This window comes from Kineococcus sp. NPDC059986, from assembly GCF_040702905.1.
In the GTDB taxonomy this organism is placed as follows: Bacteria; Actinomycetota; Actinomycetes; order Actinomycetales; family Kineococcaceae; genus Kineococcus.
On the sequence record NZ_JBFBND010000018.1, the window covers coordinates 47,230 to 95,098 of the forward strand.

Here is a 47,869-nt window from a genome sequence, read left to right on the forward strand (position 1 = left end):
GTGGTGGGTGCGGTGGTGGGTGCGGTGGTGGGTGCGGTGGTGGGTGCGGTGGTGGGTGCGGTGGTGGGTGCGGTGGTGGGTGCGGTGGTGGGTGCGGTGGTGGGTGCGCCGAGGAGTCGAGCCCCGCCCCAGTCGGCGTGGTCACCAGAGGTGCCGTCGCCGCCGTCGGTGACCACCAGACGGATCTCGGTGGCGCCCGAGACGTCGACGGACAGGTGTCGCGCCGTGGAGCCGGCCCGGACCACGGAGGTCTCGGCCAGGAGAGTCTCGCCGTTCCACACCTGGAAGGCGGCGCTCCCGCGCGGGAGGACCTCGTCGTCGATGCCGACGTCCGCCACGAAGGTGGTCGCCCCGCCGGTCGGGACGACGATCTCCGAATCCGCGTGCACACCGAAGCCCTTGGCGAAGGCCTGTCCCGCCACGGTCAGCGTGCCTCCGTCCGCCTCTCCGAGTTCGCCGTTGCTGCGGTCGGGTTCGGCCGGGCCCCAGCCGTTGCGGACCACGCGGTACGTGGCGTCGGACGCGTACGTGACGCTGCTCGTCGGGGTGGGCGTCGGGGTTGCGGTCGGAGTCGGGGTGGGCGTCGGACCGGCCGCGGTGGACGGTCGCAGCAGTCGCGCGTCGGCCCAGTCGGCGTGGTCGGCGGAGTTGCCGTCCCCGGCGTTCGTCACGACGAGGCGCACTTCGGAGGCCCCCCGGACGTCCACGGACAGCGGCTTGGCGACCTGGCCACCGCGCAGCACCCCGCTGTCGGCGAGCTTCGTGGTGCCGTTCCAGACCTGGAAGACCACGGAACCGCTGGTGCCCACCTCGCTGTCGACCCCCACCTTCGCCGTGAGCGTGGTGGCGCCGTGCGTCGGGACGACGACTTCGGACCCGGCGTGGACCCCCAGGCCCTTGGCGTAGGTGATGGCGCCGATCTGGAGGCGGCGACCGTCACCGGCCGCGATGTCACCGTTGCTGCGGTCCTTCTCGACCGGCCCCCACCCGTTCTTGACGGTCCGGAAGTCCCCGTCGGAGACGTAGCTCACGTCCATGCCGTCGGGGTCGTGGTCGGTCCACACACCTCCGTCGGTGCCCTCGAGCACGTCCGGTTTGCCGTAGTCCTTGGGCAGGGCCTGGAGAGAGGCCCAGGGGAAGTTCTTCATCAGGTTGTAGCTCGGGGTGCTGCCCATGAGCGCCTTCCAGGGGTCGACACCCGTGGCGGCGATGGCGGCCGCGGGGCTCTCCGCCACCACCGCTGTGCAACCGGCCTTGTCGGTCACGATGAATCCGTACTTCTGCGCAGCCTTGGCGATCATCTTCGCGATGGGGTGGATCTTCAAGGCGTCGACGTCGATGCTCGGGTCGAGGCGCAGGCGGGTTCCCTCGGGAACGCGGTTCTCCGAGGTGTCCGTGCCGTCGCTGCGCTGGGCGGGGTAGCTGAACTCGTCGGCCTTCCCCGGGGTGGGGAGGTGGAGAGCGAGGGCGTGGTCGATGGTGCCGGACTCGACGTCGGCGATGCCGACCGTTCCGCCGGCGACGGCGAGGCCGCTCGCGCTGGCGCCGAAACTCGCGGGGAAGTACCCGTGGCTCTTGGACACGTCGTCGATGCGGCCGCCCCAGCAGGCGCTCCAGGCGCCGTCCACCTTCTTGGTGACCCAGAACTCCCAGAGCTGGTCGGTGCTGGGGGAGTAGATGGTGAGCTGGCTGTCGCTGCCCTTGGCGGGGACGGCGTCGGCGGGGATGGGGACCTGGGTGAACTGGCCCCCCTCGCCCAGGAGTCCCGGTGGCGTCGAGGACTTCCCCTGGCAGTTGTTCCAGGTGACGTCCACCCGAGGCTGCGTGGCGGGAACTGTGTAGAAGCTGGTGCTGTACTGGTAGGCGTTGAACGCGGCCACGCCGCCGTAGAACTGGGCGGTCTGGTCGACGACGGTCTGGACCATGCCCGTGCTGTTCGTGCCGAGGGGGGCGCCGGACACGTCGAGCTTCCACGCCGTGCCCGCGCTGAAGACGCCTCCGCTGGGCATCCCCGGTTCCACTGAGGTCGGGACGACCACGGCCGTCGACCCGGACGAGGACGCCTCGGCCACGGCGGCGTTCGGGACGACGAGGGAGGTGGCGAGCAGGATGGCGGCCGCGAGGCGCGAGCGGTTCACAGGGGCTCCAGGTGGCGAGTTGTCATCGACACCTGCTGATCGGGCCCACCGGGTACCGAACTTCACCCGGGTGGCGGAGTTTCACCCTCGTGCGGCCACCTCGACGCCCTCGTCACAACCCGTCGTCCAGGGGACGCGGAACTCCGCGGACCCCGTGAACTCGTTCGGCCGAGTCGTGTTCGTCGCATTCCGTGACCGAGTACTCCGTCACGTAGTTCCTGGGGCGACCATCGGGAGCGCTGCGTCACGGGTCAGGCGGCGGGCACCCTGTCAGCCGCGCGGAACCAGCAGTGGGCGCACGTGGTCCAGGACGGCGGGGTCGCGGGTCACGTCGAACTTCCGGGCGAAGAAGGCCCCCGCCGCGGTCGCCGCCGGGAGGTCCGCGGCGGACAGGGTGTCGGGGCTCAGCCGGTCCGCCGACGTCCAGCGCGTGAAGGTCAGGTTGGGTCGGAGCTCGTACCGGTGCGGCAGTGCGTCGACGACCGTCTGGAAGAACATCTCGTCCGGCACCTGCACGTGCCGGAAGAAGCGGACGAGACGAGGGTGGGTGTCGACGAAGTCGAGCACGTCCTTCGCGCAGGGGTGGGGCATCGTCCACCACTGGGAACCCGCGTGCGGCACCGCTCCCTCCAGTGCCGTCAGCTTGCGCGCGGGGAGACGACCGAGGAGCCGGTTCACCCGGTGGGCCACCCGGCTGTGGCGGTTCCTCGGGGCGTAGTGCCACTGCTCCAGGCGGGACATCGGCTTGCCGCGGGCCTCGTCGGGCATCAGCCAGCTGTTCATGCGGACGTGGCCCGAGGCCAGCTCGGCACGCAGCTCCGACGCAGGCCGCACCGGCAGGTCCGAACCGCTGAGCAGGACGTAGTGGTCGGCCGGCGCCTCCTGCACGGCCTCCCGCAGCGCCGTGAGGGTGGCGGCGACGACGCCGAAACCACCCCACCGGACCGGGTGGCGTCGGGTGGTCGCGCGGGCAGCGGGGGCATGCGCTCGCACCACGTCGAGGAAGGGTTCGGCGTCGACCTTCGCGTCGACGTGGACGACGGCTCGTGCCTCGCCGTCCAGCAGGAGGTCCAGCAGGCTCGACAGTTGCTGGGGGTTCTGGTGGGCCAGGACCAGGTAGGTCAGCTGCATGACGTGATCCTGGCACGAGTCGTCCGAGCGCCTGCCGTGTGCGCCCGAGGAGGTCAGATCCAGCTCGGCAACCACATCCGCCGGGCCCAGCTCTCGTACGGGATCACCTGCGCGGTGTAGATCGGCCAGAAGAACGCGAAGCACGCGACGCACAGCACGACCACCGTTCCGGCGACGGCCGCGCCCACCCGGCGCCGCAGCAGCGCCGACTCGACGCTGACGCCCTTGCGCAGCACCGCCGTGCTCGGATCGGGCCCCAGCACGAGGCCCAGCAGGTACACCACGGCGAGCACCACGAACGGCACGAAGACGACGGCGTAGAACGTGAAGATCGTCCGGTGCTGGTACTGGAACCAGGGCAGGTACGCCCCGACGTACCCGGCGAGGATCGCGCCGGCCCGCCAGTCGCGGGCGAACGCCCACCGGAACAGCAGCACCGCGAGGGCGATGAGTCCGACCCACCACAGGACCGGGGTGCCCAGGCTCGTGATGGCCTTCGAGCAGTTGTCGACGGTGCAGCCGTCGACGCCGTTCGCCTTGCTCTCGTAGAAGAAGGACGTCGGCCGTCCCTGCACGAGCCACGACCACGGGTTGGCCGAGTAGGGGTGCGGGCTGTCGAGGCCGACGTGGAACGCGTAGGCCTGCTGGTGGTAGTGCCACAGGCTGCGCAAGGCGTCCGGGACGACGGACCCCGCTCCACGGGAGGGGTGCACGGCGCCCCAGTCGCGGTCCCAGCCCTGGTCGCTGCGGAACCAGCCGACCCAGCTCGCCAGGTAGACGCCGATCGCGACCGGGACGAGCACCAGGAAGGCGCCGATGCCGTCGCGCCAGACGGCGGCGGCGAACCACGGCCTGACACCGACGGCCCGACGTGCGCCGGCGTCCCACAGGACCGTCATGAGGCCGAACACGGCCAGGACGTAGATGCCGGACCACTTCACCCCGCACGCCAGACCGAGGCTCACGCCGGCCGCGAGCCGGTAGCCGCGGAAGCCGATCCGCGGGCCGAGGCCGTCGGCGCCGTGCTCCGCGACGGCGCGCGCCAGTCGTTCCCGCGCGTGGTCGCGGTCGATGAGGAGGAGCGCGAAGGCGACGAGCACCCACCACATGAGGAAGATGTCGAGCAGGCTCGTCCGGCTCTCGACGAAGTGCTCCCCGTCGAACGTCAGCAGCACAGCGGCGGTCACGCCGAGCAGGGTCGAGCGGAAGAGGCGGCGGGCGACGCGGCCGATGAGGAGGATCGACAGCGTCCCGATGACGGCGGCGGAGAAGCGCCAGCCGAAGGAGGAGTCGATGCCGAACAGCCACTCCCCGGCGGCGATCATCCACTTGCCGACGGGCGGGTGGACGACGAAGTCGCCCGTCGTCCCGAAGACGTCCGGCGTCCCGGCGGTGAAGAGCTCGTCCGGCTTCGCGATGCTGCTGTCGTTGCGCAGTTCCACGCCGTACTTCAGCAGCGAGTAGGCCTGCTTGACGTAGTACGTCTCGTCGAAGACGAGCTGGTGAGGTCGGCCGAGTTGGAAGAAGCGGAGGAAGCCCGCCACCGCCGTCACCGCCAGGAGCGGCAGCCACGACCGCTTCCAGGACTCGCCGTCGATCTCGGACGGACCGCCGAAGAGCCTGGCCCGCGGCCGCAGGTCGGGTGCGGGCACGGGGCTGGCGGGCAGAGGGCTCACCCGGGCATCGTAGGTGGGTGCGGTGCGGGGCCGCCCGAGTCGGTCCGGGGTCAGCTGCGGCGGGCGGGAACCGCTGAGTCGAGGCGGGGCGGTGACCACGGCGGCGACAGCAGACCCGGTACCCGTATGAGGTGTCGACGCAGCGCGACCACGACGCCGGTGCCGGCGGCGACGAGGAGGGCCGGGGCGATCCACCGCAGGGGGTCGGTCAGGGACGTTCCGGCCGCCGGGGCGAGGGCGAGGACGAGGAGCGCCAGCACCACCTCGTGCGCGAGGTAGAGCGGCAGGGTGTTGCGGCCGAGGGACGCCAGGGGGCGTCCGAGCCTCGTCCCCGACAGGGCGGCAGCCGCGGCCACTCCCGCGGCGACCGCGCCCACACCCAGCACGGTGCGCACGCCGAAGACCTGCATCCACCCCGAGTGCGCAGCAACCAGTGCCGTCGTCCCGACCAGCAGGACGAGGGCCCCCGCCCGCCGTGGCCTCGCCCACTCCTGCGACAGCCGGAACGCCGTCGTGCGCAGGCGCAGGCCGGCGGCGAAGAACCCGAAGAGCAGGAGGCAGTTGTTCCAGACGAAGCTGGCGCTCACCACGTCCGTGCAGGCCACCGCGGACACCGCGGCGGCCGCGGGCAGGAGGAACGCGGAGGGCACGGGGCGCAGAACCTTGCCGGCCGCTGTGAACAGCGCCAGCAGCAGGAGGTACCAGTGGCCGTTCTCCGGCAGGAGGAAGGTCGACTGGATCCAGTGCGCGAAACCTCGTGGGGCCCCCTGACGTTCGTAGGGGACCAGGCTGAAGACGGCGAAGGCGAGACTGGCCCACAGCACGTAGAGGTACAGGTTCGACCCCAGGCGACCCGGGACGAGTTCCCGCCAGCTCCGTTCGACCGCGCGACTCGCCAGGAGTCCGGAGAGGAAGAAGAAGAGGGGCATGCGGAGCGGTTGGGCGGCGCCGTTGACGAGGTCCCAGGCGGCGTTCTCGAAACCGGCCGCCGCGGCGAAGAGCGTGGCGTGGTAGAGGACGACCAGGAGGATGCTGGCGCCGCGAGCGGTGTCGATCCACTCGAGCCGGGTGCGGGAGGAGGGCAGGACGGCTCCTGTCGACGAGGTGACGATCGGACCGGCGGACGACGTGGTCAGACGTGACGTCCTTCGACGGCTGCTTCCGGAACGCGTCCTCTCGCCGGGATGGTCCTCGTCGCGGAGGTGACCACCGTCGCTCCCGGTTCGACGTCCTTGACGACGACTGCGTTCGCGCCGACCTTGCAGCCCGCCCCGAGGTCGATCGGCCCCAGGACAGCTGCCCCCGCGCCGAGGTAGACGCCGTCGGCGATGTGGGGCGGGCGCGCGCCGTTGCGGACGCCGATCGTCACGCGGTGGTGCAGGGTCACGTTGGCGCCGATGCGGGCATCGGGGTGGACGATGACACCGCGCCCCGCGTGCGGCAGTTTCATGCCGGGCCCGACGACGACGCTGCGCGGCAGTTCGGCCCCGATCGTGTTGCGGGTCCACAGCTGGTCGACCACTCCGTGCACCCGCCGCAGCGCGAAGGCCGCGGCACCTGGCCGGTCGTGCAGGACCTGCCCGAACCGCCAGATGGCCAAGGTGGCGATCGACTCACGGGACGGCCGGTTCAGGGGCAGGTCGCTGCGGGTCAGCTCAAGCCACTCGCGCCACCACGGTCTGCTCACGGGTGTCCTCCCGCTCGGGTCGTCCTTCGGGTCGTGTCGAGCGGGAGGCTACCGCGAGCTGCTCAGAACGTCACAGACCGTCGTCCCGGTTCAGCGCTTCGGCGAAGCGGGCTTGCCCCAGTCCGCGGGCAGTGCCTGCAGCTTGCTCCAGGGGAAGTCCTTCATGATCAGGTAGTCGGGCTTGCCCTGCATCATGGCCTTCCACGGGTCGACCCCCGTGGCCGCGATGGTCGCGGCCGGGCTCTCCGCGGTGACCGCGACGCAGCCGGCCTTGTCCGTGACGATGAACCCGTACTTCTGTGCGGCCTTGGCGACCATCGTCGCGATGGGGGTCAGCTTGAGCTTGTCGACGTCGATGCTCGGGTCGAGGCGCAGTCGCGTTCCCTCGGGGACGCGGCCGGCCGACTTGTCGTACCCGTCGCTGCGTTGAGCGGGCCAGCTGACCTCGTTCCAGTTCCCCGGTGCCGGGATCGCCAGGGCGAGGGCGTGGTCGATCCTCCCGGCCTGGGCCTCCTTGATGCCGATGGTGCCACCGACGATGGCCATGCCGCTGGCACTGGCACCGAACCCGCCCGAGAAGTAGCCCGGGTCGCTGGAGACCTTGTCGATCCGACCGCCCCAGCACGCCTGCCAGGTCCCGTCGACCTTCTTCGCCTGCCAGAACTCCCACAGCTGGTCGGTGCCGGGGGAGTAGACGGTCAGCTCGCCGTCGGTTCCCGCGGCGGGCACGGCGTCGGCAGGGATGGGTACCTGGGTGAACTGACCACCCGGACCGGTCAACCCCGCGGGGGTGTAGCTCTTCTTCTGGCAGTTCTGCCAACGGACGTCCACCGTCGGCGTTCCGGCGGGAACCGTGTAGACGCTCGTGCTGTAGCGGTAGGCGTTGAAGGCGGCCACGCCGCCGTAGTACTTGGCGGCCTGGTCGGCGACGTTGGCCACCATCGCCGCGGAGTTCTGGTGCTGCGGGGCGGTGGTGACGACCTGCTTCCAGGCACTCGTGGCGCCGAAGGGGGTCCCCACCGGACCGCGGAAGTCGGCGAGCAGGTTCTGGCCGGCGTGCGGCGACAGGACGCGGCGGCCGAGCAGGACGCGGCCGTCGGCGGCGCTCGCGCTCGTCGCGGTGACGACGCCTCCGGCCAGGACGGCCGTGGCGGCGAGCGCCGCGGCCAGGCGGCGGGGCGTGCGGGGCATCGGGACTCCTCGGAGCGTGGTGGTGGGCGGATCGCGGTTCCGGCGGGCGGGACCGCACCCCAGGCATCGGCGCGACCGGTGCGCCCTGCAAGGAACGGACGCCTGATCGGGCGGGTGCTTCACCCGGTCGGAAGGACGTACGTGCGGTGTCGGCGACGGTGTGTGACGCGCGGGGCGCCGACGGCGCGGACGGTGGCACCCGTCGCGACCAGCGAGTGACGCTCACCGAGCGTGGTGTACTGGCGCTCACTGGTCCGTCCGGTTGCCGGTGGGACCAGTGACAGCACGTCGCGTGACCGCGAGCCCTCGGCGTCGAGGCGGATCTGCCCGCCCCTGGGTCCGCCCCGCCCCGAAGGACCGTGTCGGCCCCCTGGACGGTGACCACCACGACGGACGAGGAGAGCGCCCTGGACACCGCAGCGCCCGAGACCCCGAGACCGGCTCCCTGGCGGAGTCGGCGCCCCCGCTGGTTGCTGGCGCTGATCGCCGCCGCTCTGGTGCTCGTGCTCGCCGTGGTCGTCTGGGTGCAGCGCACGACCCGGGACGACGGGGCCCCGGCCCCGGCCCCGACCCCGACGCCGCAGGTGGCGCAGGACTACCCCTTCGGGTCGGGCAGTGTCTGGCGGACACCGGTGACGGACGCACCCGTCAACCGCGATTCCGCGGCCATGGTCCGGGGCCTGGTCGAGCAGGTGGACGCGCACTGGGGTGGCGTCGCGGCGTTCAACGTCGACCAGTTCACCGCGTCCTGGTACACCGTCCCGGCCGGTCAGCCGACGGTCGACGTCGCGTGGAACAACTGCCAGAAGAAGACGTGGACTCCGGCCGGCCTGCTCGGGAAGGGGGGACAGTTCACCTCCGTGCCGATCCCTGCGGACGCCCGGCCGTCGCCCGGCAGCGACGGCCAGCTGACCGTCTACTCGCCCAGCACCGACCAGTTGTGGGAGCTGTGGCGCGTGAAGAAGGGCGACACCGGCTGGAGCGCCTGTTGGGGCGGACGCATCGACGAGGTGTCGAAGAGCCGGGGGTACTTCCGCGACGGTTTCGGGGCCAGCGGGAGCGGGTTGGCCATGTCTGCGGGAACGGTGTGGGTGGACGACGTGCGCCGCGGCCGCATCGACCACGCCCTGGGTCTGGCCATCGTGTCCCCGGCGACGTGGAACCGCGTGAGTTGGCCGGCCCAGCGCAGCGACGGCCACAACGACGCCGATCACGCTCTGCCCGAAGGGATCCGCCTGCGCCTCCCCGCGGACCTCGACGTCAGCTCGCTGGGTCTCACGCCCCTGGCCGAGATGGTCGCGCGCGCCGCCCAGGAGTACGGCTTCATCGTGACCGACCAGGCGGGCGCCGTGAACGTCGGTGGCCAGATCGGTCAGCCCGTGGCGGACGACCCGGACTTCTGGCAGCGGACCATGCGTGGGGTGCCGTCGTACGAGGTGCTCAAGGGTTTCCCGTGGGACCGTCTGGAAGTCCTGCCCGAGAACTGGGGCAAGCCCCGACCCACGGCATCGCCGAGCGCAGGTGCGGGTTCCACGTCGAGCGTGTCCTCCGCCACTCCGTGAGCGGGACGCCCCGGGCACCTCGGCGAGGACGCTGCGTCCGCCCGGCGTCCTTGCGTCCGCGGAGGACTGCCCCTACGTTGACGTCGCACCCCGGCGTTCGGACTGGAAGGACCATGACCGCCTGTGGCTGAGTCTGCCGGGCGAAAGCCCTTGCTCGTCACTCTCCATGCTCGGGGTCACGGCAGGTGGAACGCCACGGCCGACGTCGTCTCGACGGCGGACCACCCTCGTTGGCTGCCCTGGATGGTCAGTCTGCTGCGCGCCAGTCCGGGTCGGCGGGCCTTCATCGTCCGAGGGACGTCGGGGCTGTCGGAGGGCTACCGGGACCTCATCGCCGCCGGGATCCTGCGGAGGGTCCACCCGAAGGCTCGTGTCGTCGTCTCGGACGCGACCATCGAGCCGGGGAGCGCGGCGCTGGCAGCGCGCCTCCCGTCCACCGTGACGCGGTGGGTCGAGCAGGCGTCGAAGGCCCTGGTGCGCTTCGCGGACGGCCCTGGCGTCGTCTGGTGCGTCCTCTCGCGCGACGAGGTGACGACGTTCGTGCGGGCCTGGGGCGTCAGGCGCGGGACCGTTCGCTTCACGCCCTTCTCCCACACCCTGTTCACGCTGCCGAGCCCGGACGAGGTCCACGTCGGCGACCACGTCTTCGCAGGAGGGAACAGCCTGCGTGACTACGACCTCCTGGTCGAGGCCCTGAAGGACCTCCCGGTCCGCGTGGACGTCGCGACCTCGTGGGTCCCGGCTGCCAGTCCTGGGAACATGACCTTCGAGTCGACGAGCCACGAGGAGTTCATGCGCCGCTTGTACGGCTGCAGCGTGCTGGTCGTGCCCATGCGGCAGGCTGCGCGCAGCACCGGCCAGGCCACGTACCTCAACGGCATGGCGCTCGGCAAGGTGGTCATCGTCAACGAGGTGCCCGGTGTCCGCGACTACATCGACCACGACGTGACGGGCCTCATCGTCACGACGGCCGACGAGATGCGTGCAGCCGTCCTCGACGTGCTGGACCCCTCGCGGGCCGAGCACTACGCACGCATGAGGGCTGCGGCGCAGGCGGCGGTCCGCGATCGCCTGTCGCCCGACCGCTACCTCGACCGGCTGCTGGACGTCGCGCTGGAGCAGGAGGAGTGACGAGGCGCCCAGACGCCGTCGTCCGCCGTCGGATGACGGCGATCGACCGGCCGACGCCGTTCCCCTCGGGCCCCGCCGCGACGTCGCCTGGTCCGTGAGGTCAGGACGAGAAGCCGGCGTTCGCCCAGTCGGCGTGGTCCCCTGAGACGCCGTTGCCGCCGTCGGTGACCACGAGCCGGATCTCGGAGACGCCGGTCACGTCCGCCACGACGGTGCGGGCGGCCTCACCGCCCCGGACCAGGCCGCTGTCGGCCAGCTTCTTGCCACCGCTCCACACCTGGAACTGGACGCTGCCGCGGGTCCCGACCTCGGCGTCGATCCCGACCTTGGCGGAGAACGTCTTCGCGCCCCCGACGGGGACCACGATCTCCGACGCGGCGTGCACGCCGAAGCCCTTGGCGTACACGGTGCCGCCGACCTTGAGGGCCTTGCCGTCGCCGGCCGCCTGCTCGCCGTTGCTGCGGTCCTTCTCCGCAGGGCCCCAGCCGTTGCGGAGCACGCGGTAGGCGGTGTCCGAGGCGTACTTGCCGATCGGGCCGACGGCGGTGGTCGGCGTCGGTGTGGCGCCGTCGCTGCCGGTGGTGGTCGAGGACGGCTTGCCGTAGTCCTTGGGGAGGGCCTGGAGCTTGTCCCAGGGGAAGTTCTTCATCACCGAGTAGCTCGGAGTGCTGCCCAGCAACGCCTTCCACGGGTCCACGCCCGTCGCCGCGATCGCCGCGGCCGGGCTCTCGGCCACGACCGCGGTGCATCCGGCCTTGTCCGTGACGATGAATCCGTACTTCTGCGCGGCCTTGGCCACCATCTTCGCCACGGGGTGCATGCTCAGGGCGTCGACGTCGATGCTCGGGTCCAGACGCAGCCGGGTCCCCTCCGGGACGCGCGCGGCGGAGGTGTCGTAGCCGTCGCTGCGCTGAGCCGGGTAGCTGAACTCCTTCCAGTTGCCCGGAGTGGGGATGTGCAGGGCCAGCGCATGGTCGATGACGCCCGACTGCACGTCCTTGATGCCCACGGTCCCCCCGGCGACGGCCAGCCCGCTGGCGCTCGCCCCGAACCCGTCGTGGAAGAACCCCTCGCTGTAGGAGACTCCGTCGATGCGGCCGCCCCAGCAGGCGCTCCAGACGCCGTTCACCTTCTTGGTGACCCAGAACTCCCAGAGCTGGTCGGTGCTGGGGGAGTAGATGGTGAGCTGGCTGTCGCTGCCCTTGGCGGGGACGGCGTCGGCGGGGATGGGGACCTGGGTGAACTGGCCTCCGGGACCGAGCAGGCCCGCGGGCGTCCACGACTTGCCCTGGCAGTTGTCCCACCGGACGTCGACCTTCGGCGTGCCGGCCGAGACCGTGTAGACGCTCGTGGAGTACTGGTACGCGTTGAACGCGGCGACACCGCCGTACTGTGCCGCGGTCTGCGTCGCGACGTTCTTCACCATCGCGGCCGAGTTCGCGTTCTTCGGCGCCTTGCTGACGTCGAGCCGCCAGGCCGTGCCCTGCGAGAAGACCCCACCGACGGGCATGGTCCGGGCGAGGACGGAGACCTCTGTCGTGCCTGTAACGGAGGCCGCCGGTGCCGCGATGGCACCTGTGGCGGCGGTCGTGGACAGGGCGACGGCGGCGGACGTGGCGAGAGCGAGGGCAACGGGCAGACGGCGGAGCATGAGCAGGCCTCCAGTGACGACAAGGTTCGGGCAGCACTGAACCCATCGGGACGTGGGGCCTCGACCTTCAGTCGACCCGGGGTGTCTGCACCCGTGCGCACCACCCCGCGGGTCACCCGGTCACCGCGGGTAGTGGCTCATCCGACCGTGATCGCCGACCCGCAGACCGGTCTGCCGTCCCTGGTGAGGCACGATGACGGGCGTGGACGTGCAGCAGGCCCCCGGCCGACTCGTGCTGGCGGGGACGCCGATCGGCAACGCCGGGGACGCGACGACGCGCCTGGTGGACCTGCTGGGCAGCGCGGACGTCGTCGCGGCCGAGGACACACGCCGCCTGCACCGGCTCGCCTCGATGCTGGGGGTCGTCCCGAAGGGCAAGGTGCTGAGCTACCACGAGCACAACGAGGTCGAGCGCACCCCCGAGTTGGTGGACCTCGTGCGCTCTGGATCGACTGTCGCCCTGGTGACCGACGCCGGCATGCCCTCGGTCTCGGACCCGGGCTACCGGCTGGTCAGAGCCTGCGTGGACGCCGAGCTCCCGGTCACGGTCGTCCCAGGTCCCTCGGCCGTGCTGACGGCTCTCGCGGTGTCGGGGCTGCCCAGCGACCGCTTCGCCTTCGAGGGCTTCGCACCGCGCAAGCCGGGGGAGCGTGGCCGCACCTTCGCGGCGCTCGCGGCCGACGAGCGGACGCTGGTCTTCTTCGAGTCCCCGCACCGGACGGCCACGACGCTGGCCGCGATGGCGGACGCCTTCGGGGCCGACCGCAGCGCCGCCGTCTGCCGTGAGCTGACGAAGACGTACGAGGAGGTCGTGCGGGGGCCCCTGGGAGAGCTGGCTGCCTGGGCCGCCGCGGGGGAGGTCCGCGGCGAGGTCTGCCTGGTGGTCGCCGGGTCCTCCGGTGCTCCGAGCCGGCAGCCGGGCGAACTCGTCGAGGAGGTCCTCGCGCTCGTCTCGTCCGGCTACCGGCTGAAGGACGCCGTCAGGGTGACGGCCGACCGCGGCGGGGTGCCGTCCCGCACGCTCTACGACGAGGTCGTGGCGCGCCGGAAGGGCTGATCCGCTCGGTCACGGCTTGCCGTAGTCCTTCGGCAGGGCCTGCAGGGACTTCCAGGGGAAACCGGCCATGACGCTGTAGCCGGGGGTCCCGTCGAGGAGCCCGTCCCACGGGTCCTTGCCGGTCGCGGCTTCCACAGCGGCGGGGCTCTCGGCCACGACCGAGGTGCAGCCGCCGGTGTCCGTGACGATGAAGCCGTACTTCTGCGCAGCGAGGGCGATCATGCGCGCCACCGGGTGCAGGTCCAGCGCGTCGACGTCGACCGAGGACGGCAGTCGCAACCGCGTGCCGGTGGGGATGCTGTCGGCCCCCTCCACCCAGCCGTCGCCACGCGAGGCGGGGTAGCTCGTCCCCCGTCCCATCTCCGGCAGGGAGAGGGCGATGGCGTGGTCGATGGATCCGCGACGGACCTCGTCGATGCCGATGGTGCCGCCCGAGATGGCCAGCCCGCTGGCACTGGCGCCGAAGGTGCCCGAGAAGCGACCCTGGCTGCGGGACACGTGGTCGATCCGGCCGCCCCAGCAGGCCTGCCAGTGCGAGCCGACGCGCTTGGCCTGCCAGAACTCCCAGAGCTGGTCGGTGGACGGGGAGTACACCGTCAGCTGGCCGTCGGTCCCGGCGGCTGGTACCGCGTCGGCGGGCACGGGGACCTTCGAGAACTGCCCGCCGCTGCCGAGGAGTCCCGTGGGGGTGAAGGACATCGACTGGCAGTTGGTCCACGTGACGTCGACCCGCGGCTGGCCGGCCGGGACGGTGTAGAAGCTCGTCGTGTACTGGTCGACGTTGAAGGCGGCGACACCGCCGTAGCGTGCCGCCGTCTGCCGGGCGACGCTGGCGACCATCCCGCGGGAGCGGTCGTTGACCGGGGCGTCACGGACGTCGAGGCGCCAGGCGGTGCCGGCGCCGAACGGGCCGCCGACCGGCATGGTGACCGCTTCCCGGCCGGCGGCGGAGGCGGGTTCGGCGGCAGCCGTCAGGGGCAGGGCGAGGGCGATGACAGCCGCGAGGGGGAGGAGGGCGTGGCGGGGGAGCCGTGGGGTCATGGGTCCTCGAAGGTCGGGGAGGACGGGTGAGGGTGGACCCGGGGGGCGGTCCACCGTGTGCGCACCGTCACACCGGTGCGCCTCGTTCACCCGTTCGGGCGAACGAAACCCTCCCTCAAACACGCTCCGTAGTCACGTTCACGGTGCGTGACGCTTCCCACGTTGCCGTGAAACGTCTCAGCGTCGTAGCCCTTCGCGTCAGTGGTCCACCGCCTTCTCCGCCCCCGCCCCGGTGAGGCTCCGCACCTCCATCTCCGCGGCCCGCCGCTCGTTCCCCCGCTCGCGCCCGGTGACCGACCCGAGCCAGCCGAGGAAGAACGCCAGCGGGATGGTCACGAGGCCGGGGTTCTCCAGCGGGAACCACGAGAAGTCGACGGAGGTGTCGCGGATCATCGACAGCGAGGCGCCGGTCACGGGGTCGACCTTCCCCGACACGACGGGGGAGGACACGATGAGCACGAGGCAGGACAGGAGCCCGCCGTACATGCTCCACAGCGCACCGCGCGTCGTGAACCGCGGCCAGAACAGCGAGTAGAGGATGGTCGGCAGGTTCGCGCTGGCCGCCACGGCGAAGGCCAGGGCGACGAGGAACGCGACGTTCTGCCCGTTGGCGAAGATCCCGCCGACGATGGCGACCGCGCCGATGACGACGACGGTGATCCGGGCCACGCGGACCTCCGCGGCGGGATCGGCCTTGCCTCGCTTGATGACGGACGCGTAGACGTCGTGCGCGAACGACGCGCTGGCGGTGATCGCCAGTCCGGCGACGACGGCGAGGATCGTCGCGAACGCGACGGCCGCGATGACGCCGAGCAGGATGGTGCCGCCGAGTTCGTAGGCCAGCAGGGGAGCGGCGGAGTTCACCTTGCCCGGTGCGGCGAGGATCGCCTCCTTGCCGACGAGGGCACCCGCGCCGTAGCCCAGGACGAGGGTGAACAGGTAGAAGAACCCGATGATCCAGATGGCCCACACGACGCTGCGGCGGGCCTCCTTCGACGTCGGCACCGTGTAGAACCGCATGAGCACGTGCGGGAGGCCCGCGGTCCCGAGGACGAGCGCGAGGGACAGCGAGAGGAAGTTCAGCTTCGAGACCTCCGTGGCGCCGTACTGCGCGCCCGGCCCGAGCAGCGCCTCACCCGCGGACCCCGGGGCGGCGACGGCCGCGCCGAGCAGGTCGGACAGGTTGAACCCGTACCGCGCCAGCACCCACACGGTCATCGCCCCGGCGCCGGCCACGAGCAGGCACGCCTTGATGATCTGCACCCACGTCGTCCCCTTCATCCCCCCGATGAGGACGTAGACGATCATCAACGCGCCGACGACGGCGATGACGACGTTCTGCCCTGCGCTGGAGTCGATCCCGAGCAGGAGGGCGACGAGCCCTCCGGCTCCGGCCATCTGCGCCAGCAGGTAGAAGAACGACACCGCGAGGGTCGAGACGGCCGCGGCCAGGCGCACCGGACGTTCCTTGAGCCGGAAGCTGAGGACGTCGGCCATCGTGAACCGGCCGGTGTTGCGCAGCAGTTCGGCCACGAGCAGCAGGGCCACGAGCCAGGCGACGAGGAACCCGATGGAGTACAGGAACCCGTCGTAGCCGTAGACGGCGATGGCGCCGGCGATCCCCAGGAAACTGGCCGCGGACAGGTAGTCGCCCGCGATCGCGACCCCGTTCTGCGGGCCCGTGAAGGACCGTCCCCCGGCGTAGAAGTCCGCCGCGGTGCGGTTGTTCCGGCTCGCGCGCAGGACGACGGCGAGGGTCACCGCGACGAACACGGCGAAGATGGCGATGTTGACGAGGGGTTCACCGATGTCGGTCACGGACGGGCCTCCCGGTCGTGGTCCTGGGGACTGGCCGCCGTCCGCCCGTCGCGCACGTCGGTCGTGCCGTGCGGCCCGTGGCCCTCGACCCGTGCGCGCAACGCCTCGGCGGCGGGGTCGAACCGACGGTTCGCCCACCGCACGTAGACGGTCGTGATGACGAACGTGGAGACGAACTGCCCGAGGCCGAGCAGCAGGCCGACGGTGATGTTCGAGTCGCCGACCCGGGTGCTCATGAACCCGTGCGCGTAGTCGGCCAGCAGCACGTACGCCGCGTACCAGACGAGGAACACCGCGGCCAGCGGCAGGACGAACCGCCGGAACCGGCGGCGCAGGGCCTGGAACTCGGCGGAGGTGCGCACCTCCTCGTACGAGTCGGGTGCGGTCCCGCGGGGGACCTCGGGCTCAGCCATCGGTGACCTCCTCGTCAACGTGGCCCCGAGGCTAACCCGCTTCCTGGCCGGCTTCCAGACGACACACAGGCTCGGCCGCGTCGGGGACCGGCAGGGGGGTGGCCCGGAAGACGCCCTCGGGGTCGTAGCGCGCCTTCAGCTCGAGCAGCCGGACGGTGTTGGGGCCGTAGACGTCGGCGATCTGGGGGTGCTCGTCGGGCCCGAGGAGGTTGACGCTCCCGCCCCCGAGGGCGGTCCAGGCCAGTCGGGCCCCCACCCGGTCGGCCCACATCCGCTGCCCTGCAGCGTGGTCGCCGTCTTCCCAGCTCGCCACGACCTCCGCCACGAGGTGCGGTCGGCGCAGCGGCAGTGCCGAGGATGCGGGGTCGACGCGGTCGGCCGCGCCGTGGAAGTCGTGCAGCCACACCCGCGAGCCCGGGGACGGCAGCGTCTCCCCGGCCTCCAGGAGCGCGCGCACCGTGGGGGCGTCGAGCCGTTCGAGGGTGCGGGTGCGCACCACCTCCTGCCGGCCCGGCCCGTCCGGTTCCAGGGCACGGTCCTCGTCGCCGAGGAGCGAGACGAGCGACAGCGGTGCGACGTCGTCGACCACGGGCGTCCCGAGCGCCCGCAGTTCCGGCACCGGACCGGGTCGGTGCGTCCAGGCGGCCGGATCACCCGACCACACCGGCTGCACGACGACGACCGACCGGCCGGCGCGGTCCCGGCGGACGCCCGACCGCACCGTCAGCTCGTCGGGTGCCGACCGCAGCAGGTCTCCCAGACCCCCGAGCACGGACCGGGCCTGCGACCACGGGTAGACCAGCGTCCCGCCCACGAGGACGCGGGCGCGGTGCAGCGCCAGGCGGGCCGACACGACGACGCCGAAGTTCCCGCCGCCACCGCGCAGGGCCCACAGCAGGTCGGGGTCCTCGTCGGTGTCGACGCTGCGTCCGTCGGCGAGCACGACGACGGCGCCGAGCAGGTTGTCGGCCGCGAGACCGGCGCGACCGGCGAGCGGTCCGTAGCCCCCGCCCAGGCTGAGGCCGACGAGCCCGGCCCCTCCGCGCCACCCGGTGACCGGCACCAGACCGTGCGGGGCGGCCGCGGCCGCCACGTCGAGGCTGCTCACCCCGCCGCCCACGTGGGCCGTGGCCGCCGCGGGGTCGACGGTGACCTGCCGCAGGTCCCGCACGTCGACGACGACCCCGCCGGCGACGAGGGAGCGCCCCGCCCAGTCGTGGCCCCGGCCGAGGACGGACAGCGGCAGTCCCGCCGCACCCGCGGTCCGGACCGCCAGTCCGACGTCCGCCCCGTCCCGGCAGCGGACGAGGACGGCGGGACGGGTGCGGGGGGCCGTGGTGGGCAGTCGGCACGCCTCGTCGAGGGCCGCGGGGTCGTCGACGACCCGTCCGTCCGGGATGCGGTCCTGCAGCTCCCGGACGACCGCCTCGACGACGCCGTCCTGCACGCGACCGAACCGCACGCGACCGTCCCTTCCCCCCCGGCTGTGAGCCAGCCGTGGAGCGATCCTCTCCGACCGGTTCACCGGAGTGCAACTCCGGTGAACGCCGCGAGGAGGGCGGGGCCGCTGCGCCGCAACGGTTCGGTGCGTCGGGTAACCTCTTCGCCGTGCCCCTGCCGCCCGACGGCCGCCGCGCCGAGGTCGCGCGGGCGAACCGCTCCTCCGTCGTGGACGCCGCCCGCCGGCTGTTCGCCGAGCAGGGCTACTTCACCACGACCGTCGAGCAGATCGCCCGCCTCGCGGGGGTGGCGCCGGCCACCGTCTACGCCACGACGGGCGGCAAGCAGGGTCTGCTCTTCGAGCTCGTCGAGGCCTGGTCCACGACGCCGGCCGTCCGGGAGGCGCTCGAGGGAGTCGACCGCTGCCACCGCGTCGAGGACGTGCTGGCCGAGCTCTCGGCCGGGGTCGGCCGGATCCGCGAGGAGTGGGGCGACGTCATCGAGGTGGTCCTGACGACCGCCCCGCACGAACCCGCCGTGGCCGCGCGCGTGCTCGAGGTCCGCGACGGGTACGAGGCCGACGTCGACCGGTGCGTGCGCCGCATCCTCGACCTCACCGACCGGCCGCAGGTCCACCGCGAGGTCCTGGACGTCCTCTGGTTCTACTTCGGGTTCCGCGCCTACGCGCTGCTCGTGCGCGACCGCGGCTGGGACGGGGAGCGGGCCGAGGCCTGGCTCGTCCGGCAGGCCCTGCGCGCCGTCGAGGACGTCCTCGACGACCACACCACCGGCAGCCTCACGGCCTGACCGCCAGGACCCACGTCCGCACGGGTGGGCGCGGTCCCGGCCGGGCTGCGACAGTGACCGGCGTGACCCCCTCCCGCCAGACCCCCTCGTCGCCCACGCCCGCGCCGCGTGACGTCGCCGTCGTCGGCGGTGACGTCCTCACCCTCGACCCGCAGTGGCGCGGTGGCTTGGTCCGGGGCACGGTCCTCGTCCGTGACGGGCGCATCACCGCCGTGGGTCCCGGGGTGCCCGTCCCGTCCGGTGTGCCCGTCGTGGACGCCGCAGGGTGCTGGGTCCTGCCCGGTTTCGTGGACCCGCACACCCACCTCGGGGTGCACGCCGAGGGGGAGGGCTGGCAGGGCGCGGACGTCAACGAGAAGGGCGAACCCCGCGGGGCGCGGCTGCGCACCTGGGACGGGGTCGATCCCGCCGATCGGGGTTTCGGCGACGCCCTGAGCGCCGGGGTGACGACGGTTGCGGTGCTCCCGGGCTCGGCGAACGTCGTCGGCGGTCAGACGAGCGCCCTGAAGACGTGGGGCGCCACGGTCGACGCGATGCTCCTGCGCGCGCCCCTGGGCGTGAAGAGCGCGCTGGGGGAGAACCCCAAGAAGAACTCCTCGGGTGGGCGCGGCCCGGGGACCCGGATGGGTGTGGCCGCGGCGCTGCGGGACGCCTTCGCTGCGGCGCAACGCTTCGCGGCGGACCGGGACCGTGCGCTCGCCGCCGGGGAGCGCCCGGGCCCGGTGACGGGGAGCGACCGCGACGCGGAGGTGCTGGCCCGGGTCCTGGCGGGGGAGCTCCTCTGGCACCAGCACGCCCACCGCGCCGACGACATCGCGACCGCCGTGAGGCTGGCCGACGAGTTCGGCCACCGGCTCGTGCTCAACCACGTCACGGAGGGCCACCTCGTCCTGGACCTGCTGCGCGAGCGCGGCCTGCCGGCCGTCGTCGGCCCCCTGCTCACGTCGCGGTCCAAACCCGAGCTGCGGAACCGCTCGCTGGCCGTCGCCGGGCTGCTGGCCGGGGCCGGACTCGAGGTCGCGCTGACGACCGACCACCCGGTCGTGCCGATCCAGTACCTGCCCGTCTCGGCGGCGTTCGCGGTCAAGGAGGGGCTGGACCCCGACGAGGCCCTGCGCGCGCTCACCCTCAACCCGGCCCGCATCCTCGGTCTCGACGACCGCGTCGGTTCCCTCACCCCCGGCCTGGACGGCGACGTCGTCGTCTGGTCCGGCAACCCCCTCGACGTGATGTCCCGCGCCCTGCACGTCGTCCTCGGCGGCCGGTCGGTCTACCGGTGGGACGGGCGCGGCGAGGTCCTGGGACACGACGGGGCGTGGACCCCGCTGTGACGCGCGCCACGCACGGCACCCCGGGACCTCGCCGGACGTTGACCCCGGCGTGAGCGACCAGGACCAGAGCTTCCTCGCCCTCGTCAACGCGGGGGCCGGGTCGGCCAAGGCCGATGCCGTGGACGCCGTCGTCGGCGAGCTCGGCCGCACCGGCGCCGTGGAGCTGCGCCGCACCGGGGGGCTCGACGAACTGCGCGACGCGCTGCTGGGCGCGGGCGGGCGGCGGATCGTCCTCATGGGCGGCGACGGGTCCCTGCACGCTGCGCTGCAACTGCTCTGGGACGCCGGCCGGGCGTGGGAGGTCGGGCCGCTGGGCATCGTCCCGCTCGGCACGGGCAACGACCTGGCCCGTTCGTTGCGGCTGCCGCTGGACCCCGTGGCCGCGGCCCGGGTCGTCGCCACCGGGCGGCCCCGCGGGTTGGAACTGCTCGTCGACTCCCGGGACCGCATCACCGTGAACACCGTGCACGCCGGGATCGGCGCGTCGGCGACCGCGAAGGCGCAGCGGTTGAAGAAGGGGTTGAAGGCGCTGGCCTACCCCGTCGGGGCCGCCTGGGCCGGGATCAGCGCGGGCCGGGGTTTCCGCCTGCGCGTCGAGGTGGACGGTCAGGTCGTCGTGCCGGGTCCCGAACCCGTCCTCATGGTCGGCATCGGCATCGGCGGCACGATCGGCGGCGGCAACCCCCTCGTGCCGGGCGCCGACCCGCACGACGGGGTCGCCGACGTCGTGGTGAGCACGTCCACGGGCCCGTTCGCGCGGCTCGGGTTCGCGGCCGGTCTGCGGCGCGGCGTCCACGTCGAGCGGCAGGACGTCACGACGGCGGCGGGCAAGGTCGTCGAGATCACGGCCGAGTCCGGCACGTTCCGGTTGAACTCCGACGGGGAGGTCACCGACCACCAGACGTCGGAGCGCTTCGAGATGCACGCCGACGTCTGGCAGGTCGTCTGCCCCACCTGATCCGTGACTCGGTCCCGGAGGTGGTGCGCGTGTGACACCCTGTTCACGCATCGCCCGCCGCCTCGACGTGGAGTCTCCGTGGTCACCTTCTCCCTGCGCGCCTCGACGGTGCTGCGCGTGCTCGTCGGTGTCGCGGTCGTCCTGCTGCTCCTCAGCGCGATCAGCGACGTGGCCTACCTCGGGTGGGGGCGGTTGGGGCGGCCCCAGGCGGCGCTCGACCTCGACCGCGAGGGCAACGTGCCCACCTGGTGGTCCAGCTTCCAGGTGGGGCTGCTGGCCCTCCTGTGCTTCCACCTCTCGCGTCGGGACCGCGGCCGTCGCGGCGGCCGCCCGGTGGCCTGGCTGCTGTGCGGGGCCGCCCTGCTCTACGTCTCCGTCGACGAGGTGGCGCAGCTGCACGAGCAGCTCAACGCGGTCTTCCACGACCTCGCCGGCCGCAGCGACGGGATCTTCCGCTTCGGGTGGGTGTTCCTCGCCCTCCCCGTCGTGGCCGTCTTCGTGGTGGTGATGTTCCCGCTGCTGCTGTCCCTGCCGCGCCCCGTCGCCGCCGAACTCCTGGCCGGCGGTGCCGTCTTCCTCCTCGGCGCGGTGGCCCTGGAGGTGGTCGGCAGCGCGCTGCTCAGCGCCGGCTGGTCGAGGACGTCGTTCCCGTTCGTCCTGGAGTACCACGCCGAGGAGTTCTTCGAGATGACCGGCGTGGCCGTCGCGTTCCACGCGGTCGCGCGGTACGCGGCCTCCTCGGGCGAGCGCGTCCTGCACGTCCCCGCGGGTGGGGAGCTGCGCAGCCGGACCTGAGCAGTCCGGCTGCGCAGCTCGAGGGTCCGCTTCAGCGCCGCATGACGCCGCGCGCCAACCGGTTCCCGAGGACCTGCCCCACCTGCACGATCACGATGATCGCCGCGACGGCGACGTAGATGATCCCGTAGTCGTACTGCTGCTTGCCGTAGCTGATCGCGTACTCGCCCAGACCGCCGCCGCCGACGATCCCGGCCTGTGCCGTCATGTCGACGATGCCGATGAAGATGAACGTGTACCCCAGGATCAGCGGTCCGAGGCCTTCGGGGAGGACGACGCCGACGAGGATGGAGAACCGGGAGGCGCCGACGGCGCGGGCGGCCTCCACGACCCCCGGGTCCACGCTCACCAGCGACTGCTCGACGATGCGCGCGACGGCGAAGGCCGCGGCGAGCGAGATCGCGAAGGTCACGGCCGTCGTCCCGATCGTCGTGCGGACGACGGCCATCTGCAGCGGTGTGATGGCGGCCAGGAAGATGACGAACGGGATGGGGCGCACGAGGTTGACCACGAACCCGATGAGCCCGAACACGAACCGGTTGCCGTAGAGGTTGCCGGGGCGGGTGGCGTACAGCGCCGTCCCGAGCGCCAGACCGATCACGCCGGACACGACGAGCGAGACGACCGCCATGAGCAGGGTCTGCCAGACCGCGGCCTCGAAGACGTCGATCGTGTCGAGGAATCCGCTGAAGTCCACGCTCAGGCCTCCTCGTCCGTGTGGACGCCGGCCGCGGCCAGCTCCCGCAGGGCGGCGTCGACCGCCCCCTCCCGGGGTGCGGTCAGTTCGTAGGTCAGGGAACCGACCCGGCGTTCGCGGATCTCCGAGACCCCGCCGTAGACCAGTTCGGCGGTGACCTCCTCCTGCCGGAACGCCGAGTCGACGCGTTGCTGCAGTCCCGGTTCGTCGGTGATGCGGACGCTCACGAGTCGGCCCGGGTGGTGCGCGCGCAAGCGCGCGACCGTGTCCGCCGAGGGCCGGTCGTGCGTCGCGCTGCGCACGAAGCGCTGCGCCGCAGGGGTCTGGGGGTCGGAGAACACGTCGTAGACGTTCCCGACCTCCACCACCCGCCCCTGCTCCATCACGGCGACGCGGTCGGCGATCTGCCGGACGGCCTCCATCTCGTGGGTGATGACGACGATGGTGACGCCGAGTTCGGTGTTGACGCGTCGCAGGAGCGAGAGCACCTCGGTCGTCGTCTCGGGGTCCAGCGCGCTCGTCGCCTCGTCGCACAGCAGGAGCGGCGGGTTGGTGGCGAGCGCGCGGGCGATGCCGACGCGCTGCTTCTGACCGCCGGACAGCTGTTCTGGGTAGGCGTGCGCGCGGTCGAGCAGGCCGACGAAGTCGAGCAGTTCGGCGGTGCGCCGGTCCCGTTCGGCCTTCGCGACGCCCGCCACCTTCAGCGGGTAGGCGACGTTCCCGGCGACCGTCCGGGACCGGAACAGGTTGAACTGCTGGAAGATCATCCCGATGCGGGAGCGGGCCTGGCGCAGTTCCCCTTCCGACAACGTCGTGAGGTCCTGGCCGGCGACGCGGACGCTGCCCGCGGTCGGCTTCTCGAGCGCGTTGACGAGCCGGACGAGGGTGGACTTCCCTGCGCCGGAGTACCCGATGACCGCGAGGACCTCGCCCTCGGCCACGTCGAGGGACACGCCGTCGACCGCCGTGACGGACGCGCCGCCACGACGGTCGAAGGTCTTGCTGACGTCCGTCAGCGAGATGAGCGTGTTCACTTGCCCGCGGCGGCCTTCGCGTCGGCCTCGACCTCGGTGAGTTCCTTCTGCAGGTCCGCCGCGGAGGTGTCCTGGACGACCGCGCCCGGGTTCTCCTGCAGGAACACCTCCTGCACGGCCGGGTCGTGCCACAGCGCCGCCAGGTCGAGGTAGGTCTTGTTCCCGGTGTCGGCCTTGCGAGACGCGAAGATGTTGACGTAGGGCGCCGCAGCTGGGTCGCTCGGGTCGTCCTTGACGATGATGTCGCTCGTCGGCAGCTTCGCCTTGGTGGCGTAGTTGTTGTTGACGATCGCGGCGGCCACGGAACCGGACTGCAGGGCCGAGGCGGTCTGGTCCGCGGCGACGGTCGTCACCTTCACCTTCGCCGACTCGATGTCGTTCACCTTGGAGAAGGCGGTGCCGCCGTCCTTCAGCGTCACCAGACCGGCGCTCTGCAGGACGAGCAGGCCGCGGGCCTCGTTGATCGCGTCGTTGGGGATGGCGACCTGGGCGTCGGCGGGCAGTTCGGCGGCGGACTTCGCCGTGAGCGAGTACAGCGGCAGGGGGTACACGGCCGTCGCTCCGACGGGCTGCAGGTCGTCGCCGGAGGTCGCGTTGTAGTTCGCGAGGTACTGGATGTGCTGGAACTGGTTGAGGTCCAGCTGGTCCTGCGACAACGCCGGGTTCGGCTGCGTGTAGTCGGAGAAGTTCACCAGTTCGACGTCGACGTTCAGCTTCGACTTCGCGAGCTCCCTGTACGTCGACCAGTACTTCAGCGAGGCGTCGGCGACACCGATCTTCACGGTCTTGGCGGGGGTGCCACCGCCGGCCGCGGTGGTCGCGGTGTCGTCACGGGTGCCCAGGACGACGGCGACGACCACGACGATCACGACGATCACGGCGGCGACCAGGCCGATGAGGAGACCACGGCGCCGGGGCTTGTCGGGCAGGACGGGGGCGTTGGACACGCGATCACTCCGGGAGTCGTTCGGCGGGCGCGCGGAGTTCAGCACTGCCGTGATCGACGGGTCCGGTCGTCCGCGCTTGCCGGACGGGATCGTCCGGCCAGGTCTTCACCTGGGGCACCCCGCCGCGGGGGAGGGTTGCCGGACAGCGAGCCAGGGCTTGACGCTGTCACTCATGACCTGGTGAAACCCTAGCACCGGTTCCGGAGTGGTCGGGGCGAGCTCCTCTCCGGCGGCCCGTCAGCTGCGCGACGGCGGGGGGACGACCACGTGGGGGAGCACGACGGCCTGTGCGGCGACGGTCCGGCCGTCGGTCGTGGTGAGCGACGGGCTGCCGTGCAGGACGTACCCGTCGGCGAGGGCGGCGCTCACCTTCTCGCAGAACGAGCGGTCGTCCGGGCCGGTCAGCAGGCGGTAGCTCAGCTTCTCCTCGCTCACTCCGGCAGGGTAGCCCGGACCCGCTCGAGGGCGTCCTCGACGGCCAGCAGACCCAGGGCGGCGTCGGCCAGGGCGTCCCCGCGCTTCTTCGGCGAACCCGGCGACCAGCGCTTCTCGTCGTACTCGTTCGCCGTGCGGCGCAACGCCTCCACCCCGACCCGGCGCTCCGCGACCAACCGGTCGTGGAGTTCGGCGGGGGAGGGCGCCGGGGGACGCAGCGACTCGCCGTCACCCCCGCGCAGCTGCACCAGCACGTCGTGGTCCAGGCCGTCCTGCGCCGTCCAGAACCGGACCGGACGGTCCACGACGTGGTTCCACACGGGTGCCTGGTCCGAGCGGAACCACAGGACGACGGGTTTCGTCTCCAGCCCGGACGCGGCCAGCCAGTGGCCCGCCGCCGGCGGCAGCGTGCCCGCGGCGCTGTCCTCCTCGGCCGCGTTCGTCACGAGTGCGACCTGCACCCCGTCGGCCTCGGGCAGGTCGTCGCGGCGCGGGCCGAGCAGGTCGCCGAAGACCCACGCCTCGGCCACCCGCAGGCGCACGATCCCCTCGGGTTGGCGCTGCATGTGCGCGCAACGGTCGGCGACGTCCTCGAGGGTCTTCAGGGCCGTGGTCCACTTCACGCGGCCCAGTGTGCTGGACCGGTCGGGGGGCGGGCAGGTTGCGGGTCGTACCACCTCCGGGCCTAAGCTTCCCCGGTGGATTCGACCGAGCTCAGGGCCCTGCAGAAGCCGTTGAAGGACTCCTACCGGGAGGATCCGGCCAAGGCGCTGGTGCCGGCCAAGGCCGTCGCCGTGCTCGACGGGCAGTCCATCGGGGTCTCGGTCGACGGGTTCGCCGGGACGACCCGCGCCGGTCTGCACCCCGCCGCCGGTGGCGACGGCACCGAGGCGTGCTCGGCCGACATGCTCTGCGAGGCCGTGGCCGCGTGCGCGGGGGTGACCCTGCGCAGCGTCGCGACGGCCATGGGCGTCGAACTGCGCAACGCCTCCGTGACCGCCGAGGCGCACTGGGACGCCCGCGGCACCCTCGGGGTGGCACGGGAGGTGCCCGTCGGGATCACCGACGTGACCATCACCTTCGACTTCACCTCCGACGCCGACGAGGCGACGGAGCAGAAGATGATCACGCTGGCCGAGCGCTACTGCGTCATCGCCCAGACGCTGCAGACGCCGCCGAAGGTCACCGTCCGGCGCGGCTGACGCACCCGGGGCGGGGGGCACCTCAGCGGCGCTCCTGCCGGCGCACCTCGCCCCGCCCGGCCACGGCCACGACGACGAACCCGAGCACGAGGGCGACCAGCACGCCGAGGTTGGCGTACGCCCACTCGCCGTCGCGGCCGCCGATCGGCCCGAGCAGGTACCCCTGCCACGTCAGCCAGCTCGCGCCGCCGTTCGTCACCAGCCCCCAGCCGACGACGGTGGCGAGGACCATCGTGACCAGGGCGAGGGGGCGCACAGCGCCGTAGCGGCCGCGGGGGTCGAGGAGCTCTGCCTCGGCGTACCCGGTCCGGCGCGTGGCGAGGTCGGCCAGGAAGATCCCGGCCCACGCGGCGATGGGCACGCCCAGGGTGATGAGGAACCCCTGGAACGGGACGAGGAAGTCGGCGGAGAAGAAGGCGATGTACACGGCGCCGGCCGCCATGAGCGCCCCGTCGACGAGGACGGCCACCGGCCGCGGCACCCGCAGACCGACGTTCAGCAGGGCGAGGCCGGAGGAGTAGATGTCCATGACCGCCCCGCCGACGAGGCCGAGCACGGCGACGACGACGAACGGCACGAGGAACCAGGTCGGCAGGATGCCGGTGAGCGCACCCACGGGGTCCTTGGCGACGGCGTCGCTCAGACCCGGCTGGGAACCCACGACGAGGGCCCCGAAGACGAGCAGCACGGCCGGTCCGAGGGAGGACCCCAGCGTCGTCCACAGCACGACGCCACCGCTGGAGGCCTCCCGCGGCAGGTAGCGGGAGTAGTCGGCGGCCGCGTTGGCCCAGCCGAGACCGAACCCGGTGACGACCATGGTGAACGCCCCGACGACGGCCGCGGTGTCCCCGGCGGGCAGGGCGAGGACGGCGTCGAGGTCGACGGAACCGGCCGCGAAGACGATGTAGAGCACCGTCAGGACCGCGGTCACGACGGTGATCCACCGCTGCATCCGCATGATGACCCGGAAGCCGAGCGTGCCGCCGAGCACGATGAGCCCGACCACGACGACGAGCGCCACGAGCTTGGTGCCCGTCCCGCCGCCGGCGCCGAGCCGGTCCAGGACGGTCGCGGTCGCCAGCACGGCGACGGCGGCCAGGGACGTCTCCCACCCCAGCGTCAGCAGCCACGACACCAGCGACGGCAGCCGGTTGCCGTGGACGCCGAAGGCCGCTCGGGACAACGTCATCGTCGGCGCCGACCCCCGCTTGCCGGCGATGGCGACGAGGCCGACGACGACGTAGGACAGGACCACGCCGGCCACCGACACCCCGGTCGCCTGCCAGAACGAGATGCCGAAGCCCAGCACGAACGAGCCGTAGCTGACGCCCAGGACGGAGACGTTGGCCGCGAACCAGGGCCAGAACAGGTCGCGGGGACGGCCGTGCCGCTCGTCCTCGCCGACGGCGTTGACACCGTTGAGTTCGACGTCCACCCCGCCGACGCGGGTCGTCGGGACCGCCGGGACCTCGCTCACCGCGGGCCCCCGCCGTTCGTGCACTCGCCCAGGACCACCGGTCCGCTCACCCCGCCTCTCGGGTCGAGCGCCGCACCCACGCCGCCGGGTGGTCGGCGGGCAGCCTGCTGCGGCCCGCCCCGACGCTCACCGGACGAAGCGTACGGCCTGGGTCGCGCGCGCGGGCCTCCTCGGAGGCGGGTCGTTCAGTCGTCCTCCAGCCAGGCCGCCAGGCCGGACCCGAACACCTGCCGGGTGCGGGCGCTCATGCCCTCGATGCGCAACCCGTGCCCGGCCACCGCGGCGAGGTCGGCGTCGGAGAACCCCCACACGTCGCGGGCGACGGCGTACTGGTCGCTGACCCCGCGGCCGAACCACAACTGGTCGTCGGCGTTGAGGGTCACCCCGACGCCCGCGCGGTGCAGCACCGGCGCCGGGTGCGCGGCGAGGTCGGGGACGATCCCCAACGCGACGTTCGAGACCGGGGCGACGTCCAGGACGACCCCCGCCTCGACGAGGCGCTGCACGAACTCCGGGTTCTCCACCGACCGCACCCCGTGGGAGATCCGGGTGGCCCCCAGGACGTCGACGGCCTCGGCCACGCACTCCCAGCCGCCGGTCTGCCCGGCGTGAGCGACGACCGGCAGTCCGGCGGCGCGGGCGCGGGCCGCGTGCGGCGCGAACCGCTGCAGGTCCGACGGTTCCTCGAAACCCGCGGTCCCGAACGCCGTGACCCCGGCCCCCGCGAACTCGACCGCCACGGCCGCGAGCTCACCGGCGACGGCCTCGTCCTGGTCGGTGTTCACCGTGACCAGGGCTCCGACCTCGACGCCGTGGCGGGTGGCGGCGTCGGCGAACGCCTCGAGCACCACGCGTGTGACGTCGCGCAGGCTGCCCAGGCGCGGGGCGTACAACTGCGGTTCGACGGCGGGTTCGAGGTAGACGACGCCCTGCGCGGCCTCCTGGGCGACGAGGGCCCGGCACAACTCGGCCAGGTCGTCGAGGTCCTCGACCAGGGCCGGGACGCGACCGTACGCCGCGAAGAACTCCCACACGTCGTGCCAGCCGTCCGGTCCGCCGAACGCGCCGGACCGCTGGGGCAGGTCGACCTCGACGCCCCGCCGCCGCGCCAGCGCCAGCACGGCCTCCCGCGGGTAGGAGCCGTCCAGGTGCGCGTGGACGTGGACCTTGGGCAGCGCGGTCAGCGACCGAGTGGACGGCACCGGGCCAACGTAGGGACTCCGGACCCACCGTGTCGCACAAGACCGCCTTCTGCCAACATCCAGGCTGTGGATGAGCGGTCGGGACGGGGTTCCGGTGAACTCGACGCGCGGTCGCTGCGCTACCTCAGCGCGGTCGCCCGCGAGCGGAGCTTCACGACGGCCGCGGCGTCCCTGCAGGTGTCCCAGCCCGCGCTGAGCCAGGCGATCGCGCGGCTGGAGAGCATCGTCGGGGGCCGGCTCGTGGTCCGGGACGCGCGGGGTGTCGCGCGCGAGGGGTCCGCGCTCACCCCGGCCGGGCAGGCGCTGCTCGCCGACGCCGCCCACGTCACCGAGGTCCTCGACCGGGCACTGGCCCGCGCCCGCCGGATCGCCGAGGCGGGGGAGCGGGAACGGGTGACCGTCGGCATCGGCACCTCGACCCCGCGCTGGGTCTCGACCCGGCTCGTCGAGGCCGCGCACGAGAGCCCGCAGCTGGACGTCGTCCTGCGGCACGTCCCGTGGGGCCGGGAACTGCGCGACCTGTCCGACGGCAGCGTCGACGTCGTGTTCCTGCACCTCCAGCCCGGTCAGGAGCCGGGGCCGGGGCTGCGCACCGCCCACGTCAGCGACGTCGACCGGGTGGCGGTCTTCGCCGCCGGGCACCGCCTGGCCGGCGCCGCCTCCCTGTCCGTCGCCGAACTCGACGACGAGCCCATCGTCGACGCGGGCAGCGACCGCGACGTCTGGCTCGTCGACCCGCGTCCCTCGGGGGCCTCGCCCGTCGCGGTGGGTCCACCCGCGACGACGGTCGAGGAGATGCTGGCCGTCGTCGCCACCGGCCGGGCCATGGCCATCACGTCCTCGACGGTGGCTGCGGCGCACCGCTCCGACGACATCGTCTTCGTCCCGCTGCGCGACCTCGAACCTCTCGCCCTGCACCTCGTGGCGCTCGCGGACGACCAGCGGCCCGTCGTCGCCGACCTGCTGTCCTCGTTCTGAGAGCCGTCGGGTCCCGCACCGGCCGGCTCCCGTCCCGGCCGGGTCACGTCCGCGCCTGGTTAGGATCCGTCGGTGGCTCCCCGCACCGTCCCGCCGACCGCCCCTGCCCGGGAATCGCTGGCGGACTCGGTGCACTCCTCGCTGCTGGCGTGGCTCATGGACGGCCACGCCGGACCTGGTGAACCCCTGAGCATCGACGGCCTGGCCCGTGAACTGGGGGTGTCCCCGACGCCCGTGCGCGAGGCGATGGCGCGGATCGAGCGCACGGGGCTGGTCGAGCGGGTGGCCATGCGGGGGTACCGCGTCGCGGGACTGCTCGCGCCGCAGGAGGTCGACGAGCTCATGGACGCGCGGTTGCTGCTGGAGTGCCACAACGCGGCCGCGGCGGCCGCGAGGGTCGACGCGGACCTGCTGGAGCGGTTGCAGGACACGGTCCGGCGCATGGTGGCCGCGCCGAAGGGCCCGTCGTTCGCGGACTACCAGGACTACCACCGGGCCGACAACGAGTTCCACCGGCTGGTGAACCGCGCGGGCGGCAACGCCTTCCTGGCCGACGCCTTCGAGGCGCTCAACGGGCAGGTGCAGCGCTTCCGGCTGCGGCTGGTGGGTGACGGCGTCACCGATGCGGAGATGGCGATCGAGGAGCACGAGGCCCTCGTGCGGGCCCTGCGGGCGCGCGACGGCGCGGCGGCCGCGGAGAGCATGCGTGAGCACCTCGAAGCCGTGCGGTCGCGGGCGATCGCGGACAGCGCGGCTGCCGGCCTGGGACGGGTTCCGGGGGCCTGACCGCCCCCGTGGACGGCGCGCCGCCCACTTGACACCTAGATCCTATTGGATGTTTCCTGCCGTCTGGCGGCTGTGACCGTCCCGTAGGACCTCTGTGAACGAAGACGTTGTCAGGAGCAGTCAGTGACCGCACCCGCCACCCCGGAGCAGACCGCACTGGTCGACTCCGCCGTCCGCCGCTCGGTGAAGCGGCTCATCCCGTTCCTCCTGCTCATGTACGTGATCGCGTTCCTCGACCGCAGCAACGTCGGGTTCGCCAAGGAGGAGCTCGAGGCCGACATCGGCCTGTCCGCCGCCGCGTACGCGCTGGGCGCGGGCCTGTTCTTCGTCGGCTACGCCGTGTTCGAGGTGCCCAGCAACCTGATCATGCACAAGGTCGGGGCCCGCTGGTGGATGGCCCGGATCATGGTGACCTGGGGCATCATCGCCACGGGGTTCATGTTCGTGCAGGGCGAGACGATGTTCTACGTCCTGCGGTTCCTCCTCGGCGTCGCCGAGGCCGGGTTCTTCCCCGGCGTGCTGCTGTACCTCACCTACTGGTTCCCCGAGGACCGCCGCGCCTTCGCGACCGGCCTGTTCCAGATGGGGCTGCCGCTGGCCAACATCGTCGGCGGTCCGCTGTCCGGCGGGCTCCTCGAACTCGACGGCGCCGCGGGCCTGGCCGGGTACCAGTGGCTGTTCATGGTCGAGGGCCTCCTGGCCGTCGTCGTCGGGATCGTCGCGGTGTTCTACCTCACCGACCGCCCCTCGAAGGCCGCGTGGATGCCCGACGCCGAACGCGACGCGCTGCTGGCCCGGCTCGAGGCCGACAACGCCGACCGCGCCGCGGTCGGGGGTCACCAGGGCTGGGCCAAGGCCCTGCTGAACCCCCGCGTCCTGTACTTCTGCCTCATCTGCCTGTGCATCCAGGCCGCGGTCTACGGGCTCACGTTCTTCCTGCCGACCCAGGTCGCGACGATCACGGGTCGCGAGGTCGGGTTCTCGGTCGGTCTGCTCACCGCGATCCCGTGGGCGTGCGCCTTCGTCACGATCGCCGTCCTGCCCCGGTTCGCCGACCGCAGCGGCCGGCACCGCGAGATCGGTGCGGCGCTGCTCGTCCTGTCCGGGATCGGCATCGCCGTCTCGGCCGTCGCGGGGAACGCCGTCGTCGCGATGCTGGCCCTGTGCGTGGCCGCGATCGGTTTCGTCACCTGCCAGCCGCTGTTCTGGACCCTGCCCACCCGCTACCTCAGCGGGGCCGCGCTCGCGGCCGGGTTCGGTCTCATCAACGGCCTCGGGAACCTCGGCGGGTTCATCGCCCCGAACATCCGCGTCTGGGCCGAGGAGACGTTCGACTCCACCACCGCCGGGTTGTTCGCGCTGGCCGGCATGGCCGTCCTGGGCGCACTCCTCCTGCTGGGCACGCGGTTCCTGCGCACCGCTCCCGCCGACGCCCCCGCGGTCACGGCCGACGCCGTCCGCTGACCCCACCACACCCTGGAGACCACCATGGAGTTCCCCACCCGCCGCACCGCCGTCGTCACCGGTGTCGGCGCCCCGCGCGGCATCGGCCGCGTCGTGGCCCGCCGCCTCGCGAAGGACGGCTGGAGCCTCGGCCTCGTCGACATCTCCGCCACCGGTGTCGAGGAGATCACCCGCGAACTGTCCGACGCCGGCGCGCAGGTCCACGGTGCCGTCACCGACATCGCCTCGCCCGACTCCGTCGCGGACGCGTTCACGCAGTTCGACGCCTCGCTCCCGCCGGTCGTCGGGCTCGTGAACCTCGCGGGCATCGCCGACCCGACACCGCTCATGGAACTCACCCTCGAGGGCTGGAACCGGACGATGGCCGTCAACGCCACCGGGTCGCTGCTGATGATCCAGGCCGCGGCCCGCCGGATGATCGAGGTCGGGGTGGGGCGCATCGTCAACACCTCCTCCATCACCGCGGTCGACGGGGGCGGGACGTTCTCGAAGAGTTCCTACGCCGCGGCCAAGGCCGCCGTCCTCGGGCTGACCCGCGGTGCGGCCCGCGAACTCGGGCCGCACGGCATCACTGCGAACGCGATCCTGCCCGGGCCCATCGACACCGACATCATGGGCGGGACGCTGACCGACGAGCGCAAGGCCGCGATGTCCGCGGGCATCCCCGTCGGGCGCGTCGGAACCCCCGCCGACATCGCCGCCATGGTCGCGTTCCTGCTGTCCGAGGAGGCCGGGTTCGTCACCGGCGCGAGCTACCAGGTCGACGGCGGCAAGCACATCAACTGACGTCGTGCGCGAACGCCCTCCCCGGGGACCCCGGGGAGGGCGTTCGGCGTTCGGCGTCGCGGGGTCAGACGGAGAACACGTACTCGGTCGTCGTGGCGAACTCCGCGCCCGGCCGCAGCACCGGGTCGCCGAGGGCGGCGAGCGCGGGCTGGTTCACCGCGTCGGGCAGCAGTTGCGTCTCCAGGCACAGCGCGTCGCCCTGCCGGACGGGACGGCCCTCCAGCGTGCGCCACGCGCCGGTGAGGAAGTTGCCCGTGTAGAACTGCAGCCCCGGCAGGTCGGTGCGGACCCGCACGGTGCGACCCGACCGCGGCCCGTGGACCGAGGCCACCTCGCGGAACGCGCCGGGCCCGTCGAGGACGAGGCAGTGGTCGTAGCCGCCGGCGCGCAGCAGCTGCTCGTCGGCGTCGCGCAGGTGGTCCCCGATGCGGGTGGGGGTGGAGAAGTCGAACGGGGTGCCCGCGGTCGGGGCCAGTTCGCCGGTCGGGACGAGGTTCCCGTCCACGGGCAGGTACCGCGAGGCGGCGACGTGGGCGACGTGGTCCTCCACGGACCCCACGCCGTCGAGAGCGAAGTAGGCGTGGTTGGTGAGGTTCACCGGCGTCGGCGCGTCCGTGGTGGCGTGGTGGTCCAGCCGCAGGGTGACGGCGTCGCCGTCCTGGCGCAGCGAGTACGTGCAGGAGACCTGCAGCGTGCCGGGGAACCCCATGTCGCCGTCGGGGCTCGTCAGGGAGAACCGGACCGCCGGGACGCCGTCCACCTCGGTCTCCTGCGCCGTCCACATCCGCTGGTCGAAACCCTCCACCCCGCCGTGCAGGGCGTTCGGGCCGTCGTTGAGCGGCACGGTGTACCCGGTGCCGTCGAGCGTGAACCGTCCGCCCGCCAGCCGGTTCGCGACGCGACCCACGCTCGCGCCGGGGTAGCCCTCGGCGGCCTCGTACGCGGCGACGTCCGGCAGCGCGACGACGACGTCGCCGAGCTCACCGCGCGCGTCGGGGACGCGCACCTGCTGCAGCGTGGCCCCGCGCGTGAGGACGGCGGCGGAGGCGCCCGAGGGCAGCCGCAGCTCCCAGCGGTCGACGGGTTCACCGCGTCGGGTTCGGCCGAAGGGGCTGCGCTGCACCGTGGGGGACGTCATGGGCCGATCGTGCCCTACGCCTCGCCGGCGACCGCACGCGGCCGCGCGGGGTCCGGATCGTCGGCACCTCGCTGTCGATGATCGACAGCGAGGTGCCGACGATCGGACGCCGGAGGCGGCCGGTCAGGCGAGGCGCCAGTCGATCCCGTCGCCGCCGGCCTCGCGCAGGAGCGCGTCGACGCGGCTGAAGGGGCGGGAGCCGAAGAACCCGCGCGAGGCCGACAGCGGGCTCGGGTGCACGCCCGCGACGACGGGCACGCCGTCCAGCAGCGGCTGCACCTGCTGCGCGTCCTTGCCCCACAGCAGCGCGACGAGCGGCCCACCCCGGGCGGCGAGAGCGCGGACGGCGGCGTCCGTGACGGCCTGCCACCCCAGCTTGCGGTGCGAGCCGGAGCTGCCCGCGCGGACGGTGAGGACGCGGTTGAGCAGGAGCACGCCGGCGTCGGTCCACGACGACAGGTCGCCGTGGACGGGCGGCTCGACGCCGACGTCGTCGCGCAGTTCGCGGCCGATGTTGACGAGGCTGCGCGGCAACGGCCGCACGTGCGGGTCGACGGCGAAGCTCAGCCCGACGGGGTGGCCGGCCGTGGGGTAGGGGTCCTGGCCCACGAGCAGGACGCGCACACCCCCGAACGGCTGCCGGAACGCGCGCAGGACGTCGCCCGCGGCGGGCAGCCACGGCTCGGTCTCGGCCGCGAGGGCCGCCGAGATCCGCTCGAGGTCGGCGCGCACCGGGGCCAGCGCCTGCGCCCACCCGGGGTCGAGGTCGTCGAGCCCGAGACCGGCCGGGTCCGCGGCGGTCGAGGGGTACCGCGCGGGGGGGCGTGGGGCGGCTGGGTCGGCAGTCACGGGTGGGACGGTACCCAGCCGGGGGCCCGTGACCGGCGCGCGGGCGGGGGTGAATGACACGGGTGTGATGCCCTCCTAGACTCGCCCCGCGAGCTGCCGTTCGGGGGCTCGGTCGAGAGGGGTGGAACGTGGAGCGCTGGGACGCGACGGCACGGATCGAGCCCGACGCGCACGCCGGGGACCACGCGGACGAGGGCACGGGTGCGCCCACCGAGCTGCCCGAGGGGCTGACCCGCCGCGACGCCGAGATCCTCGCCTTCGAGCGCCAGTGGTGGAAGTACGCCGGCGCCAAGGAGCAGGCCGTGCGCGAGCTCTTCGACCTCTCCCCGACGCGGTACTACCAGCTCCTCAACGCGCTCATCGACTCCCCGGCCGCCCTGGCGCACGACCCGATGCTCGTCAAGCGGCTGCGCCGCATGCGCTCGAGCCGCCAGCGCGCCCGGTCCGCCCGTCGTCTGGGCGTGCAGCCCTGAGCGGTCGGGGCCACCGGCCCCGCCAGCTGGCCGCGCGCCGTGGTGCTCACCGCACGCGGCGCGGTCCCGCCGGTGTCGCCGTGCTCGTGCTGGTGTGGCTCCTCGTCGCGGCCGTGCTCGTCACTGCCGCGGTCATTGGATTGAGAAGCGTGATCGAGCCATTGCTGGGTGTTGTGAACCGCGCTCTCTGAGCGTGGGTGTCGTGACCTTTTCGTGAAGACGAGGTTGCTCGAACCTTGTCCGACGCGCCCTCCCCCCCACTAATCTGAGCCTCGGTCGATCAGTTCGAGGAGCACACCCTCCCCGGGAGCGCACATCGGACCTGGCCCACGGCCTCGTGGCCGCGGGCAGCGTGAGACCCGTGTCCGGCGCGTGCCGGAGGCGTCTTCCGCTCGCTGCAGCACCAGGAGAAGGCAATGGCTCAGGGCACCGTGAAGTGGTTCAACGCCGAGAAGGGATACGGCTTCATCACCGTCGACGACGGTGGTGCCGACGTGTTCGTCCACTACTCCGCGATCGTGGCGGACGGCTACCGGGCCCTGGAGGAGGGCCAGCGGGTCGAGTTCGAGGTCGGCCAGGGGCAGAAGGGTCCGCAGGCCGAGAGCGTCCGCGCGCTCTGACGCGCAGCTGACGCAGCGGCCGGCGCGCCTGGCGCCCGCCGCAGGGACGTCCCGAGGCCCGGGGTGGTGACGACCGCCCCGGGCCTCCGCGCGTCCGGGACCGGTGCGCTCCGGGGTCGTCCACCGACGGCGGACGGGTGCCCGGGGTTTGCACTCGAGGGGGGAGAGTGCCAACATTGGCGTTGGCACTCTCGAGTCGAGAGTGACAACTCGACCCGGGAGCGAAGCTCCCCGGCCGGACCGGTGAGGCCTGCGGGCGCCGGGGGACGTGACCCCGGGGCTGCTGGTCGTCCGTCGCGGGCGCCGTTCCGACCACCCACCGCCCGTCTTCTGGGAGGAACACCAGGCATGAGCAAGATCATCGCCTTCGACGAAGAGGCCCGTCGTGGTCTCGAGCGCGGGATGAACCAGCTCGCCGACGCGGTCAAGGTGACGCTCGGCCCCAAGGGCCGCAACGTCGTCCTGGAGAAGAAGTGGGGCGCCCCCACGATCACCAACGACGGTGTCTCCATCGCCAAGGAGATCGAGCTCGAGGACCCCTACGAGAAGATCGGGGCCGAGCTCGTCAAGGAAGTCGCCAAGAAGACGGACGACGTCGCCGGCGACGGCACGACCACCGCCACCGTCCTCGCCCAGGCGCTCGTCCGCGAGGGTCTGCGCAACGTGGCCGCGGGTGCGAACCCGATGGGCCTCAAGCGCGGCATCGAGAAGGCCGTCGAGGCCGTGACCGAGCAGCTGCTCGCCGCGGCCAAGGAGGTCACCACCAAGGAGCAGATCGCGGCCACCGCCGGGATCTCCGCCGGTGACGCCTCCATCGGCGAGCTCATCGCCGAGGCGCTCGACAAGGTCGGCAAGGAAGGTGTCATCACCGTCGAGGAGAGCAACACCTTCGGGCTCGAGCTCGAGCTCACCGAGGGCATGCGCTTCGACAAGGGTTACATCTCGCCCTACTTCGTCACCGACGCGGAGCGTCAGGAGACCGAGCTCGAGGACCCCTACATCCTCATCCTCAACTCCAAGATCTCCACGGTGAAGGACCTGCTCCCGCTGCTGGAGAAGGTCATGCAGTCGGGCAAGCCGCTCGTCATCGTCGCCGAGGACGTCGAGGGCGAAGCCCTCGCGACCCTGGTCGTCAACAAGATCCGCGGCACCTTCAAGTCCGTGGCCGTCAAGGCCCCGGGCTTCGGCGACCGCCGCAAGGCCATGCTCGGCGACATCGCCATCCTCACCGGTGGCCAGGTCATCTCCGAGGAGGTCGGCCTCAAGCTCGACACCGCTGACCTCGACCTGCTGGGCCGCGCCCGCAAGGTCGTCGTCACCAAGGACGAGACCACGATCGTCGAGGGTGCCGGCGACGCCGACGCCATCGCCGGCCGCGTGGGCCAGATCCGCGCCGAGATCGAGCGCAGCGACTCCGACTACGACCGCGAGAAGCTCCAGGAGCGTCTCGCCAAGCTGGCCGGCGGCGTGGCCGTCATCAAGGCCGGCGCGGCGACCGAGGTCGAGCTCAAGGAGCGCAAGCACCGCATCGAGGACGCCGTCCGCAACGCGAAGGCGGCCGTCGAAGAGGGCATCGTCGCCGGTGGTGGCGTGGCCCTCATCCAGGCCGGCGTGCTGGCCTTCGACAAGCTCGAGCTCGTCGGTGACGAGGCGACCGGCGCGAACATCGTCAAGGTCGCCATCCAGGCCCCGCTCAAGCAGATCGCGATCAACGCCGGTCTCGAGGGTGGCGTCGTGGCCGAGAAGGTCAGCAACCTGCCGACCGGTCACGGCCTCAACGCCGCGACGGGCGAGTACGTGGACCTGCTGGGCGCCGGCATCAACGACCCGGTCAAGGTGACGCGCTCCGCGCTGCAGAACGCCGCCTCCATCGCGGCGCTCTTCCTCACCACCGAGGCCGTCATCGCCGACAAGCCGGAGAAGGCCGCTGCGGCCCCGGCCGGCGACGGTGGCATGGGCGGCATGGACTTCTGAGTCCCGCCTCTCCGTAGCACCAGCACCACCCGCGAGGGCGGTCTCCCGTTCGGGAGGCCGCCCTCGTGGCGTTCCCCCCTCCTTTCCCGACCCCCCCACCCCGCGCGGAAAACACTCTTTCCGCCCTCAGAAGGCGCTTTCTCGGGCGGAAAGAGTGTTTTCCGCGCGGGGGTGGGGCCGTTAGCGTGCGGAGGGTGACGACTTCCGGGGAGAAGGCGACCTTCGACGACGTGGCGCGCGTGGCGGCGGGGCTCGCCGAGACGACCGAGACGGAACGGCGCGGAACGCGGGTGTGGAACGTCGCGGGAAAGGCGTTCGCCTGGGAACGGCCGTTCACGGGGGCCGACCGCAAACGCTTCAAGACCGCCGGGATCGACCCGACGCCGGGGCCCGTCCTCGCCCTGGCGTGCGCGGACCTGGCCGAGAAGACCGCGGTGCTCGCGCAGGGCACGCCGGGAGTCTTCGACATGGAGCACTTCGAGGGGTACGCGGCCTACCTCGTCGCCCTCGACGAGATCGGCGCGGCCGACCTCGAGACCGCCGTCCAGGACGCCTGGGCCGCCAAGGCGCCGGACCGGCTGCTGCCCGGATGAGGCAGCTGACGGACGTCAGACGACGGCGTCGCGCGTCACGTCGTAGAACGGCACCTCGGCGGCCTCGAAGCGCTCCTCCAGCGCGTCCAGCCCGTGCTCGAGCAGGAACCTCCGCTCGCTCTCGTGGACGGGGACGGCCTGCAGCCAGTGCACGTCCACCCCCGGTTCGAGGCGGTACCGCGACAACCGCGGGAAGTTCCCGGGCGAGGTGAAGAGCAGGTGCTCGGTCCGGCCGCCGAGCAGGTCGGCCACGATCCCGGGGAACACCGTCGCCGGCGACAGCGGCCAGGGTTCGCCGAGGGCCGCGAACGCCGACGCCACGAGCAGACCCGTCGCGAGGCGTTCCTCCACGTTCTCGAGCACGGTGACGAGCTCGACGCGGACGTCGGTGCCCGCCACGAGGTTGGGGGAGCGGTGCATCGAGAGCGTGGACACCGAGGTGAACCCGGGTGCCGGGGCGTCGACGGCCGTCAGCACGTCGAGCGACAGCGTCTCGTCCCGGTTCAGGAACTCCTCGATCTGCGGGCGGCCGTCCGGCACGAGCTGTTCGCCGACGAAGCGCGCCATCCGCACCTCGGCGTCGGTGGGCGGCGGTGCGGGGACGCTCACGCCGCCCGTCCCACGGGTCGTGCGGATTCGCGGGCCAACCCCGTCAGCGGGTCCGCGAGCGCCGCGACCGCCGCGTGCAGTTCCGGGGCGATCCACGTGTCGCGCCCGGCGAGCGCGTCGAGGACGAACCGCGGGTGCGCCGTCAGCCGTTCGGCGAGCCGGAACCCCGCCGCCCGGGTCGTCGCCGCGAGGTCGTCCAGCTGCGGCCACGGTCGTTCCGGGTTGACGTGGTCCGGTGTGAGGGGGGAGACCCCGCCCCAGTCGTCGACGCCGGCGGACAGGAGTTGTTCGCGCTGACCGGGCTCGGACAGGTTCGGCGGGGCCTGCAACGAGACGTCCGCCCCGAGAAGGAGGCGGGCCACGGCGAGGGTCGCGACGTACTCGGGGTGCTCGAGGTCCGCCTCCCCGCGCATCGCGGTGTCGTCCTTGGCGCGGAAGTTCTGCACGATGACCTCCTGCAGCGCACCGGTTCCGCGGGAGACGTCGCGCAGCGCGAGCAGGGAGTCCACGCGTTCGGCCGTCGTCTCGCCGATGCCGAGCAGGACCCCGCTGGTGAAGGGGACACGGGCCCGGCCGGCGTCGCGCAGCACCTGCATCCGCAGGTCGGGGTCCTTGTCGGGGGAGCCGTAGTGGACCTGACCCGGTTCGAGCCACAGCCGCCGCGACGTCGTCTCGAGCATCATCCCCATCGAGGGGGCCAGCGGCCGGGAGGTCGTGAGTGCCTCGAAGGACATGACCCCCGGGTTGAGGTGCGGCAGCAACCCCGTCTCGTCCAGCACCCGGCGGGCAAGGTGCTGCACGTACTCCAGGGTCGAGGAGAAGCCCCGCGCGGCCAGCCACGCCCGGGCGGCCGGCCACCGGTCCTCGGGGGCGTCCCCGAGCGTGAACAGCGCCTCCTTGCAGCCCATCGCCGCGCCCTCGCGGGCGATGGCGAGGACGTCCTCCTCGGACAGGTACAGCACGGGCAACCGCCCCGGGACGGTGGCGAACGTGCAGTAGTGGCAGCGGTCCCGGCACAACCGCGTGATGGGGACGAAGACCTTGCGCGAGTACGTGATGGTCCCGGGGCGACCGGCGCGGCGGAGGGTCTCGTCCCGCACGGGGCGGGCCAGCGCGCAGAGTTCCTCGAGCTGGTCCCCGCGGGCGTGCAGGAGGACGCGTGCGTGCTCCCGCTCGGCGCCGTCGTCGTCCCACCCGTCGTCGCCGCTGCGGGCGGCGGCCGCCAGCGCGAGCGCCACCTCCTCGCGGGTGGGGACGGGTTCGGGTGGGGCGGCGTGCCGCGTGCGGACGGGGTCGGGCAGGGAGGTGCTCACGCGTGTCGTCTCTCCGGGTCTCAGCAGCGGTGCCCGGCGCAGTCGGCCGGGAGGTCGTGGGCCGGGACGGCCTTCGTGTCGTGGGCCGGGATCGAGATGTCCGGCAGGTCGTGGGCCAGGGCGGCCCGCGTGCGGGGGCCCACCCCGAGGGTCAGCGCCGAGCGCAGGTCGTCGACGGTGTCGACGTCGCGGCGCAGCGACGGCAGGGGCGCGGACAGGGCGACCGCTCCCGCGGCGACGTGCCGCCGGGCCGAGTCCGGCCCGAAGTGGTGCGGGACGTTCCCGGCGGCGTCGGCGAGCAGCACGCTGCCCGAGCCCGCGGCGTCGGCCACGAGCGCGGGACCCGGCAGCTGGCCCGCCTGCGCGAGCGCGTCCGCCAGGTCGGCCGTCCGCAGCGCGGGCAGGTCGCCGAGGAGCACCGCCGTCGGGCCGCGCTCGACGCTGGCCAGCCCGGCCGCCACGGCGACCGCCAGCCCGGGCCGGCCGGGGGAGACGGTGCCGACGCCCACGGCGCGCACGGCCGCGAGGACCTCGGGGTCGTCGCTGACGCAGACGACGAGACCCACACCGGGGGTGTCCCGGCACGCCGCGAGGCAGTCCAGGGCCATCGCCAGGGCGAGGTCCTGGCGCTGGCGGCGCGGCAGGGCCAACCGCGTCTTCGCCTCGTCGCCGCCCTTGACGGGGACGACGACCCGCCAGCCGCTCACGTGCGTCACCGGGCGATCCTCTCCCACGGTCCGGACTTCCGGAACACCTGTCCCGACCCACACCTACCCTGTGGACGTGCACCCACCCGCTCGACTCACGCCTCCCGCCCGTCGCGTCGTGCGGACGACGGTGGGTCCCGCACCGCTCGACGTCGCCGAGCACGCTGCGCTCGTCGGCGACGCCGCGGCCGGTGCGGTCGTCACCTTCGGCGGGGTCGTCCGCGACCACGACCACGGCCGGTCCGTGCGGGACCTGGAGTACGTGGGCCACCCCAGCGCCCCCGACGTCCTGCGGGCCGTCGTCGAGGAGGTCGTCGCCGGCTGCGAGGTGGACGCCGTCGCCGTCGGGCACCGCCTGGGGCACCTGGCCGTCGGTGACGTCGCCTTCGCCGTCGCGGTCTCGGCCGCCCACCGGGCGGAGGCGTTCGCGGCCTGCGCGCGCCTCGTCGACGAGGTCAAGGACCGGTTGCCGGTGTGGAAGCACCAGCACTTCGGCGACGGCACCTCCGAGTGGGTCGCCTGTCCCTGAGGGTTAGCCTCAGGCGGTGCCAGCCCCGTCCGCCCAGCTCGCCCGCGCTCTCGCCGAAGCCCTCGCCACCGCCGCGCACGACCACCGGGCGCTGACCGACGAGCACGCCGTGGCCCTGCTGGCCGCCGACGGCGACGACCTCGAGCAGCTGGCGGCGACCGCCGACGACGTGCGCCGCCGCCGCGTGGGGGAGGCCGTCACCTTCGTCGTGAACCGCAACCTCGACGGCGAACGCGTGGGCGCCGACCCGGGCCACGTCCGTGCCCTCGTGGCCGAAGCCGTGGCGCTGGGAGCGAGCGAGGTGTGCGTGCAGGGCCCCGTCCCCGAGCGCGCCGGGCCGGACGGTTCCCTCGCCCTCGTCACCGCGGTGGCCGAGGGGGCCGGGGAGGCGGGTGTGCACCTGCACGCCTTCCGCGTCCCGGAGGTGCTGCGGGCCGCCGGGCTGCGGGGGTCCACGCCCCGCGCGTTCCTCGAGGACGCCCGTGACGCCGGGCTGGGCTCCGTGCCCGGCACGGCCGCCAAGGTCCTCGACGACGCCGTCCGGACCGAGCTCAACGGCGGCACGCCCGACCTGCCGGTGGCGACGTGGCTGGACGTCCTCGGGACGGCCCACGAGGTCGGGCTGACCTCGACGTCGACACTCGTCCACGGCGGACCTGAGACGCCCGCCCAGCAGGTCGCGCACCTGCGGCTGCTCGCGGCGCTGGCCACCCGCACCCGCGGGATCACGGAGTTCATCGCGATGCCGTCCCCGCTGGGCCCGCCGTCGGCCCGCGCCACCCGGGCGCTGCACGCCGTCGCCCGCCTGCTGCTGGACGGCGCCGTCGACCACGTCCAGGCCGCCTGGCCCAAGCACCCCGCCGGGCTCGTCGCGGACCTGCTGCGCGGCGGCGCCGACGACCTCGGGGGGCTGCTGCTCGACGGGACGCTCGACCCCGCGGCGGGGCAGGAGGCCGGGACGACCCTGACGCGCGAGGACGCCCAGGCGCTCGCGGACCGGGTCGGCCGGCCGCTGCGGCAGCGCACCACCCGCTACGGCGAGCCCGCGTCCGCGTGAGCCGGGGGGAGGTCCTCGACGTCGCCGTCGTGGGCGCGGGGTTCGCGGGGCTCGGGGCGGCCCTCCGGCTCGCACGCCGGGGCCGGGAGCGCTTCGTCGTCCTCGAACGTGCGGACGACGTCGGCGGCACGTGGCGGGACAACACCTACCCGGGCGTCGCGTGCGACGTCCCGTCGCACCTGTACTCGTTCTCCTTCGCCCCCGACCCCGGGTGGTCGCGGGTGTTCGCCCCGGGGTCGGAGGTGCAGCGGTACCTGCGCGAGCGGGCCCGCGAGGTGGCCGACCACGTCCGGCTGGGCTGCGAGGTCCTCGACGCGGTGTGGGACGCGGACGCGGAGCACTGGGCGCTGACGACGTCGACGGGGCCGGTGCGGGCGCGGGTCCTCGTCCTGGCCGCGGGCCGGCTCACCGAACCCCGGATACCCGACGTCCCCGGTCTGGGGGAGTTCGGTGGGCCCGTCGTCCACACGTCCCGGTGGGACCACGGGCTCGACCTCACCGGCCTCCGCGTCGGTGTCGTGGGGACGGGGGCCTCGGCCGTGCAGGTCGTGCCGGAACTCGCGGGCCGGGCCGCGCACGTCGACGTGTTCCAGCGCAGCGCGGCCTGGATCGTCCCCCGCGGCGACCGCGCGTTCAGCCCCGCCGAGCGGGCGGGTTTCGCCGCCTCGCCGGAGACGGCGCAGCGGTTGCGCGAGGAGACGTTCGCGGACATGGAACGCGGGCTGGCCGCACGACGCCTCGACCCCGCTGCGCTGGAGGCGTTGCGGCGCAGGGCGTCGGAGCACCTGCGCGCGCAGGTTCCCGACCCGGTCCTGCGGGCGGCGCTGACGCCGGACTACGAGGTGGGCTGCAAACGCGTCCTGCTCTCGGACGAGTTCTACCCGGCGCTGCAGCGCCCGGACGTGCGGCTGGTGCCCTCGGCCGTGCGGTCGGCCGGACCCGGGTCGGTGACGACGGCGGACGGCCGGCGGCACGCGCTCGACGTCCTCGTGCTCGCGACGGGTTTCCACTCCACGGTGCAGCCGTACGCGGCACGCGTCACCGGCCGGGACGGGCGCACGCTCGCGCAGGCGTGGGAGGGCGGGATGGTCTCGCACGCCTCGACCGTGGTGCACGGGTTCCCGAACCTCTTCGTGCTCGACGGGCCGAACGCGAGCCTGGGGCACAACTCCGCGGTGCACGTCATCGAGAGCCAGGTCGGGTACCTGCTGGGGGCTCTGGACCACCTCGCGGTGGCCGGGGGACCGCTGGAGGTGAGCCTGCCGGCGCAGCGGCGGTACACGGCCGAGGTCGACGCGATGGCCGCGGACTCCGTGTGGCTGCGGGGTGGCTGCTCGAGCTGGTACGTCGACCCGCGCAACGGGCGGCTGACGCTGCTGTGGCCGGACACGGCGAGCGAGTTCCGGCGCCGCAACGGCACGTTCCACCCCGCGCCCTTCTCATAGGACAAGTAGGCCTACTTGTATGATGAGTGGGTCGTCCCGTCCCCAGGAGGTCCCGTGTCCGACCGCATCCGGCACGTCGAGCTGTCGACGCTGCGCCTGCCGCTCGCCCAGCCCGTCAGCGACGCCAAGGTACTCACCGGCCGCCAGCGCCCCATGACCGAGATCGCCGTCCTCGTCGCCGTCGTGACCACCGAGGACGGCCACGTGGGGACGGGGTTCAGCTACTCCAAGCGGGCGGGCGGTCCCGCGCAGTACGCCCACGCGAAGGAGGTCGCCGCCGACCTGCTGGGGGAGGACCCCAGCGACATCGCCAAGGTCACGACCAAGCTCCTGTGGGCCGGGGCGTCCGTCGGCCGCAGCGGGGTGGCGACGCAGGCCATCGCCGCGCTCGACGTCGCCCTGCACGACCTCAAGGCGCGTCGCGCGGGGTTGCCGCTGTCGAAGCTGCTCGGCTCGCACCGGGAGTCCGTCCGCACCTACAACACCTCGGGCGGTTTCCTGCACACGCCGCTGCCGGAGGTGCTCGACCGCGCCGACGCCTCCCTCGCCGCCGGCATCGGCGGCATCAAGATCAAGGTGGGACAGCCCGACACGCGCGAGGACCTGCGTCGCGTCGCCGCCGTCCGCGAGCACCTCGGACCCGACGTCCCCCTCATGGTCGACGCCAACCAGCAGTGGGACCGCCGGACCGCCCTGCGCATGGGACGGGCGCTGGAGGAGTTCGACCTCGTGTGGATCGAGGAACCCCTCGACGCCTACGACGCCGTCGGGCACGCCGACCTCGCCCGCGCCCTGGACACCCCGGTCGCCACGGGGGAGATGCTCGCCAGCGTCGCCGAGCACCTGCAGCTCCTCGAGCACCGCTCCGCCGACGTCCTGCAGCCCGACGCCCCCCGCATCGGTGGGATCACCCCGTTCCTGCGGCTCGCGGCGCTCGCGGACCAGGCCGGGGTGGACCTGGCGCCGCACTTCGCCATGGAGATCCACCTGCACCTCGCCGCGACCTACCCGCGCGAGACGTGGGTCGAGCACTTCGAGTGGCTGGACCCGCTCTTCGAGGAACGGCTCGAGACCGTCGGCGGGCGCATGGTCGTCCCCGACCGGCCGGGCCTGGGGTTCACGTTCAGCGAGCAGGCCCGGGCGTGGACGACCGAACGCGTCGAGTTCGGCGTCCGCTGACGGGAGCGACCGGATCGTGACCACACGCACCCAGGCCCTCGTCGACGTGTTGCGGACCCGCATCGTCGACGGCGACCTCGCCCCCGGCCGCGCGGTGCCGTCCGAGAGCGAACTCGTCGCCGAGTTCGGCGTCTCGCGGACCGTCGTGCGGGAGGCCATGTCCAGGCTGCAGGCCGCGGGGCTCGTCGAGACGCACCGGGGCCGGGGGTCCTTCGTCCTGGCGCGGCCGAGCGGGGAGACGTTCGGCGTCGACGTCGGCGGACTGCGTTCCCTGGCCGACCGGGTCGAACTCCTGGAGTTCCGGACGGCCGTCGAGACCGAGGCCGCGGCGCTGGCCGCCGCGCGCCGGGACGAGGAGCAGCTGGCGGTCCTGACGCGCGCCGCGGACACGTTCGCCCGGGTCGCCGACCGGCCCGCCGACGCCGTCGCGGCCGACTTCGCGTTCCACCTGGCCGTGGCGACGGCGTCCGGGAACCGCTACCTGCGCGACCTGCTCGGCTCCCTGGGTGAGCCGATGATCGCGATGCCGTCGGCCCGTCTGCGCGGCGGGGACGAGCCCGCAGCCGGGGCGGTCGTGGCCGAACACGCGGCGGTCGTCCTGGCGGTGCGGCGCGGGGACGCGGAGACCGCGCGAGCGGCCATGCGCGTGCACCTCACGTCCTCGATCGCCCGCCTGCAGCAGCGCTGACGTTCCCGCAGGACCTCAGCCGCCCGCGAAGGGCGGCAGGACGTCGAGGGTCGTGCCGGGGACGAGCCGGTCCTCGGGGCGGGCCGCGACGCCGTCGACGAGGAAGCTGCTCGCGGCGAGCACACGGGTCAGGGCCGGGCCGCGGGCGCCGAGCGTCCGCACGAGGTCTTCGAGCGTCGCGCCGACGTCCAGCGGGACGCTCTCCTGCTCGCAGCCGGCGGCGGCCGCCGCTCCCGCGAACCAGCGGACGTCCAGCGTTGCCGTCTCGTTCACCTGCTGTTCACCTTCTGGGTGGGTCGTCCGGTGCGGACCCGGTGGGTCTCAGCCACCGATGGCGCTCATGGGCCGGGTCGGGTGCAGGAACGCGGGGTCGTCGATGTCGTGACCCGGCAGCTTGCCCCACATCGCGGTGCGCCAGGCGTCGGCGAGCGCCGCGTCGTCGGCGCCCGAGCGCAGGGCCTGCCGCAGGTCGGTCTCGGTGGTGGAGAACAGGCAGGTGCGGACCTGGCCGTCGGCCGTCAGACGGGTGCGGTCGCAGTCACCGCAGAAGGGGCGGGTCACCGACCCGATGATCCCGACGTCCCCGCGGTGGGTGCCGTCCGCGTCCACGACGTCCCAGGTCTCGGCGGGGGCGGCGCCCCGGGCCGTGCCCGGACGGGCCACGAGGCGGAACTCCCGGTGCAGCGCAGCGAGGATCTCGTCGGCCGTGACCATCTGGTCGCGCTGCCAGGACCCGTGCGGGTCCAGTGGCATCTGCTCGATGAAGCGCAGCCGGTACCCCGCCTCGAGCGCCCAGCGCAGCAGGTCGCCGGCCTCGTCGTCGTTCGTCCCGCGCAGGAGGACGGCGTTCACCTTCACGGGGGCCAGGCCCGTCGCAGCGGCGGCCTGCAGGCCCGCGAGGACGTCGGTGAGCCGGTCCCGGCGGGTGATCGCGGCGAACCGGTCCGGGCGCAGCGTGTCGAGGGAGACGTTCACGCGCGTCAGGCCCGCCTCGGCCAGTCCCGCCGCCCGTCGGTCCAGGCCGATGCCGTTCGTGGTGAGGGAGGTGCGGACCGGTTCCCCGGTGGTGGTCCGCAATCGCGTCGTCGCCGCCACGATCTCCTCCAGGCCCTTGCGCAGCAACGGTTCACCACCGGTGAAGCGCACCTCGCGGACGCCGAGGTCGCGCACGGCCAGCCGGACGAGCCGGACGACCTCGGCGTCGGTGAGGACCTCGGCGCGGTCCAGCCACGGCAACCCCTCGGGGGGCATGCAGTAGTGGCAGCGCAGGTTGCAGCGGTCGGTGAGGGAGACGCGCAGGTCGCGGGCGGTGCGACCGTGCCTGTCGAGGAGGTCCGGGGTGTCGGGGCGGTCACCGGGCAACCCCCCGGGCAGACCGCCGGGACCGTCCGCGGCGCCCGGGCGCCGCAGGCGAGGGACACCGAGGTCGACCGTCGTCACGTGCCCAGGGTAGGTCGACGCCGGCGACTCTTCCGCACGAGCGGTGAGGTGTGTGCGGTTGCTCACATCGAGTGAAGCGCGTCACGAGTTGCTCCGAAGTGGTTCACAGGATGTAAAGTGAACTCCAGATGAACAGGAGGTGGCACATGAACGACATCGAGACCACGACCACGGAACACGCCACGGCGAGGCCCGTCATGCACTGGGTGACGGTGCGCGACACGTCGGGACGCCCGCACCTGGAGATGCGCTGGAGCACCTCGGGTTCGCAGCTTCCGCTGGCGCACGCCGCCTGAGGACGTCCCGACCGGGCGGTGCCCGACCGGGCGGTGCCGGACCGGGCTGGGGGCCCCGCGCCGTTCGTCGCCTCGGCGACCTGGACGTCGGCGAGCCAGTGCCCGAACAGGTCGGGCAGCAGCA

At 73.1% G+C, this 47,869-nt stretch carries 44 protein-coding genes, 3 pseudogenes and 1 riboswitch; of the genes and pseudogenes, 21 read left to right on the forward strand and 26 right to left on the reverse strand.

What is annotated here, in order from left to right:
* Positions 1–173: 173 nt before the first annotated feature.
* The 6 genes and pseudogenes from AB0637_RS14725 to AB0637_RS14750 all read right to left on the reverse strand — a co-directional run.
* A pseudogene (locus AB0637_RS14725) lies at positions 174–2,009 on the reverse strand (NPCBM/NEW2 domain-containing protein); the annotation flags it as partial.
* 399 nt (positions 2,010–2,408) lie between these two features.
* A complete protein-coding gene (locus tag AB0637_RS14730; RefSeq protein WP_366173177.1) occupies positions 2,409–3,269 on the reverse strand; it encodes a beta-1,6-N-acetylglucosaminyltransferase in 861 nt (286 codons plus the stop codon).
* A 53-nt stretch (positions 3,270–3,322) separates the two neighbouring features.
* Complete coding sequence (locus tag AB0637_RS14735) at positions 3,323–4,945, reverse strand: phospholipid carrier-dependent glycosyltransferase (protein ID WP_366173178.1); 1,623 nt, start codon at positions 4,943–4,945, stop codon at positions 3,323–3,325.
* Positions 4,946–4,995: 50 nt separating this feature from the next.
* Positions 4,996–6,081, reverse strand: coding sequence for an acyltransferase family protein (locus AB0637_RS14740; RefSeq protein ID WP_366173223.1), 1,086 nt, complete (start codon positions 6,079–6,081; stop codon positions 4,996–4,998).
* Positions 6,078–6,632, reverse strand: a complete 555-nt coding sequence (locus AB0637_RS14745) for a serine acetyltransferase (RefSeq protein WP_366173179.1) — start codon at positions 6,630–6,632, stop codon at positions 6,078–6,080. The genes AB0637_RS14740 and AB0637_RS14745 overlap by 4 nt, the downstream gene beginning before the upstream one ends.
* Before the next feature lie 90 nt (positions 6,633–6,722).
* Complete coding sequence (locus AB0637_RS14750; protein WP_366173181.1) at positions 6,723–7,823, reverse strand: DUF4124 domain-containing protein; 1,101 nt, start codon at positions 7,821–7,823, stop codon at positions 6,723–6,725.
* Positions 7,824–8,200: 377 nt separating this feature from the next.
* Between AB0637_RS14750 and AB0637_RS14755 the strand changes: the two genes are divergently transcribed.
* Complete coding sequence (locus tag AB0637_RS14755) at positions 8,201–9,385, forward strand: hypothetical protein (protein WP_366173183.1); 1,185 nt, start codon at positions 8,201–8,203, stop codon at positions 9,383–9,385.
* 243 nt (positions 9,386–9,628) lie between these two features.
* Positions 9,629–10,516 carry a glycosyltransferase gene (locus AB0637_RS14760; RefSeq protein WP_366173184.1) on the forward strand — a complete coding sequence of 296 codons (888 nt, stop codon included), beginning with the start codon at positions 9,629–9,631 and terminating at the stop codon, positions 10,514–10,516.
* A 100-nt stretch (positions 10,517–10,616) separates the two neighbouring features.
* On the opposite strand, the gene AB0637_RS14765 is transcribed toward AB0637_RS14760, so the two are convergent.
* Positions 10,617–12,167, reverse strand: a complete 1,551-nt coding sequence (locus AB0637_RS14765; protein WP_366173185.1) for an NPCBM/NEW2 domain-containing protein — start codon at positions 12,165–12,167, stop codon at positions 10,617–10,619.
* Positions 12,168–12,369: 202 nt separating this feature from the next.
* Between AB0637_RS14765 and rsmI the strand changes: the two genes are divergently transcribed.
* Complete coding sequence (rsmI, locus tag AB0637_RS14770) at positions 12,370–13,224, forward strand: 16S rRNA (cytidine(1402)-2'-O)-methyltransferase (protein WP_366173186.1); 855 nt, start codon at positions 12,370–12,372, stop codon at positions 13,222–13,224.
* A 9-nt stretch (positions 13,225–13,233) separates the two neighbouring features.
* Here rsmI and AB0637_RS14775 read toward each other — a convergent pair whose 3' ends face one another.
* From AB0637_RS14775 to AB0637_RS14790, 4 genes are all read right to left on the reverse strand, one after another.
* Positions 13,234–14,265 carry a hypothetical protein gene (locus AB0637_RS14775; RefSeq protein ID WP_366173187.1) on the reverse strand — a complete coding sequence of 344 codons (1,032 nt, stop codon included), beginning with the start codon at positions 14,263–14,265 and terminating at the stop codon, positions 13,234–13,236.
* Between the two features lie 198 nt (positions 14,266–14,463).
* On the reverse strand, positions 14,464–16,083 hold the full coding sequence (locus AB0637_RS14780; RefSeq protein WP_366173188.1) for a cation acetate symporter: 1,620 nt from the start codon (positions 16,081–16,083) through the stop codon (positions 14,464–14,466).
* Positions 16,080–16,496, reverse strand: coding sequence for a DUF485 domain-containing protein (locus AB0637_RS14785; RefSeq protein WP_366173189.1), 417 nt, complete (start codon positions 16,494–16,496; stop codon positions 16,080–16,082). The genes AB0637_RS14780 and AB0637_RS14785 overlap by 4 nt, the downstream gene beginning before the upstream one ends.
* 31 nt (positions 16,497–16,527) lie before the next feature.
* On the reverse strand, positions 16,528–17,958 hold the full coding sequence (locus AB0637_RS14790; RefSeq protein WP_366173190.1) for an FAD-binding protein: 1,431 nt from the start codon (positions 17,956–17,958) through the stop codon (positions 16,528–16,530).
* A 146-nt stretch (positions 17,959–18,104) separates the two neighbouring features.
* Between AB0637_RS14790 and AB0637_RS14795 the strand changes: the two genes are divergently transcribed.
* The 4 genes from AB0637_RS14795 to AB0637_RS14810 all read left to right on the forward strand — a co-directional run bounded on the left by AB0637_RS14795 (position 18,105) and on the right by AB0637_RS14810 (position 21,827).
* Complete coding sequence (locus tag AB0637_RS14795) at positions 18,105–18,743, forward strand: helix-turn-helix domain-containing protein (protein ID WP_366173191.1); 639 nt, start codon at positions 18,105–18,107, stop codon at positions 18,741–18,743.
* Positions 18,744–18,805: 62 nt separating this feature from the next.
* Complete coding sequence (locus AB0637_RS14800; protein ID WP_366173192.1) at positions 18,806–20,074, forward strand: amidohydrolase family protein; 1,269 nt, start codon at positions 18,806–18,808, stop codon at positions 20,072–20,074.
* Between the two features lie 49 nt (positions 20,075–20,123).
* Positions 20,124–21,032, forward strand: a complete 909-nt coding sequence (locus AB0637_RS14805) for a diacylglycerol kinase family protein (RefSeq protein WP_366173194.1) — start codon at positions 20,124–20,126, stop codon at positions 21,030–21,032.
* A gap of 78 nt (positions 21,033–21,110) precedes the next feature.
* The gene (locus AB0637_RS14810; RefSeq protein ID WP_366173195.1) at positions 21,111–21,827 is read left to right on the forward strand and encodes a hypothetical protein; all 717 of its coding nucleotides are present in this window, start codon (positions 21,111–21,113) and stop codon (positions 21,825–21,827) included.
* 31 nt (positions 21,828–21,858) lie between these two features.
* Here AB0637_RS14810 and AB0637_RS14815 read toward each other — a convergent pair whose 3' ends face one another.
* From AB0637_RS14815 to AB0637_RS14835, 5 genes and pseudogenes are all read right to left on the reverse strand, one after another.
* Complete coding sequence (locus AB0637_RS14815; protein ID WP_366173224.1) at positions 21,859–22,458, reverse strand: ABC transporter permease subunit; 600 nt, start codon at positions 22,456–22,458, stop codon at positions 21,859–21,861.
* A 68-nt stretch (positions 22,459–22,526) separates the two neighbouring features.
* Complete coding sequence (locus AB0637_RS14820; protein WP_366173196.1) at positions 22,527–23,558, reverse strand: methionine ABC transporter ATP-binding protein; 1,032 nt, start codon at positions 23,556–23,558, stop codon at positions 22,527–22,529.
* Entirely contained in the window at positions 23,555–24,505 is a 951-nt protein-coding gene (locus AB0637_RS14825) for a MetQ/NlpA family ABC transporter substrate-binding protein (protein WP_366173197.1), read from the reverse strand. The genes AB0637_RS14820 and AB0637_RS14825 overlap by 4 nt, the downstream gene beginning before the upstream one ends.
* Positions 24,506–24,572: 67 nt before the next feature.
* Positions 24,573–24,683: riboswitch (SAM riboswitch) on the reverse strand.
* 92 nt (positions 24,684–24,775) lie between these two features.
* Positions 24,776–24,940 (reverse strand): annotated as a pseudogene (locus tag AB0637_RS14830) (DUF1737 domain-containing protein); the annotation flags it as partial.
* Positions 24,937–25,563, reverse strand: a complete 627-nt coding sequence (locus AB0637_RS14835; RefSeq protein WP_366173198.1) for a hypothetical protein — start codon at positions 25,561–25,563, stop codon at positions 24,937–24,939. The gene AB0637_RS14835 and the pseudogene AB0637_RS14830, both read right to left, overlap by 4 nt.
* Positions 25,564–25,638: 75 nt before the next feature.
* On the opposite strand from AB0637_RS14835, the gene AB0637_RS14840 reads away from it, so the two are divergent.
* On the forward strand, positions 25,639–26,142 hold the full coding sequence (locus tag AB0637_RS14840) for an OsmC family protein (RefSeq protein WP_366173199.1): 504 nt from the start codon (positions 25,639–25,641) through the stop codon (positions 26,140–26,142).
* A 22-nt stretch (positions 26,143–26,164) separates the two neighbouring features.
* On the opposite strand, the gene AB0637_RS14845 is transcribed toward AB0637_RS14840, so the two are convergent.
* Together AB0637_RS14845 and add are read right to left on the reverse strand one after the other, a co-directional pair.
* Positions 26,165–27,619: a cytosine permease gene (locus AB0637_RS14845; protein ID WP_366173200.1), complete on the reverse strand. Its 1,455-nt coding sequence runs from the start codon at positions 27,617–27,619 to the stop codon at positions 26,165–26,167.
* Positions 27,620–27,804: 185 nt separating this feature from the next.
* Positions 27,805–28,821, reverse strand: coding sequence for an adenosine deaminase (add, locus tag AB0637_RS14850; RefSeq protein WP_366173201.1), 1,017 nt, complete (start codon positions 28,819–28,821; stop codon positions 27,805–27,807).
* Between the two features lie 66 nt (positions 28,822–28,887).
* Between add and AB0637_RS14855 the strand changes: the two genes are divergently transcribed.
* The 4 genes from AB0637_RS14855 to AB0637_RS14870 all read left to right on the forward strand — a co-directional run bounded on the left by AB0637_RS14855 (position 28,888) and on the right by AB0637_RS14870 (position 32,835).
* The gene (locus tag AB0637_RS14855) at positions 28,888–29,799 is read left to right on the forward strand and encodes a LysR family transcriptional regulator (protein WP_366173202.1); all 912 of its coding nucleotides are present in this window, start codon (positions 28,888–28,890) and stop codon (positions 29,797–29,799) included.
* Positions 29,800–29,871: 72 nt separating this feature from the next.
* Positions 29,872–30,585, forward strand: coding sequence for a GntR family transcriptional regulator (locus tag AB0637_RS14860; protein WP_366173203.1), 714 nt, complete (start codon positions 29,872–29,874; stop codon positions 30,583–30,585).
* A gap of 123 nt (positions 30,586–30,708) precedes the next feature.
* Positions 30,709–32,049 carry an MFS transporter gene (locus AB0637_RS14865; protein WP_366173204.1) on the forward strand — a complete coding sequence of 447 codons (1,341 nt, stop codon included), beginning with the start codon at positions 30,709–30,711 and terminating at the stop codon, positions 32,047–32,049.
* Positions 32,050–32,073: 24 nt separating this feature from the next.
* Positions 32,074–32,835, forward strand: a complete 762-nt coding sequence (locus AB0637_RS14870) for an SDR family NAD(P)-dependent oxidoreductase (protein WP_366173206.1) — start codon at positions 32,074–32,076, stop codon at positions 32,833–32,835.
* A 64-nt stretch (positions 32,836–32,899) separates the two neighbouring features.
* On the opposite strand, the gene AB0637_RS14875 is transcribed toward AB0637_RS14870, so the two are convergent.
* On the reverse strand, positions 32,900–33,973 hold the full coding sequence (locus tag AB0637_RS14875; protein ID WP_366173207.1) for an aldose epimerase family protein: 1,074 nt from the start codon (positions 33,971–33,973) through the stop codon (positions 32,900–32,902).
* Positions 33,974–34,096: 123 nt separating this feature from the next.
* Positions 34,097–34,822, reverse strand: coding sequence for a uracil-DNA glycosylase (locus tag AB0637_RS14880; RefSeq protein ID WP_366173208.1), 726 nt, complete (start codon positions 34,820–34,822; stop codon positions 34,097–34,099).
* A 215-nt stretch (positions 34,823–35,037) separates the two neighbouring features.
* Between AB0637_RS14880 and AB0637_RS14885 the strand changes: the two genes are divergently transcribed.
* The 4 genes from AB0637_RS14885 (at position 35,038) to AB0637_RS14900 (ending at position 38,482) form a co-directional block, all read left to right on the forward strand.
* Positions 35,038–35,295 carry a DUF3263 domain-containing protein gene (locus tag AB0637_RS14885; RefSeq protein WP_366173225.1) on the forward strand — a complete coding sequence of 86 codons (258 nt, stop codon included), beginning with the start codon at positions 35,038–35,040 and terminating at the stop codon, positions 35,293–35,295.
* 416 nt (positions 35,296–35,711) lie between these two features.
* Positions 35,712–35,915, forward strand: a complete 204-nt coding sequence (locus AB0637_RS14890; protein ID WP_106212766.1) for a cold-shock protein — start codon at positions 35,712–35,714, stop codon at positions 35,913–35,915.
* A gap of 348 nt (positions 35,916–36,263) precedes the next feature.
* Positions 36,264–37,889, forward strand: a complete 1,626-nt coding sequence (gene groL, locus AB0637_RS14895) for a chaperonin GroEL (RefSeq protein WP_366173209.1) — start codon at positions 36,264–36,266, stop codon at positions 37,887–37,889.
* A 194-nt stretch (positions 37,890–38,083) separates the two neighbouring features.
* Positions 38,084–38,482, forward strand: a complete 399-nt coding sequence (locus tag AB0637_RS14900; protein ID WP_366173211.1) for a hypothetical protein — start codon at positions 38,084–38,086, stop codon at positions 38,480–38,482.
* A 15-nt stretch (positions 38,483–38,497) separates the two neighbouring features.
* Here AB0637_RS14900 and AB0637_RS14905 read toward each other — a convergent pair whose 3' ends face one another.
* From AB0637_RS14905 to cofC, 3 genes and pseudogenes are all read right to left on the reverse strand, one after another.
* On the reverse strand, positions 38,498–39,091 hold the full coding sequence (locus AB0637_RS14905) for a suppressor of fused domain protein (RefSeq protein WP_366173212.1): 594 nt from the start codon (positions 39,089–39,091) through the stop codon (positions 38,498–38,500).
* A 5-nt stretch (positions 39,092–39,096) separates the two neighbouring features.
* Positions 39,097–40,329 (reverse strand): annotated as a pseudogene (gene cofG, locus AB0637_RS14910) (7,8-didemethyl-8-hydroxy-5-deazariboflavin synthase CofG); the annotation flags it as partial.
* A gap of 95 nt (positions 40,330–40,424) precedes the next feature.
* Positions 40,425–41,120, reverse strand: coding sequence for a 2-phospho-L-lactate guanylyltransferase (cofC, locus tag AB0637_RS14915; protein ID WP_366173213.1), 696 nt, complete (start codon positions 41,118–41,120; stop codon positions 40,425–40,427).
* A gap of 109 nt (positions 41,121–41,229) precedes the next feature.
* Here cofC and AB0637_RS14920 point away from each other — a divergent pair, with 109 nt between their 5' ends.
* Genes AB0637_RS14920 through AB0637_RS14940 form a run of 5 tightly spaced genes read left to right on the forward strand, consistent with a single transcriptional unit; the run spans position 41,230 to position 46,009 of the window.
* Entirely contained in the window at positions 41,230–41,640 is a 411-nt protein-coding gene (locus tag AB0637_RS14920) for a molybdenum cofactor biosynthesis protein MoaE (RefSeq protein WP_366173226.1), read from the forward strand.
* A 16-nt stretch (positions 41,641–41,656) separates the two neighbouring features.
* Positions 41,657–42,697 (forward strand): FO synthase, encoded by a 1,041-nt coding sequence (locus tag AB0637_RS14925; protein WP_366173214.1) that lies wholly within the window; start codon positions 41,657–41,659, stop codon positions 42,695–42,697.
* Entirely contained in the window at positions 42,694–44,142 is a 1,449-nt protein-coding gene (locus AB0637_RS14930) for an NAD(P)/FAD-dependent oxidoreductase (RefSeq protein WP_366173216.1), read from the forward strand. Before AB0637_RS14925 ends, AB0637_RS14930 begins: the two co-directional genes overlap by 4 nt.
* Positions 44,143–44,196: 54 nt before the next feature.
* Entirely contained in the window at positions 44,197–45,321 is a 1,125-nt protein-coding gene (locus AB0637_RS14935; RefSeq protein WP_366173217.1) for a mandelate racemase/muconate lactonizing enzyme family protein, read from the forward strand.
* Positions 45,322–45,337: 16 nt separating this feature from the next.
* On the forward strand, positions 45,338–46,009 hold the full coding sequence (locus AB0637_RS14940; protein ID WP_366173218.1) for an FCD domain-containing protein: 672 nt from the start codon (positions 45,338–45,340) through the stop codon (positions 46,007–46,009).
* 15 nt (positions 46,010–46,024) lie between these two features.
* Here the strand turns inward: AB0637_RS14940 and AB0637_RS14945 are convergent, their stop codons facing one another.
* The 3 genes from AB0637_RS14945 to AB0637_RS14955 all read right to left on the reverse strand — a co-directional run.
* Positions 46,025–46,282: a MoaD/ThiS family protein gene (locus AB0637_RS14945; protein ID WP_366173219.1), complete on the reverse strand. Its 258-nt coding sequence runs from the start codon at positions 46,280–46,282 to the stop codon at positions 46,025–46,027.
* A gap of 48 nt (positions 46,283–46,330) precedes the next feature.
* Positions 46,331–47,383, reverse strand: a complete 1,053-nt coding sequence (moaA, locus tag AB0637_RS14950) for a GTP 3',8-cyclase MoaA (protein WP_366173228.1) — start codon at positions 47,381–47,383, stop codon at positions 46,331–46,333.
* 169 nt (positions 47,384–47,552) lie between these two features.
* Positions 47,553–47,869 (reverse strand): hypothetical protein (locus tag AB0637_RS14955; RefSeq protein ID WP_366173220.1); only part of this gene is annotated, 317 nt, incomplete at its 5' end.

Bases quoted from the DNA above. Each gene is read 5' to 3' on its own strand.
- AB0637_RS14730 (WP_366173177.1), bottom strand. From the start codon at position 3,269: ATGCAGCTGACCTACCTGGTCCTGGCCCACCAGAACCCCCAGCAACTG.
- AB0637_RS14760 (WP_366173184.1), top strand. From the start codon at position 9,629: ATGGTCAGTCTGCTGCGCGCCAGTCCGGGTCGGCGGGCCTTCATCGTC.
- groL (WP_366173209.1), top strand. From the start codon at position 36,264: ATGAGCAAGATCATCGCCTTCGACGAAGAGGCCCGTCGTGGTCTCGAG.
- AB0637_RS14775 (WP_366173187.1), bottom strand. From the start codon at position 14,265: ATGACCCCACGGCTCCCCCGCCACGCCCTCCTCCCCCTCGCGGCTGTC.
- AB0637_RS14815 (WP_366173224.1), bottom strand. From the start codon at position 22,458: ATGGCGGTCGTCTCGCTCGTCGTGTCCGGCGTGATCGGTCTGGCGCTC.
- AB0637_RS14875 (WP_366173207.1), bottom strand. From the start codon at position 33,973: ATGACGTCCCCCACGGTGCAGCGCAGCCCCTTCGGCCGAACCCGACGC.
- AB0637_RS14765 (WP_366173185.1), bottom strand. From the start codon at position 12,167: ATGCTCCGCCGTCTGCCCGTTGCCCTCGCTCTCGCCACGTCCGCCGCC.
- AB0637_RS14750 (WP_366173181.1), bottom strand. From the start codon at position 7,823: ATGCCCCGCACGCCCCGCCGCCTGGCCGCGGCGCTCGCCGCCACGGCC.
- AB0637_RS14890 (WP_106212766.1), top strand. From the start codon at position 35,712: ATGGCTCAGGGCACCGTGAAGTGGTTCAACGCCGAGAAGGGATACGGC.
- AB0637_RS14870 (WP_366173206.1), top strand. From the start codon at position 32,074: ATGGAGTTCCCCACCCGCCGCACCGCCGTCGTCACCGGTGTCGGCGCC.
- AB0637_RS14785 (WP_366173189.1), bottom strand. From the start codon at position 16,496: ATGGCTGAGCCCGAGGTCCCCCGCGGGACCGCACCCGACTCGTACGAG.